This is a genomic window from Thermanaeromonas sp. DSM 22490 (assembly GCF_056378755.1).
This window is the reverse complement of record NZ_JBJHHE010000017.1, coordinates 1-51,179: the sequence shown is the minus strand read 5'-3', so window position 1 is coordinate 51,179 and position 51,179 is coordinate 1. Positions and strand designations below refer to the sequence as shown.

Here is a 51,179-nt window from a genome sequence, read left to right as displayed (position 1 = left end):
GGTATTAACCTTCCCTGCACATTGTTCAATTCGCAAATATGGTTCAAACGAGCCTCGATTTAATTTGAGAAGTTACATAAAAGGCCAACCTGTGTTCAAGGAGCCTAAAACTGAAAAATCCCGCCGGACTGTACCTATTCCCCAAGATATCCTTTCGGAGTTAAAGGCGCACCGTGCACGGCAGGCACAAGAAAAGCTTCTTCTAGGCCCGATGTACCAGGATAACGACCTGGTCTTTGCGACGGTAGATGGCAGGCCGTTAGAAAAACGGAGCTTCCTACGGCACTTTGAAGATTTGCTTGCCAAGTCTGGCCTACCCCGTATCCGCTTTCACGACCTGCGCCACACTTACGCCACCCTTTTGCTTCAGGCTGGTGAACACCCCAAGGTAGTACAGGAGCTTCTGGGCCATGCCCAGATCAGCACAACCCTGGATATCTATTCCCACGTGCTCCCGGAGCTTAAGCAGGCAGCAGCGGCCAAACTCAATAAGCTTCTATCTTCTTAAAAGAAATTCCCTTCCCCAGTAATGGAGAAGGGAGCTAACCTATATGTACCAGTATAACCGCTGGAGAAATACCTCCGGCGGTTATTTATTCCTTTCGCCGGGGTATCGGAGCGGGTTGCAGTACGGTTGCAGTACTTTGTTTGTTTTAACTCGTTGCAGTACGCTCCTCGATCCCCGAAACCCTTGATTTTTCTGGTGCGGCAGAAGGGATTTGAACCCCCACGGTCGCAGTGACCACTAGACCCTGAATCTAGCGCGTCTGCCAGTTCCGCCACTGCCGCACGCCTAACTATAGTTTAGCACCTGAAATTCGAGGAGTCAAGGGATTAGCGCTCGCACTTTTTAATTAACCATTTTTACGTAAGCTCAATGAAATATTAAACGAAATATAGTGCTGCATCACTTATCCTAGCGGTAACACGCTATAATGTATTTAAAAAGCTAAGGGAAACCTGGGGTATACTGAATGCGCTGGCAGGAACTCACAGATTTTCTTAAGGAACAAAGCACCATTTTTGAACTGGCTAGAGAAGCCCAGAGGGATCCCCAAAACGTCCAAAAGCTACTAGCAGAAGAAGAATGGTTACCAAGGAAAGCGGTACCCGATTCCGCCTGCTGTTGGAATCCACTGCCTGCAACAACAGCAGCTGCTCCACCGGAACCGAATGTATACTTATCGTCGGTTTGAGCCCTCCAACTGGAGTCTAAACCGTACCCATGAGAAAACCCCAGCTTCGAGCTGGGGTTTTACTGGGCTAAGCTTCGGGTTGTTCTTGCTAAGCTGCTCTGTCGCTCTTTTCTTGCTTGGCGGTGAATAACTGGGGCAATATTGCCGAAAGGTATCCCAGACCTATGCCTATCAGCAGCGGAATGATTGTGGGCCAGAATTTAGCGCCTGTTCCAAAAAATGTAGCGCAACTAGCAAATTGTGCAGGTACAAAAGCAAATATCCGGATGGGAGCGAGCATGACCATTATGAAGGCAATAACCGTCACTGCAACAGCAATTCCTAATCCCTGTCCGCCTAAATACGGTGCAAAGACTACAGCTAAATAACCCAAGATTACTCCACTGGTAGCAGGCCAAAACACTTTTTTAACTGAGTCTGCGTTGCCCCCGGAAGCAAAAAATAGTGCCCAGCCTACAAAAGCAGGCCAGGTAAGAATATTAAATTGTCCCGAAATATATGTCCAAATTCCTGCCAAAACTGCTATACTTAAAGCTAGGGGGAAAAACTGCATAGTTTTACCTCTACCTCCACATATTTATTTGCCGGAGCGATCTTCTCGCTCCGGCCATCTTTTAAGTTTCAAGTATCTTGTCTTTACTTCCTTTTAGCCAGATAAGTACTGCCGATGGCATCGGCACCATAAATGGCGTTATAAACCATTTGCGGTGTCACCGGGAAAGGCATGTTATGGACCATCATACCAGGCTCACATACTTTTTCGGCCACGCGCATGATCTTTTCAGGAGTAGGATCAGTAACCCCTATTTGCGCTAGGGTTACAGGTAGCCCAACCCTGGTGCAGAAATCGAGTACTTCATTAATTTCTTTCCAAGAACGGTCCTCCAAGACCAGGTGTGCCAGAGTACCGAAGGCCACTTTTTCTCCATGATAGCTGTGATGCGTTTCTTCCAAAACAGTCAACCCGTCGTGAATAGCATGAGCAGCAGCAAGCCCCGAGCTCTCAAAGCCAATACCGCTGAGCAGAGTGTTAGCTTCTACAACCTTTTCTACCGCAGGCGTGGCCACGCCTTTTTCTACCGCGAGCTTGGCCGCCTCACCGTATTCCAACAGTATATCGTAACAAAGCCGTGCCAAGCTTAGAGCTGTAGCCGTGGTATATCCGCCGGGAATATTTTTGGCTGCCGCCTTGGCACAGGAATCGGCTTCAAACCAGGTTGCGAGAGCATCTCCCATACCAGAAACTAAGAAACGGACAGGAGCTTTGGCAATAATGGAAGTGTCCACAAGCACAAGATTGGGGTTTTGAGGAAGTATAAAATACCGCTCAAAAACGCCTTCTTCAGTATAAATAACCGAAAGAGCGCTGCAGGGCGCGTCAGTAGCAGCGATAGTGGGAACAATAACAATGGGCTTATTCATCAAACACGCCACCGCTTTACCGGCGTCAATCACTTTACCGCCACCCACAGCGACTATAAAATCTGCCCCCGCGGCTGTCGCTGAGGCTTTAAGCCTCTCTATTTCACTATCACAACACTCCCCACGAAATACTTCAAATACCGAGCCTACGTTGTGTTCCTTCAAGCTTCTCTCAATGTCTTCCTTCGTTTGCTTGAGGGCTGTTTTACCTCCCGTCACAAAGGCCATTTGACCAAAATTTTTCACCTGTTGGCCCAAAGAATGTATCGCTCCAGGACCCTGCACATAGCGGCTGGGAGAAATAAGTATTTTTATGCTCATACGGCTTCCTCCTTATCCAAAATTTTGCAGAAGTTCGGTTTTGCAATTATAATTTGAGTACGATAACTGCCCTCTCCCCTTCACCTCCCCCCCCTCATTTGGATCTATAGTGCGCTCTAGAGCCCCTTCAATATTACTTCATCCCCCCTTCCTTTATTCTGCCCCTTATTTTATAGCAGCTTTTCTATTAATTTTGGCGAAGCATGGCTAATGACCGCCTGAGATACCAATTGTCCTTCTCCTACAGCCCTCACCCCAAAGTGAACTGCGGTTTTAATGGCGCTAACTTCTCCCATTAATACAACCAACGATTTGCCTCCCATACCACGGGCAATACGGATCTCGGCCAAAGACACCTCGGCACCTTTCGCCGCCGCATCTCCCGCCCGAATGGCCGCCGCCACAGTAAAGGTCTCAATCAGTCCTAAGGATTGACCCTTTTTATCCAGTGCCGAAGTCCCTGTCAAGGCCGGGATAACCGCCGGGTGCACATTGGCCAGAAGGAACTCATCTATTACCCCATCCGAAAAAGTTTCCCTACCCCGCCTTAGCGCTTCCTTAACCGCCCCTATTTCGCCTGCTACTAGGGCAATAAATTTGCCCGGGCAAAGGCTGGTGGCCAGGATTAGTTCCACGGGAGCCGATTTTATCATTTCATCGGCAGCCACAATACCCCTGGTCATCTCTCGAAACTCTAGAAGACCCAAGTTGTTCACCAGTCCCTATCCCCCCGTCGTTAACGAGTTACCACTATAGCTTCCTCTGATATATCGCTTATTGTCCCCTCAATGCTCGAGTGTACCCTGGCTCCCACAACGTTCTCAGGTACATCGGCCAGCAAGTCTCCTACTTTCACATACTGACCCACTTTTACCACTGGTACAGCAGCTTTACCAGCATGTTGCTTCAGCGGCAACACAACCTTTTCAGGAACCATCTCTATCTCGCGATAAGGCGCATAGGTGGTATACTCACTCAAGCCGAGGCGCAAGAGCAATTTCTTGGCCGGAAAACGCCTACCTCGCCTTTCCTGTTCTCTATCTCGCAATACCTCTCGCCGTGGATGGCGTAATCCTTTTTGAGCAAAAACCTTTTTCAGTTCTGCATTAACTTGCCTGGGACTTAGACCCATGGGGCAAGCTGCGATTTCACACAAACCGCATTCAGAGCAGAGCATGGCTGAGGTAAGGCCTTCTACATCGGCGACACCATTAGCTACCGCACGCATAATGCGGTGGGGTTCCAGGGAATGTCCTAAGAGGTACCGGGGACATAAATCAGTGCAATATCGACACTGGCAGCACGCCGCCCGCGCCCGGGCTAACATTAGAGACCTGTTCACCGTTTTACTGGAGGCCGCCGTGGTAGTGCGAGGGACTACTATTATGCCCGAAGTTGTTTTGGTTACCGGGCTGTCCTCTCTAACCACCTTGCCCATCATTGGTCCACCATCGATCAAAACATAACTGTCAACTGCCGGGCCTCCGGCCAGCTTTAAGAGATCAGCGACCGGCGTGCCCAAAGGCACGCGTATAGTGACGGGCTGCTTCACTGCTCCCGCAACCGTAACTATTTTGTCTGTCACCGGTCTACCCAGGACTGCTCTCCCGATATTATATAAAGTCTCGACATTCTGCACTACCACCCCCACATCCAAAGGCAACCCGGCTTCCGGAATAGTTTTTCCGGTCACTTCTTTCACCAAGACCTGCTCGTCTCCCGCCGGATAAAAATCCTCCAACTGGAAAAGTTGTATTCGTGCCTCCTTACCCAAAGCCCTTGCTAGCGCTTCAATACACTCGCTGTATTTACGTTTAAGGGCTATAATACCTTTGGCCGCCCCGGTGGCCTCCATGGCCCTGCGCATTCCTTCTATTATGCCCTCTGCCTGGTTTTTCATTAGCTCCTGATTCCCTGTCAGCAGAGGCTCGCATTCTGCTCCATTGCCAATAACTGTTTCGGCGCGCGCGGATAACTTTATATGGGCGGGGAACCCCGCACCCCCGGCTCCCACCACCCCTGCCTCGCGCACGGCTTGCACTACTTGTATACTCACTTACCGAGTTGCCTCCCCGGGTCAAAGGATTCTAAAGGCGTCTACCAAAACACACCGACGCTGGCGGGTGAAGCTCCTGGCCGAGGTTAATCCCTCGCCCGTAGGACCAGCTATAGTGAAGGTGGTAAACCCTTCTCCACCAGCTCCTATACCTGCATATGAGGGGGCGTTTTTTACGAAAATAGTAGTCTGAACCGCCCGGGCAAATACGGTCATATGATCGATATGCTTGGAATGCATTACAGCTGTATGGCGGTTGCCCCCCTCGGCTTGTACGGCCAGATCAATGGCGCTATCCACAGTTGCCACCCGTACTACCGGCAGTACAGGCATAAGTTGCTCGTGCCACACCAAAGGATGGTCCGGATCCACCTCCAAGACCACCAGACGCACATCTCCGCCCACTTCGATACCTATTTGTCGAAGAATCAGACTCGCGTCCTGCCCGATAAGGTCTTTATTTACCTGTTCGCCGTCCGGGAAAATTTTTTCAGTCAATCTACTTATATCCTTGCCTCGTAATATATAAGCGCCCTCGCGGGACATCCGCTCCAACAGCTGGTTAGCAACACATTCCACTACTATAAGCTCCTTCTCCGCAATACAAGGCAAGTTGTTGTCAAAACTGGCGCCACACACAATATCATGGGCTGCTTTTACTATATCCGCCGTTTCATCTACTACTACCGGAGGATTACCCGCCCCGGCACCAATGGCTTTTTTGCCGCTGGAGAGGGCCGCCTTGACCACTCCAGGGCCGCCAGTAGCCGCAATCAACCGGACTTGGGGATGAGACATTAATTGTTGAGCGGTTTCTATGGTCGGCTCGGCAATGGTTGTTACTAAGCCTTTGGGGCCGCCTGCCCTGACTATAGCTTCATGTATTATCTCTACGGCCTTAGCGCAGCAAGCTTTGGCCCGCGGGTGAGGATTAAACACCACTGCATTGCCTGCGGCGAGCATGCTTATGGAATTATTAATGATAGTAGCAGTCGGGTTAGTGACTGGAGTAATGGCAGCAATCACCCCGTAGGGAGCCATTTCCACCAGGGTAAGGCCGTGGTCGCCAGTCCACGCAGTGGTGGTAAGGTCTTCGGTACCCGGGGTTTTCTTGCTCGCCAGGATATTTTTCATTATCTTGTCTTCTACCCGTCCCATACCCGTTTCTGCTACCGCCATCTCGGCCAGCATTCGGGCGTGGTTGAGACAGGCCTCCCGGATAGCCCCCAGAATTTGCTCGCGTTTTTCCAGGTCCATCAAGGAAAATTTTTTCTGGGCCCGCTCAGCAGCCTCCACCGCTGCGTCCACCGTGGCAAAAATGCCGCTAGCGGATTGATCTCTTTTTTCCAGGGCGTATAATTCATCCACTATCCGTCTAGCAATGGTAGCAACCAGCCTTTCGTCCACTGCCATAAGTTTACTTGTTCACCCCTTTCTCCAAGGCTGAGACCCCAGCACGAGCGATAGCTATATCTTCCTCTACCGAACCGCCGCTCACCCCGATACCTCCTATTAACTTCTGGTCCTGCCACAGGGGTATTCCGCCTCCAAAGATAACCAGCCTACCCCCGCAACAGCTGTCCAGACCGTGAAGGGGGCCTCCAGGGGCAGCCAGAGAAGCCAGTTCGGCAGTTTCTTTCTTCAGGGCCACTGCAGTATAAGCCTTATTAATGGCTATATCAATGCTAGCGAGCAAAGCCTCATCCATTCGGTGAAGGGCTACCACATTACCCCCGGCATCTGCTACGGCAATGACCACCGGTACCCCCATCTCTTTAGCCTTAGCCTCACAAGCCTGGAGAATAACTTTGGCCTGATCTAAAGTTAACAATTTTGCACCCCTTCCTTCCCCATATGACTTAACTTTTTCTTTTACCTGACGGACTACTTCTTCCTCCTCTTCATGCACTGCCAGGACAAAGAGGAGGTCGGACAGCCGATTTAAGTATTGCAGTATCTCTTCCCGCACCGGTGCTTCCAGGCTAAGTCTCACTACTTCCCTTTCCGCCCGCCTAGCGATGGTCCTGGCCAGGTGAAGCCCAGCCGAACAAAGGTAAGGTCCCGGCAGGATAAAGTCAGACATCAAGGTACTAGCCTTCTGCAGTTCATCTATTTCTTTTTCTATTTGCTCTATATGGGCAGCAGTGAGGCGTTGGCGCAGGTACCTTTCGGGTTCCAGGGAAGCTAGCTCAGCTCCCAAAAGGAAGAGCTCACTTTCCACACGGGTCAATATGGAGCGCGCCCCACGAGTCTGGCACAGGGCGCGGGCTAAGGCTAGGGCAGCTATTATTTCATCTACTGCACCATAAGCCTCCACCCGCTGGTCACATTTTCTTAATCGCCAGCCACCTATTAAAGAAGTTTCCCCTTTATCTCCTTTCTTGGTATAAATTTTCACGGCCGGCACCCCTCATACCAGCTCTACTTGGTCCACAATACCGATTACAGCGGCATCTATGAGCGCGCGACCGTCCCCCATGATCCGGCTGGCTACACTCCCAAGGACTACCAGTACAGTTTCACCTACGCCTGCTCCCACTGAATCCACCGCCACCACCAGCTCTTCCTCCTGGTCTGAGCCGCGCCCCCTTGATTCCGCTGGAGTTAAAAGCTTAACTACCAGGAGTTTGCACCCCACTAAGCTCTCATCTTTCCTGGTAGCTACTACTGTCCCTACTACTTTTGCCAAGCGCATCTTATTGCCCCCGGACGATCTTGATTTGGTGTTTCCTTATCAAATCAGAGGCTAAGGGAGTTATAATGCAACTGCTCGGAACCTGTATTTCAGTCGGCCTCCCCAAATAGGGCATCAGGTCCTCAGCTATAATAACTTTCTTATCTAGCCGCACCCCATTGGAGCCAGACACCGTTGCCCTTGGCCCAGGCTCGATCTCCAAAATCTCCCTTACTGCCCGCTGTAGCTCATTGGACCCGCACAGCCGTACCCCATAACTCTCCAGGCGCTGGAGATTGTCTTGAAATGCCCGTCCAAGTTCGAGGTTACCCCGGTTTAAACCCAATCCTTTCCACTCTTTCCCTTCAGGGCAGGCCGCATCCTTAACAGCAATAACCGGCATCCCATACATGAGAGCATCAATCATTAGTTCTACCGGGTAAGAATCAAGTATTAAACGAGCTGCTTTGGCCGCCGTATTCCTGGTGAGCACGGCAAAGACCAGTGCCGCATATTCCCTCCAGCGAGTTACCCGTTCCTGTCCCTCTACAAACACCTGCCCTTTGAATTCCTGAGCCAACCGGGCAACATCATGTATGGCGGCACCCGCCTTGGAAAACATTAAGTCTATCTGCAAACCATATTCTTGCTGGCAGCTCAAGAGCTGCCGCCTAGCTTCTTCCCGACCTATAGTACCTCCTGTAAATATGGCCAGTATCCGGCGGTTAAGGTACCTGGAGATGACCTCCATGACCAGCGCTCGGATTTGGGCCTCCAGTTCAGGGTCTAACACCGCTTATCTCCCTCCCTCCGGGCACATAAGGGCAATACCCAGGGGTGTTACCAGTAAGGGATGCCGCGGAATTATAGCCGGAATACCTATCCGGTTCTCTACTACTTCCTTCAGCCCTTGAAGGGCACTGGCGCCTCCTACTAAATAAACGTGCGGAACTTTAAAGGCTACCAAATGCCTTTCAATAATAGAGGCTACTTTGTCCATTACGGGCCGCAATATTGGAAAGAGCCTACGCTGTTGGGACGGGTCAAGCTTGAGCTTCTCCGCCTCTCTAAACGGCAGACCAAAGTGCCCGGCCAATACCAAAGTAAAATGTGTACCTCCGGTAGGTTCATCCGCTGTGTAGACAACTTCTCCGTCCTGCAACACAGAAATCCCCGTCGTGCCGCCCCCTATATCTACTACGGCCCCATCATTAATACCCAATACCCTGGCGGCCGCTGTGGGTTCGTCTACCACTGCCAGTACTTCAAGGCCCGCCGCCTCCACTACATACCGGGTAGCCCGACAGTCCCCTGCTCGAGTCCCCGGCGGTACCGCGCAAGCCCCGTACTCCAGCTCTACGCCCAATTCCTCCTCTATTTGCTTTAACATGGAGCCCACTATTTCCCGGGCGCCAGCGAAATCTACCACTAATCCATCGCGTACAACTTCTGCTGCCCGGAGTTTTCCCGCTACCGGGCGATCGCGGCTGTCCACCACAGCTACGACTATATTAGCCGTGCCCAGGTCCACCCCTACTCTAAGGCTTCCTTCCCATTTTGGTCTAGCACCGTTCAGGCAGGCCGCCAAAGCCCTGCATAGCTCTTCTCCTTGCCTTATTCTCTCCACAAACAAAAGCTACCCCCTTATCCGGCCAGCCTGACCCGGTCACCCGTTTTTAGACCCGCCGCGTTAGCTTCATCAGTATCTACATGCATCTCCAGAACAAAATCCGGGGAAACGCGAACCAGCACGTCCTCGAACATTACTTTTCTATCACCAGAAGAGATCTTAACCCGCACTACAGCTTTATCCTTAAGATTTAATTTCTTAGCTATCTCGGGGGGCATATGGATGTGCCGCATGGCGCAAATTACACCCTCCTCGATCTTTACTGCGCCATGGGGCCCTACAATTACACATCCCGGTGTCCCGGCATGATCACCAGAATCCCTAACCGGAGGATCAACCCCCAGTACAAATCCATCCGTCTTAGAAATCTCGACTTGTGTCTTGGCGCGAGGTGGACCGAGTACTCGCACGTTCTGCAGCACTCCCCGGGGGCCTACGATAGTAACCGTTTCCTTGGCCGCATACTGCCCGGGCTGCAGCTCGCGAATGGGCGTCAACTGATATCCTCTGCCAAACAGCGTTTCCACATGCTCCCGCGAAAGGTGGACGTGACGCGCCGACACACCCACCGGGATCTCAATCGCTTCCGTCCCACAGTTAAGTTTTAACAGGACTGCCCTGGCTATCTCCCGCGCAAGCACATCGATATTTTCTACAGGCAATGTTGCTCACCTCTTACCCTTCGCCGTGGTAGTGCAGGCAATAGCTGCGTGGCTCTCCCTTCTTGCGCGGGCAGGCAGGATCGTTACACAAGTTGCAAGTAGGTGCCCTTTCCCCGGTGACACCCTCTCCTTCTACCCTTTCTGGGGCCACAACTGCGACCCCGGCCACACCTTCCCCTTTTTCATGGCTCTCCCCTTGCCCTATAGCTCCCTGTTCTTGACCCACTATTGCTCCTTCAGGCGGCTGCAGGCACTCGGCTGAAGAACCGGAACCCTTGTCCCCATCTTTCCTCCGACAAGGAGCCCCCTGCTTTTGCCCCACCGTCTCCCTAGTCTCTATGAGTAAAGCGCTGTCTTCATGAGGCCTGGGAATCACATGGGTAGCCACAACTTTCCCTACTCTGCCAGCTGCCGCCCCAGCTGCCTGCACTGCAGCCTGTACCGCGGCCACATCTCCTAAAATTTTAATTACGGTCCACCCGCCGCCGCGGGTCAGCTCATAGCCTATCAGCTTTACGTCCGCCGACTTGACCGCCGCGTCAGCCGCTTCGACGGCCGCTACCAACCCCACGGTTTCAATAAGACCTAAAGCTTGTCGAGCCACGGTCTACCTCCTTCAACGGCAAATTTTTGACCAGTCGGGCAGCATGGCTACCTATCAGGCGGTAATCATCCTTGCTGCCGGTTTCGGAGGGCACCCGAGCTATGGGACGGCCGGGGTGGAGACGCTGGTGTTGTAAAACACAGGTTCCATCTGAACTGACGCCTATTCCCACACCTAATCTGGACGCTCGGGACGCCTCCACGGCCAGCCTTTCTGCTTCTCCTGCCCTTACCTGGAGCTCAAAAGGAACGCCCTCTTCTTCTAGGCCTTCCACCAGCCCTCTCAGGGCTAGGGAACATAGCTCAGGATCAGTGATATAAATCATAACGCTGGGCTTAATTTCTTCGTAAGTCCTCATCGCTTGTTCCACCTAGACAACACCAGCCCCGTTGCTACCGCATTGCGCGGTCCTTCTGTTCCCCGGATATTGCCCTGCCCTGCCACAACTCCGTATCCAGCCAGAGCCTCCGAAATCATCTGGGGCACTTCAAAGTCCAGGGCTGACCCCCCCACCAGCACAACAAAATCTATAAACCGGATGTTGCCCGCTGGCGCTACCTTGGCCAAGGCCCGTAGGGCATTCCCCACAAAAACTTTCTTCTTCGCTTCGCGCCGCACAGCCCTGACCTTTTCCAGAGATACATCAATAGGCAACGGCACCAAAGAACCTTCTTTTAAGATTACCACCCTGGCAAATACCTTGGGATCCAGCGGCTCTTCAAAAAATCTTACAGTGCCATCTTCCAGCCTTATAGAGAAAAGGCTTTCCACCTTAGCCAAGGGGTAACGCTTTATGTCTTCCGCTAAAGCGCGATCTGTTAACCCCAGTTCGGTATAAATTAGCATATTAACCATCTCGCCAGCACCGGCAAGATGCACTGTCTCTACCTTTTGCCTCGCATCTATAAAGGCTGCATCTGTGGATCCGCCACCCAAATCTAGAATAGCCAGCGGGAGGCTGGCACCAGGCGTGGTTAGCGCTCCTAAAACTGCCATGTTGGCCTCCACGCCCGCGATCTCGACCGCTATCCCCATCTCCTGCTCTATTTTGTGGGCCACCTTCTCCATGGGAAGGCGCGAACTTTTAACCATGGCAGCCAGGGCAACCGCGTCCTCAGAGAAAAATTCATTAGCCAAGCCCCCTTTTACCCTTTGTTGTACTAGGGTGTCTACGGCTAAAATATCTTGAATGCGGATGGCCGAAAGGGGCTGGCCGGTAACCTCGGCCATAGTTTCCTTTACTCTAGCGAGAAGGCCACCAACATTAGTACCTGAAGTGCCTTCCGCGTCATCCAGCGGCCATACTTCTTCTACCGCAGCGGTAATTGCCTCGGCGCCCTCTTCAATGTCTACGGTGACCGACCTGCCTTTGCCGCGCAGTACCAGCTTCCCTGCCGGTATCCGCCTTTCTCTTACGTCACCGGCAGGTGTGCGTATAACTACAGCGGAGCGGTTGCCGATTAGGGCCCGGGCCATGGGCACCACATTTTTAGTTTCTTCCGGTGTAAGGTTAAATACAGTAGCTATACCGTAAGGGTTAGAAAGTGTCTTTATCGTGTACCCTGGTTCAGCTACCTCCACTGCCGCTAGCATACCCAAAGGTACCTTATCAATTAAAGATACCTCGTCTACTACCGGTATTCTTCGCTCCAGGCGATTGGCTATCAATACCCCGTCATCTTTTTGCACAATAGCGCCCTGAACATCTACACCTTTTCTTATGGCGGTATTGATAGCCTTGGCCGCCTCTTCGTAGTCCACATTCCCGGGCACCACCGCTACTACCTTGTCACCCGCCCGGCTATCATCCAGGCGGAATATAGGAATAGTGACTCCCACCCCTAATCCCATACCGCCTGGAGTAGCCGGATTATGGCCGATCATGGTGGATTCGGTAATAATAGTTTCCGTAATGGCCTCCATAGCCACATCGGCGATGACCGGAGTCGCTTCGTTCAACCTGACAAGATCAATATTTTCTAACTGTAGTCCTGCCTTGCGAGCAGCTTCTTCCAGAGCAATCCTTATTCCTGTCACATTGGCAGGCGTCCCTTTTATGCCTGTAGTAGCTGCCATGCCGCTGGCCAGAAACCGGACCTGCTCCCCTTCCACTCTGGCCAGCGCTACTTCAGTGGTGTTATTACCTATATCTACACCTGCCACCAGCATATAGTTTTCCTCCGGTTATTCCATACCTTTTAATCGTTTCCTCCGCTCGTACACCTCGGCTGCCTCTCTCACCAAGGCCGCGCACAAAGGAGCATTATACTTCTGTTCCAGTTCGTTAGCAATCGCTAAGAGCTCCTCTTTCGTCGACCGGTAAGGCCTCAGAGCCGTATAAAACGCCAGTATCCGTTCATCCGGAACGCGGGTTAATTCGGCTGCCCTTCTCAGGTTTTGGGCAAACTGTTTCCGACCTACAGTCTCGGCGATCTGGGCCTGTAGGTGCAGGGTTTCAGCAGTTATACGGAGGTCATCCGGCGTGACCTCGCCTTTCATTACCGCCTCCAAGGTAATATCTGTAAACTTTTTACCTGTAGCAGTCTTTATCAGCTCAGGCCGCTTAGCCGCTAAAGGGTAGTCTTTCGTAGGAGAAATCTGTGCTTCTTGCCCGGTGTGGGTACTTACTTGACTTGAGGATGGCCCCTGCGAAACCCGTCTGGACGTGCCTCTCTCTTGTGTCACTTCCTTGAGCACTTGACGCACAATTTCTTCTATGGCTTGTTCATTGAGGGCGGTCATGATACTACACCTCCTTGGGCGAAGGACACCTGCAACTCCGCAGGCCTGGCGCCGGGCGTGACAAGCCGGGTCTCAACATTGTGTATTACCGCGGCTTTGGCCTGGAATTTGGGACGGGCCATCTGGTCATTCATCACTGGTACCGGAGGGGGCGTTTCCCCTTTGGCATAACGCGCTGCATTTTTACCTATAGCCCGGTAGGTTTCTAAAGTAAGAACCGGGCATTGGGGGAAAAGCTCGAGATTGTTTAAAGGCTGAAGGTCCTTGTGGTGAATTACAGCTGTACCCCTCGATTGGATGCCTATACCCACACCGGAACCTGAAAGTTTGGCAGCTGTATGCCCTATGAAAGCCACGTCCGCTGTGTGCTTTACCCGAATTACTCGCGCCCGCAGCCCCTCTTCCTCTATCCCAGCTGTTATCTCGCGCAACATGTCTCGTAAGGGAATTCCTATTATATTTTTGCTGAACTTAACCCCAAAGGCTGGCGAGATACCTATCACCACTTCCCTTTGATCCGTACCCGGCTTGGCCTCACCTATTTCCCGCCATTCACCTCCAGGGGGAGAGTCCATGGGCCCTACCATACTTTTATAGCTCTTCTCTCCCAGACGCTTTAACACTTCACTAACTATTTGTTCCACCAGGGCTTCTGTGTTGATCATGTTCACACCTCGCTTCCCTGCTTTTCAATCTCTTCCGGTTTCAAGGCCTGAGGAATATTTTTGATTGTCTCCCACCTTTCCTTGCTTAGGCGGTAGCCTGTACCCGGACCACGATAGTCATTAGGATTATTTACTGCTGAATCGATCTGGAACCGGGCATCCAAAACGGCAGAGGTATGCAAATAGTCTCCCGCCACGCGTTGCTTTAACATATTGAGAACATTATTGGCTATATCGGTGAACCCGTGTTTGGCCAGCGCCTTCACCACATCCAGGCCGGTGATTCCTCTTTCCATCATCTCAGTGGCAGCCTTTAGATCCTGGCCGACATCCCGGGGAGGCATGTCCCGGGAACCATGGGCGTAGGTTGCGGCTTCCACTTCTTCATCAGTTATGGGAGGCAAACCTAGCTCCTTAAACACAGCCTGCAGGGCGCGGGCCGCCTTATTGCGTATCGCGATTACCTCTTCCTCCAGTACTGGTCTAACCCCTCCATCCACCATGAGATCGCGCTGCAGGATTAAGTAATCGTCCATATCTTCAATGTCAAAATTTGACCCGGCAAACATATTATCGTAATTGGGTACCGCGCTATAGCCCGAGAAGATAAGGTCTGTACCCGGCAACATTTGCAGCAGCATCCTGGCCGTGCGCCGGATGTCAGAGTGGGAGAAGGTCTGGTCATTACCCGAAGCCACTTCCAGATCCAGCATCATGGTCAAAAGGTTTTCTCCGGCTACCACCCGAATGCCAGAGGGTACAGCTCCCGGCACACCGATACAGCTAATAGAACCGTTTTGTAACCCCTGTACTCCTGCTCCTTTGGCGATCATTATGCAGCGCGCTTCCAGGTACAACATGGATTTGCCCTCGGCGTAGCCCATCTGCACTTCAGAGCCAGTACCCGAAGTAAACCGCATCTTGAGACCTCTGGAGGCATAGGCCGAAGCCAGGAAAGCTTTAGACCAGGGGGTATCATCGCCATCCACAAAAACCTGCTCTGTGCCGTAAACAGAGATAGTCTCGGCATAAGTAGTTAAGCCCCTCATGCCAAGGCTAAGCTCAAAGGCTTCTTCCAAAGCGCACTGGGTAAGAACCCCTCCTCTACCGGTCTGGGAACCCACCAGTAGCGCTAAGGCGTTGAAGGGCGCGTAACGGGTCACACCCACCGTGGTCTCCTCTTCATCAAAACCGCGCAGAGCACCCTCCGCCGCGTCTGCGGCGAGTAAGACAGGATTATCCCGCAGGTTGGTAACATGGCATTGGTTACCCGGCCTCTTGCGCGCCCGCATTTTTTGCATGGCCATCATTATTTCCACTACATTTAGCTTGTCAATAACATCCACTAACTTGGCCGGCGTGAGGCCTCGCGCTATCCGAATCACTTCTTCCCGGGGTACGTTTATGTCCACCAACATGCGGGCGATCTCTGTACTATCCATAGCCATGGCTTCTTCGGCCACATCTAAATCGATGGCGTAATCGGCAATAAATTGGTCGATCATATCAAAATCTTCGCGACGTTTCCCATCCATCTCAATTATTTTGCCATTCTCTATTTTAATACTAGGCTGGGGATCGTTGGGACTTCCTATAGCCACCAGACCCACTTCCGGCCACTCAGCTACAAAGCCATCTTTATTTACCGGTCTCTGGGATAGGATCTCAAAACGCTTCGACCTCATAATCTATCACCACCCTTCGCAGACCATCAAATATACGGTACTCCTAAGGATTTGGGTGTCTCACCTAAGGTAGATAACAACTTCAGGCCTACGTCCCTAGCGGCAATCAAGGCCTGCCTAACCGCACCCGAGTCCCCCGACATGAAAAGTATGGCCTCATTGGTAAAACTTGTCCCTTTGGCCGGGCTAGCATATCCCACTACATTTACTTCCGCGGCTTTAACCGCGGTATCGCAGCAGACCACGCCGATGGCCGCCGGAGCGCCAACTATCAGCCCGAAGGCTTTACCCACCGGAGCATTAAAGGCCTTCTCAATGGCATAACTAGCCCGCGCAGTGTACTGGAATTCCAAATGGCCTGCCTCATTGGCATATACATCGCCAAAGGTACGCGGCAGTTCTCTTAACGCCACCTCTACAGCCCGCCGGGCATCGGATACTTCCTCTGCCCCGAAAATGATAAGACACCCGTGTCCCGCGCCCCCTTTAGTATCCCGGGCCAGTTCTATCGATACTATCTCCGTATTAGTCGCTTTTACCGCTTCGTCAGCCGCCATAATTTGGGGACCCGCACCGGTCCTGGCACCAATAATGCCAATGGAGCGGAAGCGCTTATCTAGCCCCATTTTTTCGTGGAGCAACGGATCAACATTAGCGATTACTAGTCCTATAGTATCCCCGATGGCCGTCCCCACAAATTCTGTAAGCCCTGGATGCTCCAAAGCAGGACCTTTCTTGTCCTCCTGCTGCTGAACCCTGTTCAAAACTTCCTGCACCACTTTCTTTATTACTTGCTCTTCCACCTGCTACACCTCCCACCTATTCCTGCGGAAGCTTAGGTAAAATCTTCTCTACATCGCTGTGGGGCCTCGGTATTACATGTACCGATACTACTTCCCCTACCTTGCGCGCCGCCGCCGCTCCAGCATCAGTTGCAGCTTTGGTGGCACCTACATCGCCGCGTACCATTACGGTTACCAGCCCCGAGCCGATCTTTTCGTAACCTATGAGCTTTACGTTGGCCGCTTTAACCATGGCGTCCGCTGCTTCAATTGCCGGAACCAAACCCTTCGTCTCTACCATACCCAATGCTTCGCCCGTCATTTAAGTAAAGCACCTCCATTAAAATAAACTATCAAATTTTGGGGATATTTTTGAGATAATATGAATTAAACTTATGATATATAATTCTCGCCTTTAAAGTTATAACCTCTTACTTTAATCGACTCCGTTCTTACTTGCAGCGCTATCCTAAAAGTGTGGAAATAGACCCCTACTGACTGGGCTAGCACTCCTCCGGTATTTTACCTGTATTTTTTTGACCTTAAGCTATAACCCTAAAGCTTGGCGGTAATCTGAGGGAGATACTCCTACCACTTTCCGAAACACGCGGCTAAAATAATTGGGGTCGTGGTAACCCACTTTCCGGGCAACTTCGGCTATTGATAGGCCCGGGTTAGATAGTAAACTCTTAGCCGTTTCCACCCGGACCTTGGTCAAGTACTCAGCATAGGTGCATCCCACTTCTTTTTTGAACAAACGGCTAAAATAGTCAGGGCTCAGATATATTTGGCGGGCAATATCTTGCAGGCTCAATTCTTTGGCATAATTGTCATGAATGTATTTTATCATCTGCCGTATGAGTGCTTTAGGAGTATGACCTTTGTCTTGGGAGACCAAAATATCTTCTAGCAAATTCTTGCACCATTGACGCAGCTCAGCTGGTGTCTGGCAGCGCCCCAGCCTTTGCAAGTAACTGTACTGCAGGTGAAAATCATTTTTACCGATATAACCTGCCTGTTTAGCTGCTCTCCATACTAGCACTAAGATTTCAGCCAACCGCATCTGGCACAAGGTTATAGAGTTATAACCGAATGAAAGCATTTCCTGCAAAAGTTCCTCTAGGGTTTTCGCCGCCTCTGCCCTCTGGCCTAGACGCACCTGTTCCAGTAATTTTTCTTCTTTTTCAAAATCGTAACCGCCATGGTGGTGTAAAAGGTCTTCCATCTCGTCCAGCACTACCACGCGATTGCCCCCTAAGAAAAATTTTCCGAGCCGGGCTGCCAACTGGGCTTCTTTAAAAAGCTGAGGCAAATCGCCGCCGGATGAGGTTTTCCCGATACCAATAGTCACCGTGCACTCTAATGTTTCTTCTACAGCATACCGCAAGTTTTCCCCCAGCTCCCTTAAATCTCTCTGTAGGTCAGTGCCCACTACAATGTCTTCGCCCAGCAAAAGGACTATGCTGTTTTCATAAGGCGACATTACCTGCTCTATTACTCTATAAACTTCATAGCGGTCAAATTCGCTGGTACTATCACTGGCATCCACATCAGGCTCGATTACCAGAATTCCGCGGGGTATCTGTTTGAGCCCCAAAATTTCTGCCTGAACCTCTATTACCTTTTCATTTTCAAAAGCTCCAAGTAAAAGTCCGGAGAAAAATCCGGCTCGTAAGAACTTGGCAGCTTTCTTTATGGATTCTCGCAATTCCTGTTCCTTGTTCGCCTTTTCTTTTTCTTTATCTAAAGCATTGATGACTTTTTGCATTACCGTAACCAGCTCTTCTGGCCGCACCGGCTTTAAAAGATAATCAACAGCCCCTAGCCGGAGCGCTTCTTGGGCATAATCAAACTCATCATAGGCAGTTATAATTATAATTTTGCACTTACCGTCTTTTTCCCGGATCTGAGCTGCAGCACTCAGCCCATCGAGGCCAGGCATTTTAATGTCCATTAAAATAATATCCGGTTTGATCTCCCTAGCCTTGCGTACGGCCTCCACACCGTTTTCCGCCTCGCCCACAATCTCGAGGGGAAGTCGCGCCCGGCTTATAATAAGGCTGATTGCCTCTCGCTCCAGAGATTCGTCTTCGCAAATTAACAATTTATACGCCATCCGAGATCACCTACTCAACATAGCCTTCGAACTTCTTGGGGAAAATTAAAGTAACCTTAGTCCCTCGCCCGGGTTCGCTTTCCAGTTGTAAACCATACGAGGGCCCAAAATATCGCTTGAGTCGCATATCCACGTTCAATATGCCCAAACCGGTGGTATGACAGGTACCCGTAGGCCCGGATCTGCTTAACCTTTCCAATACCTCCCTTTCTATACCCACGCCGTTATCAATAATTTCCACCTTAACAACATCGCTCGCCTCATAAGCCAATATCCTGACCTCTCCTCCTTCTACCTTCTTCTCCAGTCCGTGTACAATGGCGTTTTCCACCAGCGGCTGGAGACTCATAACAGGCAACAACACGTCTTCCAGGTGTTCGGGCACTTCGATTACTGCTCGTATACGGCCTTTATATCTTACTTCCTGAATGTATAAGTAATGTTTAATATGGGTAATCTCCTCCTTGAGGTAAACTAGCTTGTCTATATTGCGTAGAGAATAGCGCAAAAGGCTGGCCAATGAGTATACAATCTCCCCTGTACGGCTGGCATTTTCCAGGTACGCAAGGCGCGCAGCAGTATTTAAGGTATTAAATAAGAAATGGGGATTTATCTGGGATTGCAGGGCCTTGAGTTCTAGGTCCCTCAAAGCATTTTCCAGTTCCACTCTACGGCGTTCTTCAGCCAGAAGCCTGCCTTGTATTAAGTGGCTCGCTCCCATTTCCACAATATAACTCGCCACAATATGCAACATTTCTGCGGCAGCCATAACTCTTTTCTCCGGTACAACCTCAATTTCGAGGAATCTTTCCACATATGCCTTTTCGTCTATTCCAAAACGCCTGGCCCTTTGTTTTGCCTTATTAAGGGCCCTCTCATCAGGAGGGTTCAAAAACACTTGACCACAGAGAACATAACCGCAGCAAACCCCATCTATGATCAGGGGAGCTGCCAAATCCACGATCCCGCAGTGACATAAAGACATGGCAGGTCGGCCTGTTTTCATAGACAGCCTTCCCAGTCGGGCATCTGAGGCATAGCACCCTAGCAAGCCCTTGGTATAAGATCTCACCATAGTACAGTGCCGGGTAAATTTACTGGGAGCAGTGATGTTCCGTCCTCGCGAGTCGGTTATTATAGCGGCCAGTCCTGTAGCATCAGTGAACTTATCTAAGATTTCTTGCAGCTTGTCCCGGTTAATTACCTCTACCAGGTTATAATCAGCCACGCTATTGTCCTCCTCGCGTTTGAATGGGAGTGGGAAGAATAAATCTAACTGAGTCTATTCTAGCTCTAAAAGTTCAGGCAGCCAACTACTGGTGCTTAATAACGTCCGTGTCAGGATTTAGTAGGTAACCACGCAATCGGCTAGCGCAGTCCCCTGGCTGAGACTGTATCAGCTTTCCAGCTATAGACTTTAAATTATACTTAATTGTGAAATTAGGAACAAAAGCGGAGTGGAAGCGGAGATGAAGCGAAGGAAGTAGGGGGTAATTCCTGTTAAGTGAAACTTAACTCCCAGCTTTAGGTGGTAAATGCCTGGAGAGGAGCAAGCATAACCATTATAAACAGCGCGCAGTCATTTCTGCCGCCTCCAGGGCATCTCTTCCCAAGGGATGCGGCGGCCTTGGGGCGGGCCATTCCAGATGTAACACCAGGCACGTAGCTTCCTACCGTCGAGTAATTCCACCTCTACCTCTTTACGCACATATAAATGAGGCACATCTTCGTAATCGTCGAGCTTCTTTACCATCTCAGGGCTAACATAATAGAGCTCGCCCCATACCTTTCCCCCTTCCCCGGGGACGGCGCCCGGGTAGAAGGGGGTAACTTGATAAAGATGGTAGCCGTGCAAAATACCGGTATAAGGGCCCTCAGCGTCAATTGTCCGCATATAATTTCCGTTTACACTGGTCAGGGTACCGTAGACAAAAACTGGGATCTTTCTGTTCTTGACAAACAGAACATCACGCTGCCAGCTCTTCATATAGTAGGAGCAATTTTTTAAACCCACTCGAGAATCACCTGGTCGCCATCTTTAAGGGGCGAAGTAAACTCGGCCGGTTTATGATTTATTTCCATTCTCAAGGTTCTCTTCCCGGGCGGAGGCGTAGTCTCTATATCCAAGTAAGTGAACAGGTCGGCAAAAATAACCTGGCTAGTTTCTACCAAAAGCTCCACTTCTTTACCATTCAAGGTGATCTTTACCTTTCGCTTTGCTACAGCTGGACCCGTTTCTAAAACATCGCCGTTGTTTATCTTTGCCTGGGGAGTTACGCGTATACCGTTCAACAGTGCCGGCTGGTCGGGTGCTTGTCCTAAATACTTCAGCACGTCAGCTACTGTTTCCAGGGGATTAAATTCTATTTTGGCCTGGTCTGGAACTTCGGCGTCCCGGGAGACCGCGTTGCCATTCATTAAGACAAGGGGTTCCAGAGTCACAGTTTTATTATTAAAAGTGATAGTTTTGGCCTGAAGATTGGGCACCAGGTCTTTCACTGCAGCCCTGGCATCAGCCCCGTTTTCACCAGGTAGAAACTGAATTATGTCGCCTCCTTTAACCAGGTCCTCCAGAGAAGCGGGTTGCCCATTGACTAAAATTTTACCCGGTCTACCCGGTTGGCCTTTAAGGAAATGCAAGCGTCCATTAATCTCCACCCCTATACCCCGCCCCGGCCGGCCATAGAGCTGGCGTACCGGCACCCCCGCGGCGAGCAGGGCCTGGGCTACACTAATTTTGCGCGAAGCTAAAAGCTGGACTGGCCGCCCGTTCACTTCTATTTGGGACAGGGTGAGGCCCTCACGGCGCAGCGCGGTAACCGCAATACCTAGGGGAGTAACAGCCTGGGGTCCGGTAAAACCGGGGTTACCAATAATGTCCGGCAATGCTTCCCGGCCCCGGACTGCCACCCTCTCTTCCGGCAACTCCAGCTGTCGAGCCAAGGTAGGGGCCAAACCCGGCGTAAGACTACCTCCGCCGATGAGTAGGACAGCCTGGGGTGGTTTGCCGTTAAGAAGCAAGATCTGTTCGGCAATCTGGCGGGCCAACTCCACGATGGCCGGCTGGAGAAGTTCAATGATCTCTTTAGCAGGTAACTCTCTCTTGTTACCCACAATATCCACGAAGGCGATGTTCTCTTTACGGTTTAGCTGTCTTTTCACTTCTTCAGCAGTGTTGAAATCCAATAATAACCTACTGGCCAGGCTCTCCGTAATTTCATCCCCGGCCGCCGGTACCATAGCATATCCGGTAATACTGCCCTCTTTGGCCAAGGCGATGTCCGAGGTACCGGCCCCGATATCCACCAGAGCGACGTTTAGACCGCGCATAGCAGGAGGGACGGCAATGGCTGCAGCAGCAATGGGCTCTAAAGTGAGGGAGGTCATCTCCAATCCCGCCCGGAGCAGGGCTGAAACCAGGGAATCCACCACTACCCGAGGCAAAAAAGTGGCAATAACCTGCACCCCTATCTTTTGTCCCCGCTGGCCTACTAAATTACCTATGGGATTATCGTCCAGAGTATATTTAATAACGCTGTAACCAACGCAATGGTATTCTCCTGCTTTGTCCCTGCTGTTTAAGATCAAGCTTTCGGCTTCCTGGATGGCATCGGCTTCCAAAGCCAACACTTCTTCCCTCGTTATTTCTTCTGCAGGCGATATTTCCCTCTCGGCGGCTGCTTTCTGGGTTATTAGGGCTCGTCCGGCTGCCGCTACAGCCACTTTTTTTAAAGAGGAACGGATTTTACGCTCCAGTTTTTCCTTTACTTGCTGAATAACAGCTGCCACTTGCGGGACATTATGAATCTGACCGTCCAGCATGGCCCGCTCCTTATGTTCCTGGACCACCGCTGCCCGGAGGCGAAATCTGGAATTCTCGGGAGAAAGGATCACCCCTGCCACTTTGCGCGTCCCTACATCCAGGGCAAAAACAATTTCCTCCACTACTGCTGCACCTCCAATAACCGCCATTTTTTTGGAATTCGCCCTGTAAAGCAAAATTCCTGCCGCAACAGCCGGAGGCATGTCCCCCAGGGAACCTTTAATAAAATATAAAACCCTTCCCTTTGGGGGAAGGGAAGATAGCTAATAACCGGGTGGGTCCATATAAGGCGGGTCCATATAGCCTCCACCATGCTTGTTTACCAAGGAGCGCAGTTGTTCCATTTCCTTTTTTTCGTGTTCTATCATCATGTGGATGATACTACGGACGGCGGGGCTGGGTTCAGCAGCTGCAATTTTAGACCAGAGGGACAACTCCTCTTCATTGAGGCGTAAGACCATGCGTATTTTATCTATCCAGTGCATAACAATCTCCTTTCTCCCTTACTTATCATCTTTTTTCTCTTGCTTCTCTTCTGTTTTTTCTTGCATAGTAAATGGATCGTCATAGGGCGGGTGGTAAGGTGGCGGGTAAGATGGTGGTGGCATGTGGGGTGGCCCAGCCATATACTCCACATGGCCTAGGTGATGATTCCAGAACATGGCCTCACAGGCCTCACCCATTATATGGTGGAGAAGTTTATGTCTGATATTGTGAGAAGGTACCATACTAGCAGCTTCGGCTAATAGCTTGATTTCCTCCAAATTGATATCTAAAGCCCGCCTAACTTCATGATGAATGCTACCGTTCATGGTCAATCCCCCTACAAGGTGGTTTCATTATAGTCTATGCCCCGATTTGCTAAGAGTGATAAAAAAAGGAGCCGGGTTTTCCAATCCCAGCCCCTCTCCAGGGTGAAAGCTCTTGCTTAAAAAATGGCCTTAAAGGCCTTATTAGCAGCAGATATGGTCTTTTCCAGATCTTCCTGGCTATGAACCAGGGAAATAAAAGCTGCTTCGAACTGGGAGGGGGGCAGGTATATCCCCTGCTCCAGCATAGAGCGAAAATAGCGGGCAAAGCGTTCCCCATCCGAGGTTAAGGCGCTTTCGTAGTCCTTGACTTCCTCCCGCGTAAAGAAGACTGTAAACATGCTTCCCACGCGATTTATGGTCACCTCTGCGCCGGCCGCATAAGCCCCTTCGCGCAAACCCTTCTCCAATAGGGCAGCTCTTTCTTCCAGAGCTTCATAAACCCCGGGCTCCCTTAAAACCTTTAAAGTGGCCAGCCCAGCGGTAACCGCCAGGGGATTGCCCGAAAGGGTTCCTGCCTGGTAAACCGGCCCTGCAGGTGCTACTTGCTCCATAATTTCCCTCCTACCGCCATAGGCTCCCACCGGCAAGCCTCCACCGATGATTTTGCCCAGGCAAGTGAGGTCGGGATGTATCTGGTAAAGCTCTTGAGCACCGCCATAGGCCACCCGGAAGCCGGTCATTACTTCATCAAAAATGAGGAGGGAACCATATTTTTGGGTAAGGGCCCGTAAACCTTCTAGAAAACCCGGGCTGGGAGGGACACAGCCCATGTTGCCGGCCACCGGTTCTACAATGACAGCCGCGATCTCCTCCCCCACCTGGCGAAATATTTCTTCCACACTGTTTAAATCGTTGTAGCGGGCTACCAGGGAATTGCTCGCCACTGTGTTAGGCACCCCCGGGCTGGTGGGCACCCCGAAGGTAAGGGCACCAGAACCGGCTTTGATAAGTAGGTAATCGGCGTGGCCGTGATAGCACCCGGCAAACTTAATGATTTTGTCCCTGCCAGTAAAGGCCCGGGCTAACCTTATGGCGCTCATAGTGGCCTCTGTCCCGGAATTAACCAACCGGACCATCTCGATAGAGGGCACAGCCTCGTGAATGGCGCGGGCTAATTCTGTTTCCAGTTCGGTGGGAGCGCCGAAGCTGGTGCCGATTTCTCTCAGGGTCTTTTCTAAAGCAGCTATCACTTCGGGGTGCCTGTGGCCCAGTATGAGGGGACCCCAGGAACCCACATAGTCTATGTACTCGTGCCCATCAATGTCATAAATTTTGGAACCCGTACCGTGGGATATGAAAGGCGGGTTCATACCTACGGCCTTAAAGGCGCGGACGGGACTGTTAACTCCTCCGGGCATCAGTTTCACTGCCTCGGCGTAAGCCTGGGCCGAGCGCGGCCATTCCTTATTCACCAAATTTTCCTCCCCTCTCAATCCATAAAATAGCGCATACTTTCTTTTTTGAGCTCGGCGGTGCTGAAAATGAGTTTATAATTATGGTTCTCAATGGCTTCCGCCAATTTGCTCGCTAAGACCTCACATTCTTCCCGGTTTCGCCCGTGGATCATAGCGAAGAGATTATAAGGCCAGCCGGGACGAGTTTTCCGCTGGTAACAATGAGTTACTTCGGCAAAAGAAGCAAGCTTCTGCCCGGCCGCTTCCAGTTGCTCTTCCGGCACCTGCCAGACAATCATAGCATTGGCGATAATACCGGCTTCCCGGTGGCGCAGGGCAGCCCCGAAACGCCGGATAATCCCTTCCTTTTGCCAGCCCTTAAGATAATCCAGGATTTCTTCTTCCCTCAGGCCCAGTTCCCGAGCCGCCTTTTTAAAGGGGTGAGGCTCCAAAGGGAGATCCCCTTGGAAGAAGCGCACGATCTTTTTTTCCAATTCAGAGAGCGGCCGCTGCATTATCGACCTCGACCTCCAGGTTAAAGTTAACCTTTATTTTAAAGGAGCGCTCAGCCGGGAGTTCCAGAAGATCTGTTAGACCTGTACGCACCTTAATTTCCTCCATCACTTCTTCCAAGTGCTGGCGGCTCGGGCCTATCAAGGTAAACCACATATTGTACTCATGCTCCCGCAAATAATTGTGGGTTATACCGGGGAAGGAATTGACCACCCGGGCCACTTCTTGCAGGCGCTCGGGCGGTACCTTCAAAGCGCAAAGGGTACTCACGTAGCCCAGCCGTCGGAGATCGAAAACGGCCCCTATCCGGCGAATAATACCAGCTTTCTTTAACCTTTCTAGCCTGCTTATAACTTCCTTTTCGCTTAAGTTTAGACGGCGCCCGATTTCCAGATACGGCCGCGTGGTCAAAGGAAATTCTTCCTGGATAAGGTTAAGCAGCTGGCGATCCAGGTTATCCAACTTGTTCCTCCTTTCGCAAGCAGTAACGGCACCAGGGATCTGCCGCCATATAGTCACCAGTGAAACAGTAAGCCCTGGCCCGGCAACCGCCGCAGAGGGAGCGATACCGGCAGTGACCGCAAATCCCGGTATAATTTTGACCTCGTAATTGCTGCAATACGGGGCTTTCCCGCCATAAACGGTCCAGGGGGACCTCCCGGACGTTTCCGATAGTTAAGTTTAAATAAGCACAGGGCTGCAAATCCCCCCGGGGTCCTACCAGGCAATAAGCTATACCGGCCAAGCAACCCCGCTGGTAAGGCAGGCTCATCCCCATTTCCCCGGCTATACGCATAAATTGAGGTGCACAGGTTGGCTTCAATTCAATATTTACCTGTTGTTGTTTGCGCAAGATAACCTTGATGGTCTCCTCATACTGCTCGGCCCTTAGGGTTTCTTCTTCTATGGTAGCAGCCCGTCCGGTGGGCACCAGAAAAAAGAAATGGTGAGCTTTGGCCCCTAAAGATATAGCCAGATCGGTTAACTCTTCTAGTTCCTGGCGGTTCCAGTCGAATACCGTTGTATGCACTTGAAAGGGCAGACCGATCCTTCGGCAGGCTTCCATACCGGCCACAGCCTGCTGCCAGGCCCCTTCCTTACGCCGCAGCCTGTCGTGCTTGTCCGGCTGGCAGCTATCCAGGGAAATTCCTACTGCGCGCACCCCGGCCTGACGCAATTCGTGGGCAAAAGCCGGTGTCAGAAGGGTCCCGTTGCTGCCCAGAACCACTCTTAAACCCCGAGAGCTGGCGTAGGCTACCAGCTCCAGCAAATCGGGACGCATTAGAGGTTCACCGCCGCTGAAGATAAAGATGCGGAAACCAGCACGTACAGCTCCTTCGATAAGCTCTTTGGCTTCAGCTGTGCTCAATTCTTCACTTATTTTGGCTCCGGCATCCCGGTAGCAGTGATCGCAGTAAAGGTTGCATTGATTGGTAGTATTCCAGGAGATTAACATTCCGTAAACCACCTAGCTACGTCCTTGGCAAAATAGGTAATTATCATATCCGCCCCGGCCCGTTTGATAGAAGTTAATACTTCCAGGACTATTTGCTTCTCTGAGAGCCAGCCGTTTAAAGCTGCTGCCTTGATCATAGCATATTCCCCGCTAACATTGTAGGCAGCTAAGGGGCAGTTAAAATTATCCTTTACCCGGCGAATAATATCCAGGTAGGACAAGGCCGGTTTAACCATGACAATGTCCGCCCCTTCTTCCAAATCCCGGGCTATTTCCCGCAAAGCCTCGTTGCTGTTGGCCGGGTCCATCTGGTAGCTGCGCCTGTCGCCAAATTGGGGGGCTGAACCGGCCGCTTCCCGAAAAGGTCCATAGAAAGCCGAAGCATATTTGGCCGCATAGGCCAAAATAGGGGTTTCTGTGAAACCATGAGCATCCAATTTCTCGCGGATAGCCGCTACCCTCCCGTCCATCATATCGGAAGGGGCTACCATATCCGCGCCGGCTTCCACATGGGACAGGGCTGTCCGAGCCAAAAGTTCCAGGGTGGGATCGTTAAGAACTCTCCCCTCATCCACTATACCGCAGTGCCCGTGGCTGGTATATTCACAAAGGCAAACATCAGTGATTACCAGGAGTTCGGGAAACTCCTTCTTGAGCTTGCGCACAGCCCTTTGCACTACACCATCGGAAGCATAGGCTGCCGAGCCGATTTCATCTTTTTCTCCTGGCTCCGGTATTCCAAAGAGGAGCACCGCCGGTATGTTTAAGCTTACGACCTCTTCGGCTTCCCTCAGCAAGTTATCTACCGAAAGTTGGTAAACCCCTGGCATGGAGGGAACCGGATTTTTAATTCCCTGACCTTCAATAACGAAGAGAGGATATATGAGATCGTTAACTTGTAGCTCCGTCTCCCGCACCATAGCCCGCAAAACCGGGTTTTGCCGTAAGCGCCTGAGCCTTATACTGGGAAAACCTGGCATTACTACCTCAACCCCCTTATCTCCTCTTCCGTAAGATAACAAGCCGGATCAGCTTCCCAAAAGTCGCCGGTAACCGCCTCCGCCCGGGCCCGGCAATTGCCGTTACAAATATCCAGCCAGGTGCACTCGCGGCAACGTCCTTTAAGAAGGGGCTTTCTATTCCGCAAACCGGCCAGGATGGGGTGCCTCCCTTCCGACCAGATACGGCTAAAGGGTTCTTCCCGGATATTCCCCACCGTATGGTTGGTGGTAAACTGGTCTGGGTGCACCTTGCCCTCCCAATCAATGGCCCCGATGGCCATGCCACTACGGTTTCCGCCGTTTAGCCGCAAGAGTTCCAAAACAACGGCAGCCCGCTCAGGTTCCTCCTTTTGGAGGCGGAGATAGACGTAAGGGCCGTCGGCATGATTATCTACCGTTAACACTTCTATTTTTTTACCCTTGCGCTTCCAAAGGTGAACCCTTTCCATCAGAGAATCTAAAACTTCCCTGGTTTCCGAGAGTGAAAGGTCCTGTTCTACCAGTTTGCTCCCCCGGCCGCTATAGACTAGATGATAGAAGCACACCCGCGGAATACGTTCTTCTTCTACCAGATATAGAATCTCGGGCAATTGCTTTACATTCTCTTTGCTTAAGGTAAACCGCAGCCCGACTCTTTGCCCGATAGCCAGGCAATGCCGGATACCCTCCAGAGCAGCGTCAAAGGCCCCTTTTTGGCCGCGAAAGTTATCGTGGTCTGTCCCCACGCCGTCCAGGCTAACCCCTACATAGCTCACCCCGAGTTGTTTTAGTTTGTGAGCCACGCCTTTGTCGATAAGGGTACCGTTGGTAGATATTACCATGCGCAGGTTGCGGTCAACTGCATAAGCTATGAGGTCGAAAATGTCCCTGCGTAGCAGGGGTTCCCCTCCTGAGAGGAGCAAAACAGGAACACGAAAAGAGCTCAAATCATCAATAAGGGCCTTGGCTTCGGCGGTGGTCAATTCTTCTGCTGCCGGTTCTGGGGTAGCGGCAGCATAACAGTGGCGGCATCGAAGGTTGCAGGCCCGAGTGCAGTTCCACACTGCCACCGGACCGCTATCCTGCCGCGCTCCAACTTTGGCCCCTTGAGATGCAGAGGTGTAGCGTAAAGTATCGCCAAAGTAGCTCTCGCCGCAGAGAAGTTTAGTTAAACTCAGCAAGTTTTTTACGCCACCTACCTTTCCGGGTCATAATCAGGAGCAAAATAGGCCAAAAGAGCGGTAATTAGCCCCTCCTCCGTATATTCCTTGGCTTCAATAGTTACTTCTAGCCCTGCTTGGCGGGCAGTAGCGCTGGTTATAGGACCTATGCAAGCAATGACCGTCCGGCTCAAAAGTTGGCCTGCCTCCGGGCCTATAATTTCTAAGAAATGGCGCACAGTGGAAGAACTGGTAAAGGTAACGGCGGAGATTTTCCCGGCAGCCAGTAACCTGCGTACTTCTCCTGCCTCAACCGGGGCTCTAATAGTGCGATAGGCAGCGACTTCTATTACTTCGGCCCCCCACTTCTTCAATTCTTCGACCAGTACTGGCCGGGCAATATCTGCCCGCGGCAGCAACACCTTTTGGCCCTTGACCGCAGGTCCCAATCCCTTAACAATAGCTTCAGCCACATATTCCTCAGGTTGGTAATCCACCACCACGCCTCGTTCGGCCAAGGCCCTGGCCGTTGCCGGCCCGATGGCGGCTATTTTGACCTTGCCCAGCCTTCTCACATCCCTACCCTGGGCCAGCATGCGTTCCCAGAAGTAATATACGCCTTTAGCACTGGTGAAGATGATCCAGTCAACTGTCTCTGCCAACCTGACGGCTTCATCTAATAATTCTAAATTCACCGGGGGAGCAGTGGCTATAGTAGGGAATTGGATGACTTCGGCCCCTAAAGCGGTCAAGCGCCTGGCCATTTCTTCCCCTTGAGGCCAAGGCCGCGTAACTACGATCCGGCGGCCGAAAAGGGGTTTTTGTTCCCACCAGGAAAGTTTTTCCCTTAAAGTTACGACTTCACCCACTACGATAATGGCAGGATTACAGAAGGAGGCGCGCTGGGCCTTGGCCTCAATATTGAGCAGAGTTCCTACCAGGGTCTCCTGCTCAGCCCGGCTACCCCAGCGAATTAGAGCCACAGGGGTATCAGGGGAACGGCCGTGGAGCAAAAGCTGGGCAACGATGTGCGACAAATTGGCCATACCCATGAGGAACACCAGGGTATCGGCACTGCGAGCCAGTTCTTTCCAATTAATATGGCTCTCATTCTTATCCGGATCTTCATTGCCCGTAATAATAGCCACTGTGGACGCCAGCCCCCGGTGAGTTACAGGGATACCGGCATACGCCGGTACTGCTATAGCTGAGGTTACCCCCGGCACTACTTCAAAGACGACGCCGGCTTCTTTTAGGGCCAGGGCTTCTTCCCCTCCGCGGCCAAAAACAAAGGGATCCCCACCCTTTAGCCTCACTACTTTCTTACCTTCTTTAGCTAATTTTATAAGAAGGGCATTGATTTCCTCCTGGGACAGGGCATGGCGTCCGGGGACCTTGCCTACATAGATTTTTTCACAACCTTCCTGCGCAAAGTGGAGAACTTCCGGATTAACAAGCCGATCGTAAACTATAACATCCGCCTCCGCCAGACATTCTTTCCCCCGCAGAGTCAAAAGTCCTATGTCTCCAGGCCCGGCCCCTACCAGATATACTTTACCTTTACTTGCGCTCATAGCTACGGCGAACTCCTTTCAAAATAGCTTCAGCTCCCCGCTTAAGTAACTTAGCGGCCAGGCGTTTCCCCACTTCTTCCGGCCGGCTGGCAAGACCCGTTTCCAGGTCACGCAGGAGCTCCCTGCCTTCCAGGCTGGCTACCATCCCCTCTAGAAGAAGACAATCACCTTCTACCCTCCCCAAAGCTGCAACGGGAACCTGGCATCCCCCTTCCAGTTCCCGTAAGAACGCTCGCTCGGCCTGTACACATGCGGAGGTCTCAGGGTGGTTAAAGATTTTTACTAAATCTAGCACCCGTTTATCGTCGGCGCGCGCCTCGATTCCTATGGCACCCTGTCCCACTGCCGGCAAGCAAATATCGTAAGGTAGGTATTCGGTGATGAGGTGGCCTCGCTGGAGGCGCTTTAACCCTGCTGCTGCCAGGACGATGCCGTCCAGTCTTTCTTTTTCCATTTTGGCGAGCCGGGTGGGCACATTACCGCGCAGATCGACTATCTCCAGGTCCGGGCGCCAGTGCCAGATCTGGGCCTTGCGCCGGAGGCTGCTGGTTCCTAAACGCCCTTTTATCGGCAGGCTGGTTAGAGTATAACCTCTAGAGGATAACAACACATCAGCAGGATCTTCGCGAGGACCAATGGCCGCAATGGTTAACCCCGGCGGCAGAACAGTAGGCACATCTTTCATGCTGTGCACCGCAATATCTATGGTGCCCTTTTGTAAAGCCTGCTCTAATTCTTTAGTAAAAAGGCCCTTGTCGCCAATCCGGGCCAGGGCTACATCCAGAATTTTGTCCCCTTGGGTTTTCAAGGTGACCAATTCCAATTGGAGTCCAGGATAAAATTCTTTAAGGGCGGTCATGACCCAGCGGGCCTGCCACCGGGCCAAATCGCTATCCCGAGAACCAACAATCAATGTCTGCTCCATTGCGTCCTCCCCTTTAGCCGCGGTCTACCTTGGAAGTCACCTGTGTTTCCGGTTTAAGGGAAGTTTGCTCTACTTGTAAACCGAAGAGGTTTTGTAACATTTCCACGTAAAGGTGGCCCTGGGGAGTTAAGGCTGCATTTTTTAAGTTCACTACCACATCGTGTAACAAGCGGTTTACGATGGAATTAGCCAGAGAACCGATGATTTTCTTCTCCTGGGCAGAAGGGGTTCCCAGTCGATTAAAAGCCCGCCGGAGTTCAGCCTCTTTAATAGCTTCTGCCTTTTCTTTTAAGGCCACAATGGTGGGTACTACAAAGAGAGAACCCAGCCACTGGAAAAAGCTTTCCACCTCTTCGGCTATAATTCCTTCCGCCCGCTGGGCTGCCTTTTTGCGCTCTTCTAGGTTATTTAAAATGACTTGTTGCAGGTCATCAATATCAAAGAGCCTAACCCCGGGCAATTCACCCACCGCCGGATCAATGTCCCGGGGTACCGCAATATCGATAAGCATTAAAGGAGTATTCTCCCGTCCTTGCCTCGCCCGGGCAACCTGCTCAGCACGGATAATATAATGGCTGGCAGCGGTGCAACTGATTACAATATCGGCCAACGGTAAAACATCTTCTAAATTATCCAGGCGTACGGCTTGACCGCCAATAGTTTGAGCCAGAGCTGCAGCCCGATCGTAAGAACGGTTAGAAACCAAAACAGTTGTAACTCCATTATCCCTTAAATAGCGAGCAGCCAAAGTGCTCATCTTGCCCGCCCCGATAACGAGCACCGTCCGCCCGGTTAATTTCCCTCCAAAGACCTGGCGGGCCAGCTCTACCGCAGCGTAGCTTACGGATACGGTGTTATGATCGATGCGGGTCTCCGTCCTCACCCGCTTGCCCGCAGCGATAGCCTGCTGAAAAAGGTTGTTTAGTATATTATTGGTAACCCCTGTATTGCGGGCAATTTCATAGGCTTCCGCTACCTGGCCTAAAACTTGAGCTTCCCCTAAAATCATGGAATCCAGTCCGGCAGCCACCCTAAAGAGGTGGCGCACGGCCTCATGAAAGGTATAAATATACAGGTAATCCTGTAAAACCGAAAACTCCATATGGCAGCGCTGAGCTAGAAATCCCTTGACAGATTCCAGCCCCTTCTCGGGGACCGAGGTAGTCACATATATTTCGGTGCGATTGCAGGTGCTCAAAATAACATTTCCCTCAATCCCGGCCAGTTCCCTCAAGTTGGTTAGAGCTGCCGGTAACGAATGGCGGGGGAAGGCCAGTTTTTCCCTTATTTCCACCGGAGCTGTACGGTGATTTAAACCTACTACCAGGATAAACATTGGGCAACTCGCTCCCTCGCGGCTTCTTCATCTCCCCGGGCTACTAACTCAAAGAGTACAGCATCTCCAGCTAACTGGCGAAAAGCCCAAGACCGCTTTTTTTGATCATGAGGAAATTTGGCCTTAAGCCACGGGCGCAACTCTCCTAAAAAATTGAGAAAAGTGCTATATTCTTTCCCTATACTTTCTTCCAGGCGTCTTTTTAATAAAGAGGCCAAAGCGGGACTGCGCCCCCCCGTGGAGACAGCTATCTGCAGGTTTCCCCGGCGGACCACTGCCGGTACCAGAAAAGTGCTCTCATTAGGACCGTCAGCCACGTTAACCCATATACCCGCCCTTCGGCAGTCAGCAGCGATGCGAGCGTTAAGCAACCGGTTTCCTGAGGCGGCAAAGACCAGTATCATACCCCGCAAATCCTTGCGCCGGTAACCCCTGGCCCTCCACTCAATGTGGCCCCTCTCAGCTAGCTCAGCTAATGCTGGCGTAACCTGGGGGCTTACCACTGTTACTTTGGCCTCGCCTTGCAGCAATCCCCTTACTTTGCGCTCCCCTACCTCACCTCCCCCCACTACCAAACAAGGACAATCCTTTAACTGCAAAAACAGGGGATAATAACCCATTTAATAGGCACGCACCTTTACAAAATAAGTCAGTTCTTCCAGAATATTACGGGAACGTCCTGGGGGGAGCACTTTAAGATGTTCCCGTGCTTTTTTCAAGTAGCGTTCGGCCATATTTAAAGTGTAGTCAATACCGCCGGAGTCCTGGATAAGTTCAATGGTCTCCGCTATTTCCGCCTCACTTTTAGACGGTTTGGTGAGCAGCAAAGCTAAACGTCGGTGGTGAGGGCTTACCTTTAAGGCATAAATAGCGGGCAAGGTAATTACTCCCTGGCGGAGATCGCTGCCCAGCGGTTTTCCCAGGGTCTCCGGATCAGCCACCATATCTAAAACATCATCGGTCAACTGAAAAGCCATTCCCAGATAACGCCCGTACAGGCGCAAAGCCCTGATTTTCTCCCAACTTCCTCCGGCAGCCACTGCACCCAATTCGCAGCTGGCAGAGATAAGTAGAGCAGTTTTGCGCCTGATCCGTTTAAGGTAATCTCTCACTGTTAGAGCAACAGTAAAGGTTGTCTCCAGCTGCTCCAGTTCCCCCTGAACCATTTTTACACTGACTTGGGCCAGAAGAGAGGGTATACGAGGATCGTCATAAGTGGCTACTAGGAGCAAAGCTCGGGCAAATAAATAGTCACCTGTGTGGAGAGATATTTTTTCTCCCCACCTGGCCCACACTGTAGGGCGGCCCCGCCTTAAAGGCGAGGCATCAATAACATCATCATGGATAAGGGTGGCCATATGGATCATTTCCATAGCCACTGCCAGGGGTAAAAGCTGCTCTAAAGAGCCTCCACAGCATTTACCTCCCAACAGAACAAAAGCAGGTCGCAACCTTTTACCCCCAGCTTTGACCATCTGCCTGGCCACCTGGGTAAGTAAAGGATCAGGAGCTTCTGTCTGCCGCAAAAGCTCTGCTTCTATTGCTTTAAGATCTTCTTGCACTTCCGCTAAGAAACTTAGATTAATCATATTCTTATTATACCACCTGCGAAGTGGGAATAGCTTATTTTGTTACCTTGAAAAATTAAGGTAAAAGGGGTAAAGCCTTTAGTTGCGTAAACTGCTCACTCAGTTCAGGCTGTTTCTTTTTAAGTTCTGTTAAAAGTTGTTCAGCCATGGGTTTTTGGCCCTGGCGGTCAGCTAATAAGGCTTGCCAGAGCTGTGCTTCTGGCCCCAGTTGTTTATCCTTTACTACGTCGTCCAGGTTGGCTGCTGCTTCTTTCCACTGGCCGAGGAAATATTGAGCCTTGGCCACCTCCAGGCGCAAAGCAGGGGTAAAGTTTAAACCTCCGGATTTCTCAAAATGTAGTTTTTTAAGGTCTCCCAGGAGATTTAATCGGTGTTCAATTTCTGGCCACAATTTAACTGCGGCAGTAAAAAGCTCCCTGGCCTCAGCAGGTTGGTTCGACTGTAAGTGCTTAATTCCCCCGGCCACATAAGCCCTGGCCAGGGTTTCCCACGTGGTTGCCACCCACGGCGCGAGCTCCCGGGCCTCCTCCAGAGCAGCCACTGCTTCCCGAATTTTTCCCTGGGCCCAGTAGACTTCGCCCACGCGGGTCATAATAAGGTAATTATAAGGCTCCTGGGATTTGGCCTGCAGAGCAAGTTTTAGAGCTTCCTGGGAACGACCTTGTTTCAAGTAAAGCGAAGCGAGGTCTCCGGCATAAGAGGCCATAAAAGGATCGTAGCGGCGCGCTTCTTCCAGCTTAGCTGTGGCCAAGCGCAGGTTACCCTGTTTTAAAGCCGCCAGCCCTTCGCGGGCGCTGGCATTACCGGCTAAAAAGGAGCTGCTAAAAAGTATCACCACAATAGCTGTTAGAACAACCGCACTGGCGTACTTCACCTTAAGAGGAGCAAACTTAGCAGACGGCAACAGAGTTTCTTTTTCCGGCTGGTGCTGCCGCTCTAGACTACGGCTCAAACCCCAGCAGGACCACAGCAAAATAGATACGGCACCCAGGGCTAAATCAAAATCAATGGCGGCGTGTAAACCCAAACTTAAAGCGGCAGCCAATAGAGATACAACTAATAAGCGTTCGTGGCCAGTAGTCCTAAGGTAGGTATTCCCCACAGTTATGAAAAAGCTAAGCCATAAGGCGGTTAAAATGGCTACTCCTATTATTCCTGTTTCTACTGCCAGTTGAGCATAATAGTTATGTACCTGGGTGGAGCTATAGAAATACCGCTGGTATTTGCGATAAACTGCTTCCCACCCGCCACCGCCATAGCCTAGCAGGGGGCGTTCCCGCAGCATGCTGAGAGCGTCCCGGGTCCATTCTACTCGTTCACGGCTGCTCCTCGTTTCCAAATTAATATCCTGCAGGCGCTGGACTATCTGTTCCGGTAACACAGCAGCCGGGCTGGTTCCTGAGAAAGTAAGAAGATAGCTACCTGCCAGTACCAGGGCGATCATACCCATGGCGGCTGCGGCGCGTAACCGTGGCGATGGGAGAAGTTTACCGGCCCAAGCCATAAGAATTTGTAAACCCAGGGCCACAGCCAGTCCCAGGAAGAACCATGTCCAAGCTCCGCTATAATCCCTGGCTACGGCCAGAGGGATGAAACGATAGTTGGCCACCAGCGCAGCTGCGGCTACGGCCAGCAGATGGGCAAGACTGTTTAAGCGAAAACCAGGTGGCGCCAGAAGAAGATAAAGGATCAGCGTTGCCGGAAAGACCAGATAAGCTCCCCGGGAGCCTGTCCCCAGGAAAACCATAAGCAAAAGGTAATTGCCAGCAGCATAAAAAAGGCGCAAGCGGTTATGGGCCTGTGCCCAGAGATAAAATCCTATAAAGCCGGTCCCCATCATATAAGCCGCCAGGGCGTTAGGATACTGCAGCGTAGAATAAAAACGTCCGCCTACAAAGCCATCTTTAATAAAAATTATTTCTGTAGCCGTAAACAACCCCGCTAGGGCTACCCCCATACCGCTGAGATAAAGGCTGTGCAAAATCCAGAAAGTGCGCCCGGGTGTATTGCTTAGCTGGATTATCATCCAAAAGGTTAAAAAGTAAAGCAAGACCTTACTTATCTCCGCCAGGGCTAAGCTCTGGCTGGCAGGGTAATTTATACCGCTAATAATATATACTATGACCAGGCCTAAAGCAGCATACTCCAGGGGATGCCTGAGAAAACTTAGGTCCCTGCGGGAAAACTTCCAGGTCCAAGTCAGGACGAATAACAATGTCGCCAGGATTAAAGACCAGCGCTGCTCTACCGGGAAGAAAAGACCCCGAAAAAAGGGAGGGTAAAAAAGAAGCAATAAAAGACCTCCAAAGGCTAAAGAGAATACCCCCTTGTTACCCTCTAAAGATACATAAGCTGTTTTTGCTCTTCCGGGTTTCTCCTTCGATTCTTTGAAAGTAGCCTTGGGCAACTTTAAAGTCTGCTTGCCTGTCCTAGCAGCCTTAAATTTAGGGTGTTGCCGCTTTTGTAGGGGAAGTTTTATTATTTTGCTACCGTACTCTCTATTGCTCATCCGCCTGACTACCCTCCTATTGGGTCCTGGCGTAAACATTCGCCATTTTACGGCCTTTTTCCTGCTGTCCTTCCTCTGGATTTTTCCAGCTACCAGGAGTTATAATCGTAGTAGGAGCAGGGTAGAAAGGAAGAAAAAGGATGGTTAAAAAACAGCCACCCTTAATTATTGAACGGCTGGAAGGAGATTTCGCCTTTATTAGATATAATAATTACACTTTCAATTTGCCTCGAGCTCTATTGCCACGAGCAGCCCGGGAAGGTGATATGTTAAAAATAGCCATTGTCCTTGAGCCGGCTAATACCAGGTCTCCACAAAAATTTATACGTAATGTTTAGCCAGACTGGCCATGGCGCGGAAGGCACGGTAAGTTTCCAGATAATCCGTACTTTCATAGGTTACCACGCGTGCACTCCGGCGTTTGCTCCTGGGCAGTAAGCAGGCAGCCTCCGCCTGGGCTGCTTCTTTAAATTCAACTTCTAAAGTAACGGTAGCCGGGGGCTTTAGGGGTTTATAACGGTTTAAGTTGCTCAGAGCGCGCGCAGCAGCAGCTCTTATTCTTTCCCTCGCTACGCCCGGCGCCAAACACCGGGCAGCATAAAATCCCCGCGCCTCTTTAACAATAACTACTTCCAAGTTTCCTAATAACTGCCTAGCTTCAGCTGCTACTATGTTATCCCCGGAAAGGAGTACTACTGGTACATCAAAATAGCCGGCCACCAGAGCATTAAGACCTGTTTCCCCTACCTCCCGGCCATTGATACGGCAGGAGAATACAGCCTCATTATAGGTGTGAGCTAAAACCCCGGAACTGCCCGCCCGGGCATGGTAGCCCAGAAAAAAAGCGGCACTAAAACTTGGGCCAATGCCCTCCATCATTCCCATTAATCTATTTTCCCCGGTAATAAGCCGGGCTTTGGGCAGCAAAGCTTCGCTCAAAATGTTGCGCATATTATTATGGCCATCATTCACTATTATTTCTGTAGCCCCTGCACCCAGAGCTCCCCGGACGGCAGCATTAACTTCAGCGGTTAAAAGGCGGCAATAATGCTGGTACTCTGACCCGCCCTTGGCCTCCACTTGATTCCAGGATACTACTCCGCTCAATCCCTCCATATCTACGGAGATATAAATGCGCAAAGTTTTCCAGGCCCCCTTTAAAAAGACAGGGGAGCCTGCCCTCTCCCCTGCCTTATTTGTTTATTAAGTTTTTATGCGGCACATGGTAACTATATTACCAGATGACGGGCAGGATACCTCCCAGAAACACAGGTCCCAAACGGAAAGGTATTCTCGCCGCGACTATTAGAAATGGTATGACGCTTAATAATACCGGATCGTCTCTCAAGCGGTGATGACAGTACATCATCCCATAACTGGTGTTATGCATATCTTCGGCGATGAAGTCTTCGTTCTCCTTATAGCGGACCAACAGTACATACTTATCCATGCCGCAAGTATGGGGATCGGGTAGGTCCCAGGCTACTACTGTCACCATCTTATGGTCCCAATCCATCATCCCTACTCCTTTTCCATGGGGAGCATGCTCGCTCCCGTAAAAAGGGAAGGCATAGCGGCGTCGGGGAACCGCGGGGAATAAGGGAATGCATATACGCTGGCCGGGGAAAATCACGTTAGGATCGGTGATTTGGGGATTGGCGGCTACAATTCTCTCCACAGTAGTACCAAAGCGGCGGGCTATTTCGAAAAGGGTATCCCCGGGTCGCACAACATAAATGAACCCTTGGGGACAGGTTATCCTACTTTTCAGAGGAATGCACAATACTTGGCCGGGAAAGATTAGATTGGGATCAGCCACTTGAGGATTAGCTGCAATTAAATCATCGAGGGATAAACCCAGGCGCTGGGCAATATTAAACATGGTATCTCCACTTTGAACCACATAGTAAATCCCACCAGGGCAACGAGGTAGTTGCTGGGCGTCCATTCTGAATATGCCCTCCTTGTCTTAAGGCAATTTGGGGTCACTATAGTTACTCTATAGATATGCAACTTACCTCACCCTGGTGAAGGGATAAAGAAAACTCTAACCACTTTTACGGTCAGGGCTTTTAAGTCTCTTTAAGGCTTTTTCGCCGGCGATACCGGGTTTGGTCATTTCCAGGGGGGATAAGATTATCTCCAGCTCTTCAGGGGTCAGAAGCCTTTGAGCTAAAACCACCTCGCGAATGCTTAAGCCTTTAGCTGTGGCCTCTTGGGCAACTTCCGTCGCTTTTTCATAACCCAGGTAAGGAAGGAGAGCCGTAACTAAGACAGGGCTGCGTTCCAGGAGCTCCCGGCAGCGTTCGGCGCGAGCAGTAATACCTGTAATACAGCGTTCCCGAAAGATCTGAGCTGCCCGGGCCAGCATATCCAGGGACTCTAGAAGGGCATGGGCAATAAGGGGACTAAAGGGGTTCAGCTCCAGCTGGCCCCGGCTGGCCGCCAAGGAGATAATTAAATCATTACCTATTACCTGCAGGGCTACCTGATTAACCATCTCCGGGATTACAGGGTTAACTTTGCCGGGCATAATGGAGGAACCGGCCTGCACTTCGGGCAGCCGTATTTCCGCAGGACCTCCGTGGGGACCGGCAGACAAAAAGCGCAGATCATCGGCTATTTTGCTTAAAGTCACAGCTGCAGCTTTGAGCAGACCGGACACTTCTACAAATACATCCATATTTTGGGTGAGGTCTACCATATTCTCTGCCCGCGCTAAACCCAAACCCGTAAGGCGGCGCAGGTGTTCAATAACTAAATAGATATACTTTAGCGGAGCATTTAATCCCGTACCTACGGCCGTGCCCCCTAAGTTCACCTGGCGCAGCCGCTCTTCTACCTTATAAAGCCGCCAGCGGTCGCGGGCTACTGCCTGGGCATAGGCGCTGAACTCCTGACCCAGGGTAACAGGTACCGCATCCTGGAGTTCCGTACGCCCTATCTTGATAATGCCGGCGAATTCACTTTCCTTTTCCTGGAGGGCAGCTTGCAATTCGGCCAGCCGGTCGGCCAGGGGTTGTAACAATCTTAAGGCGGCTAGCCTCATGGCAGTAGGATAAACATCGTTGGTAGACTGGTGCAGGTTAACATGGTCATTGGGATGAATATAGCTGTAATCACCGCGCGGCCGGCCGAGAATCTCCAAGGCACGGTTGGCAATAACTTCGTTAACATTCATGTTGGTCGAAGTACCGGCCCCACCTTGAAAGGCATCGAGAATAAATTCGTCGCTTAAACTACCATTGGCAATTTCCTGGCAGGCAGCAATAATGGCTCGGGCCTTTTCTTCCTCCAGGTACCCCAGTTCCCAGTTGGCCCGGGCTGCTGCTTCTTTAACTGTCGCCAGCGCTTTAATCAGCTCGGGATGCACCCTGTGGCGGCTCACACGAAAATTTTCTGCCGCCCTCAAGGTATGGATGCCATAATAGGCAGTAGCAGGTACCTCACGCTCACCCAGAAGATCGTGTTCAACCCGCATGTCCACGTTATTTTACGCTCCTTTGATCGCGTAAATGATTTAAAAAAACAGTTGCCGTAGCCAAATTGGTAGCTGCCGGGACGTTATGTACGTCGCAAATGCGCAAAAGGGCATTAATATCCGGCTCATGGGGTTGAGGGGTCAAGGGGTCCCGCAGAAAAATTACCAGATCCAGGCGCCTCCTGGCCACCAAGGACCCTATTTGCTGGTCACCTCCTAAGGGGCCTGATAAAAGGCAGTACACCTTAAGGCCGGTGCGCTCTTGGATCCTCGCTCCTGTAGTACCCGTAGCTATGAGGCGATGTTGGGCAAAAAGATCCCGATGCTTATGAACAAATTCCACCAATTCGTCCTTTTTCCGGTCATGGGCAATAAGGGCGATACGCAAAGCCACTACCCCCTTGTTAATTCTCTCCATAATGAGGGAGAACAAATATCCTTTAAATAAACTCGGGGGACCCTTAACTTTTGTTTTAGCCAATAATAAGCCAGCTCATCCTCACCCCAGTTAACAATACTCGAGCGCAGGTTTAGGGCGCGGCGGGTTGCGGGGCAACAGTAAAAAGTGCGGCAGACAAAGGGGCGGTAAGGGTAAAGGCGACAAAGGTTGCTCTCGGGTGACAAAAAAATACAGTAGCCCTCCCCGTCGGTGCGCAGGGTTATATCTAGGGCCCGGCCAATTTTTTGTACCTGGCAATAGTTGGCAATTACCTCTTTCAGCGACAAATGTTTCCCAGTTAAAGCGTGAAGCCCTTGCCGCAAGCTAATTAAATCCCTTAAGGTGAGGGGCAAGCGATCTCTACAGCAATGGGAACACCCGCGGCAATTACCGCCGCCGGCCTTAAAAGACCTGTAGATATTAAAATTTTCTACCCGGCCCACGGCCAGGAGATAATCATCTACTGTAGCCAGGGTTGAAGTAACGACTAAATCGTATCCTCCTTTACCGTTTACATGCCAGGGCCGCACCTGAACTGGTTCCACTCTTATTCTTCCTCCCACTCCATCTTAGCCAGGGGGAACGGCTCCAGGGCCCGGTCAAGTATGCCATGAACGAAAGCCAGAAAAACCCCATAATTAACAATGGGAACCCCGGCCGCTTTGGCCACCTGAATGCGGTAGAGCATTTCCCGGCGATTGATCATGCACCCTCCGCAGTGAATAACAAGCTTGTAAGTGGCCAAGTCCTCGGGAAAGCTACCGCCCGAAACCCAATTAAAATTCAATTCTCCACCCACATACTGGCGCAACCAGCGGGGTATCTGGACTTTACCAATATCATCGGGCTGGCGGTGGTGGGTACAGGCCTCCGCAATAAGGACCCTGTCCCCCGGCCTTAAATTTTTAACCGCCTTGGCCCCCCTCACCAGTTCTATTAAATCCCCTTTATAGCGAGCCATTAGAATCGAAAAAGAGGTCATCCAAACCTCCGGGGGTGTATCCGCAGCTACTTTTAAGAAGGCCTGGGAATCGGTAATCACTATTTTAGGCCGGGGTATTTGGGCCAAAGCAGCCTTTAGCTCACGCTCTTTGACTACCAACCCCATGGCATCATTATCCAGCAGGTCGCGCAGGACCTGCACCTGGGGCAAAATCAGCCTCCCCTTAGGAGCTGCTAAATCTATAGGAACCACCAGGACGGCCAGTTCACCCGGCCCTACCAAGTCGCCGACCAGGTAGGGCGCTTCAAAATCGGCAGGTGCGGCCTTAATCAGCTCGCTCTTTAACTCTTCAATGCCCTGGCGGGTTTTGGCGCTGACTGGTAATATCTTTTGGCCTAAAGTTCGTTCCATATCCGGGAGATGTTCTATCCCGCCCAGATCGATTTTGTTTAAGACAGCCACCATAGGCAGTCCCCGCTCAGATAGACGTTGTTTAAGCTCCAGTTCATATGGGCCTATCCCCGTCTGGGGATCCAGGACCAGGATAGCCAGATCGGTTTTGCGGAGAACTTCTAAAGTTTTCCTTATCCGCAGTTCCCCTAGCTCCCCTACATCATCAATACCCGCTGTATCGATAAGGACTACCGGGCCCAGAGGTAAAATTTCCATGGACTTAAATACAGGATCGGTCGTAGTACCGGGTACGCTGGAAACTACAGCCAGTTCCTGGTTAGTTAAAGCATTTATTAAGCTCGATTTTCCAGCATTGCGCCGCCCAAAAAGGGCAATATGCAAGCGGTTGCCCCGCGGTGTATCTTGCACTCTTTTTCACCTCCTTGGCCAGAAAAAAAGGGAAGTCAATGCCTCCCTCTCATTCCCCATTCTTTAACTAGCTGTCTTACTTTCCTTTTCTTTCGCTTCCACCTTGGCCTCATCTACTTTAACAGCCTCTTCAATCTCATTAGTTATAGAAGTGGTTGCCTTCTTAAATTCTCGGATTCCCTTACCCAGAGCTCTACCTACTTCCGGCAGTTTACCGGGGCCAAAAATAATTAGCGCTAAAACAAGGATTAGAAGTAATTCCGGGACGCCTAAACTGCTAAACATGACGTCTCACCTCCTCGGCCTCAAATAGTCCCCTCACGCGCCTTCGCTTTCAGCCTTTTCCTGCCGCCGGCGCACCAGATAAGACAACCATACACTACTTTCGTATAGAAGCACCATGGGAATGCCCATGAGCAACTGCGAAATTATGTCGGGTGTAGGTGTTAATATGGCTGCCAGAATAAAGATGATTAAGATAGCTAGCTTCCTATTTCTCACCAAAAACTTAGGTGTTACCAAACCTAACTTGGTTAACAAGACCACAACTAAAGGCAGCTGAAAAACCAAACCAAAGGGCAAAACAAAGGTAGTTAAAAATCCTAAATACTTAGATATAGTAATTAAAGGTTGAAATCCTTCGCTTACCGTGACCAGTAAGAAACGCAGGGCTGCCGGAAAAACTACGTAGTAGCCAAAAGCTATACCCCCCAGAAAAAGCACGAGGGAAAAGGGCATAATTATATACACCAAACGCCGTTCATGCGGGTGTAAAGCAGGCAATATAAAGCTCCATATCTGCCACAGAATAACAGGTAAAGCCAGGAATATAGCTGCTAAGAACGAAACTTTTATAGAAGTAAAGAAAGCTTCCCAGGGAGTGATATAGACTAAAGAAACCCCCAGATCCTTTACCGGCCGCGTTAGCAGTGCCAGAAGCTGGCTCCGGAAACCAAAATAAGTGACCAGTGTGGCCAAGCCCAGGGCGGTCAGACAAACAATTAACACTCGCCGCAACTCTTCTAAGTGCTCTGTTATGGTCATGGATTTATCTTCCATTTTGCCACCCCCCTGCACCTGGCCCTTTATTCCCATTATACTGCTAATAAGGCTCTCTAGCAATGTAAATTGCTACCCAGCTCAAGTAGCCAGCTGTTGAGCGGCTGATGGTTTTACCAGAGCTAAAAACATTTCCTTCAAGGCCTCTCGCCCGGAAACATCCGGCAGTTTTCCTAAGGCCGCTTCTACCGCCTTGATATGCTGGAGAACCGGTAGCCCTCGACCTGTGATTCGCATTCCCCAAATTATACCCAAGCCATGGCCCAATTCATACCAAACGCACGCTTCCTCAGGCCGGGCGCCGCCCAAAATTCCACCTAACTGGGCAGCAATTCCTCCCATAATACCACATACTTCAATGAGGGCTGTACCAGTATCATTATCTTCTTTAACTTCTTTTTGTACTAGGGAAGTAATGAATCTTAAATGTAAAGTACAGATCATTTCGGCCAGCGGTTTTAAGAACTCCAGGTTGCCATCCCGGCACAGAAGGTCAAAAAACTTCGTATATAGATAATCGCCCCACAAGGTAGGCCGGGCTGCTTCGCGGCTGGCGTTAGTATGAATAAAAGAAGCAATAAAAATGAGCTGTAAAACGGCAGCCAGGGACAACAGGCGCTGATCCCGATAGCCATAAAACCGACCGCTTAAGATAACTAGTGCAGGCAAAAAATGCCGTTCGCACGGGCCTAAGTGGGGCCACATAAGTTTTGTAGTTTCTTGTTCCAGTCGCTGCTCAACTGCCTCTAAATCCGGGGCGAGTTGTGGGCATAAATGTAAGGCCATGATATATAAACCCCTTAAGAATTATTGGAGTCATAATTCGCCTTAAGTTGATGCTTTCCTGCTAATTTAGTACTAAATTAACTCCATAAAAATGCCACAGGCCCTGCCAGCTTTCCCTTCGCCAGCAAGGCCCGTTAGCCATTTTGAGCTGTAGGTACTAAAATAAATATCCCCTCCTACAGATTGACGACCGCCGCACGACGAGGCTCTATTATGCCCCGTTGAATTTCAGTGGCATGAACTTCCTCTGCCTGAAACTGGTCGGTCAAGTACCTGCAGGCATCCCATGGATTAACTTTTTCCCCACAGGTAAAAACATCCACGGCGGCATACCCTAATTCAGGCCACGTATGGATCGCGAGATGGGATTCGGAAATGACCACCACGCCGCTGACGCCTTGGGGGCTGAATTTATGGAAGCAGACTTCACGAATTTCGGCCCCTGCTTCAAGGGCTGCATTAACCATAATTTCCTCGACTCTTTTAATGTCGTTTAGGATTTCAAAACTGCACCCATAAATCTCAGCTAGAACATGACGGCCCAATGCGCGCAATTATCATTCCTCCTTTACTGTTAAAATAGGGTGTTCAATCAAATCCAATTGTAACCGTAGACCCCCCCCTTGTCAACTAAAATTCGCAGTAAATGTCGGATCAAAAACTCGATTTATTTCCCAAGAGAGCACATAACCTTTCTGTAGCATAATAGGCCTCAGCATAAGTGAAATAAACAGCAGGATCCCGGCCTGTTTCCTTTAAGGGTAAAAGCCCTTTTTCTCCTGCTTTTTGGATGGCGGTTCCCGGTTCCAGGTTGGAGATGTCTTCTCCCAAATAGGCGAGTAAAAGTCTCGCCGCTTCTCCCCGGGTTAATACTTGAGTATTGAGAAAGGTCTGTAGCAAATGGGACTTGGCTTCGACCAGGCCAGCCTTATCCGGCACAGCCCGCTTTATAGCGTTGGCCGTCATATAATAGAAGCTTTGCCCAGTTATCTCTTTATCAAGCTTCCAGTCATTATTGTAGCCGGCCACTACTAGACCCCAGCGATTGACAAACTTTAGAGCTGGGAAAACCCAATGGCTTTCTAAAGGATTGGGAATATAAAAGGCTTTAAGATAAGCTCCCTGCTTAACTAATAAGTCCTGTATTTTTTGGATGTCCTCCAGACTACCTGCTATTTCACGTAGGCTTTTACCCGTACGGACGGAATAGGCTGCCGCTACTCCTGCAGCATCGCCAGTAGCCATTCCCACCGGTACTACCCTAGTACTCCCGGCTGCCAGATGGGTATACCCGGCCGAACGCCCTACTACCAAAAGATTGTCGATCCTCAGAGGCACTAAAGACCGAAAAGGAATGCTATACATCACCGGCCGGCCGTAGACAAAACCTGTATCCTGAGGTGAAGTGGCCTGCACATCCACGGGGTAGGAACCGTGGGCTATACGATCGGGAAAATCACGGTTAAAGACTACGTCATTTATATCTAACTGATATTCAGCCTTTATATGGCGTGTCTCCCGGACATAAAGTTCCGGGGCAGTGCCATCTAATTCTGCCGTAGCAAAACCAGGTATCTTAGCCTTCAAGAAAGCAGTTATACTCGGTAATTCTTTTTTAGCCAACTCTATAGCTTCTTTTTTGGCTCCTTCATTTAGGCCATCTACGCCGAAAATTTGCAGGGCATTTATTAAAATAGTACCATCCTTCTGCCGCCCGATATTTAAACCTCGCAGACGTAGGCGAGGAGTGGAGGGCTGGTACTGGCCGGTTAAGGAACTAAACCCCCAGGCCGCCCGGTTGGATATTTTACCATCAGCCACTCTCCCTTCTTTTATTGCCTGCCCCAAGGCTTCCCAATTTACTCCTTTAAGGCGAAAAATAAGAGTTACCGATTGACGTCTGCCTTTTTCTCCAATATCCTCTGCACCAATAGTATACGGAACGCCTGCAGCCGCTGCTACGTCCCCGTCCTGGGTGGCATCAATTATATTACGGGCATAAAATTTGATTGTCTCCTTACCCCTTTCAACTTCTACCCCTACTAGTTTATTGCCCTCCAAAAGCGGAGCTTTAAAGGTAGTATTTAGGCTTACTGCTAGGTTGGGGTAACGCGCGACCATTTCGCTAAAAATCTGCTTGGCTTCCTCTATATCAAAAATCTCGCCTTTGACCTGCCGGTAAAACTCCAGAAAAGTTCCTTGGGTGAGCAATTCTCCGCGAGGGCCAAAATTCATATCGATGAAGTTAAGCCAACCGTAAGTAAAAAGCCCGCCTAGGCCATCACGCTTTTCTATTAACAGTACCTTTATGCCCTGCTTGGCTGCTGAAATCGCGGCTGCCACACCTTCCGGCTCTCCCCCAACAACGATAACGTCATAGCTAGTCCCCGTAATTGGGGGGGGAGCAGGAGGAAAATCTTCTGGTTTGGGGGTGGAAATTTTAGTGGCCCTACTGTTCTGGTAAAAATATAATCCCGTTAGCAGGACTAAAGCTAGCATTGTAATTGTCGTAATGCCAATAATAGTTTTAGAACTTCTATCTGGCAACCTCTTAGCCGCCTTTCTTAATAGTTTTCCAGCCTTATAGTAAAAGCCAGCCCACAAAAAGTGGACTGGCTCAGATACATACAAGGTGGTCGGAGCGGGGAGACTTGAACTCCCGAACCTCTTGCACCCCAAGCAAGCGCTCTAGCCAAGCTGAGCTACGCCCCGACACTCCGTCATTGCAATATAGAGTATATCACCCCTCAGGAAAGTTTGTCAAGGATTTTAGCCCTGCCCTGCAAAAAGTGAGGATAACTGAGTTTTAGGGCTCTATGTCATTCTCTATAAGTTGTTTAACATCGCTCTAGCCTTCCTGGTTCTTCCAGTTATCCTCCAGCTGTATCGTTTTTTCTCCTCCTTCCAGGTTAAACTCTACCCTGTTCCCGTTTACCCGGACTTCTTTTATCGGCCCAGGATTTCTCAAGACAGCTTTAAATTCCTTTTGTCCCCTGGCAAACCCGCTATGAAGCTTTTCCCACTTTAAAGTCAGCACACCATTGTTCAACGTTGTATAACTTATCTGGTACAAATTGAAGATACCCTTTTTGTACTCATGGGTCTGGCCGTCATCTTCGTAATAGATATATTCGCCTCTAGAGCTGTTGCCCAGGAAAAAATGAAACTCAACCTGCCACGGCCTTTCGCCAACATAATTCATGGGCCTGGCCATAGGAATTATCGAGCCTTCCTTTACGAAAATAGGTATCTTCTCTAAAGGGGCATCAACTAAATGGTACTGGCTGCCTTCTAAGACTTCACCCGACCACCAGTCAAGCCATTTACCCTCTGGAAGATAAACTGCCTTTTTAATTTGGCCAGGCTCATACACTGGCGCCACCAGGATGCTGTCGCCCAGTAAAAACTGGTCGAAAATGCGGTGGCAGTTTTCATCCCTTTCGTATTCCCAGACCAGCGGTCTTAAGACGGGCGCACCCCTTTGGGAAGCTTGATAAAAAAGGTTATAAATATAGGGTAGTAAAGTGTACCTCAGCTGGATAAATCTCCTGCATATATCCTCGCATCTCCTACCAAAAGCCCAGGGTTCTTGGGCAACCGTATTCACTTCGCTATGATTGCGGCAGAAAGGATAAAAAGCCCCCACCTGCGTCCACCTTATCAGTAACTCTTCGCTCGCATCTCCAGCAAAACCCCCTATGTCTGCCCCGCAGAAGGGTGCTCCCGAAAGCCCAAGGTTTAAGAGCATAGGGATGGACATCTTCAGGTGGTCCCAGTAGCTCCGGTTATCTCCTGTCCAGGTGGCTGCGTACCTCTGGATGCCAGCAAAAGCGGCTCGCGTTAGAATAAAGGGCCTTTCCCCAGGTTTAAATTTAAGGAAGCCCTCTCGGGTAGCCATAGCCATATTTAAAGCGTAAAGGTTACGGAACTCTTCGTGGGTAACAGGGTTACCATTGCCCTGGTGGATTAAGTTGAGGGGCATCATCTTAGCAGGATCATCTAGAACCGTCGGCTCATTCATATCGTTCCATATGCCCGCAATACCCATCTCTAAAAACTCTCTGTGCAGGTCTGCCCACCAAGTTTTGACATCGTCTCTAGAAAAGTCAGGAAAACAGGTGAGACCGGGCCAGACTTTGCCCGTAAAGATTAAACCGTTCTCATCAGTTACAAAATAACCTTTTTCCAGTCCTTCCCTGTAGACTCTGTAATTTATATCTACTTTTACCCCTGGATCCACAATGGTGACTACCTTAAATCCCATTTCTTTTAGTTCTCGTATCAGGCCAGGTGGATCAGGGAATCTCTCTTTATCGAAGGTAAATACTCTAAACCCATCCATATAATCAATGTCAAGGTAGATGACGTCACAAGGGATATCTCTTTGTCTGAACTCTTTCGCTATTTCCATAACCCTTTCCTGAGGATAATAACTGTATCGGCTTTGCTGGTAGCCCAGAGCCCATACAGGTGGTAGTTCCATCCTACCTGTAATCTCTGTATACCCTTCTACTACCTCCTTTACTGTAGGACCATAGATAAAAAAGAAATTTAGCGGCCCTTTTTCAGCTCCAAAGGTTACCCGATCGTCATTGCTTTTTCCCATATCAAAAGAAGTACGGAAAGTATTATCAAAGTAAATACCATAGCTCCCGCTTTTATTCACACCTATATAAAAGGGGTAGCTCTGGTACATGACATCGGCACCTTCAGTATAGGTTTCGTAACAGTCCGCATTCCACATAGTATATTTCTTGCCTCTTTTATCTAAAAACCCTGTCTTTTCCCCTAAACCGTAAAAGTGTTCATCTGGACGAATGGAAAAGGAACAACCCCTCCACTTTTCGCCTAAAATTAAATCCTGACCTTCCAGCCAAAAGCCGCGGTCATCACGGAACTCCAGGGTAAAGTCCCTCTTGTTTACCCTAACCGTTAAACATTCAGTAGCCAGGATAAGATAACCTTCTTGCTCCTCTACTTGAAAGGCTACAGACCGAGGCCTAATAATCACTGCCTGGCTAAAGGTTTTTTTGCGGCTTTTATGGGCGTAGATATTAATTATTTTATCTGTGAATGCTTCGACCTCTACATTAAAATTCTCGCATCCTATATGCACTTTGTTGTTGTCCTTCTTCCAGAATAGAACTCGCCCTGACTTCATAGTGGATGTAATGTTCCTCCTCCTAACCTCTATGGCTCCTGCTGTCAGTTTAGATATTCTCTACTGAAAAATTAATACCTGCGACTAGTGTTACAAGCAAAAAATATGACGGCCTCGATAGCATCAGTTTTCCCAGATATCCCGGTGTTTAAGGGATTTATCTTCGGAATTTTAAATGAAGCCTAAGAAAAAAATTGCAGCGGAGCCCTCACAGATTCTGAAGGACCCACGCTGCCACAATTCCTTCCTCTTTTAAACACTAAATTTATACGTCAAAGTAAAGAGTAAATTCATAGGGATGGGGTCTCAGCCTTACTGCATCAATTTCCTTATTCTTCTTGTAGCTAATCCATGCCTGAATAAGTTCTTCAGTAAATACTCCTCCCTGGAGAAGGAACTGATAATCTTCTTCTAATGCTTTTAGAGCCTCGTCCAAGGAACCGGGAAGGGAACGTATGGCTTCTACCTCTTGAGCGCTTAGTTCATAAATATTTTTGTCCAAGGGTTCACCCGGGTCAATCTTGTTCATAATACCATCCAGTCCTGCCAAAAGCATGGCGGCAAAAGCGAAGTACGGGTTGCAGGAGGGGTCCGGTGGGCGATATTCTATCCGCTTAGCCTTGGGACTGGAAGAATATACGGGAACCCGTACGGCTGCACTACGGTTCCTCTGGGAGTAAACCAGATATACGGGGGCTTCGAAACCAGGTACTAGACGCTTAAAAGAATTAGTTGTCGGGCTGCAAAAAGCAGCCAAGGCTGGACCATGCTTAAGAAGTCCCCCAATATAATATCTGGCCAACTCACTTAGACCAGCGTAACCGCTGGCATCATAAAAGAGGGGATTGCCTTCTTTCCACAGGCTTTGGTGTACGTGCATTCCCGAACCGTTATCCTGGAAAATAGGCTTAGGCATAAAGGTGGCAGTTTTATGATGCTTTCGAGCTACATTTTTAACAATGTATTTGTATAAGAGCAATTGGTCAGCCATTTTAGTCAAAGTCCCATATTTCATATCGATTTCGCACTGGCCAGCAGTAGCTACTTCATGGTGATGGCATTCCACCTGAATGCCGCACTCCTGCATAATAAGGACCATCTCTGTACGCAAGTTTTGCAGACTGTCGGTGGGGGGTACCGGAAAGTAACCTTCCTTATAACGCGGCTTATACCCCAGATTAGGCCGTTCTTCCGCTCCGGAATTCCAAAATCCCTCGATAGAATCTACAAAGTAGTATCCGTAATGGTAATTCTGGTCGAACCGGACATCATCGAAAATAAAGAATTCAGCTTCTGGTCCCCAATAACTAGTATCAGCAATTCCGGTAGACTTCAGGTAAGCTTCGGCTTTTTGTGCTACGTAACGAGGATCGCGTTCAAAATTTTTCTTGGTAACCGGATCGACAACATTACAGATAAGGCTTAAGGTAGGAGTATCACAAAATGGATCTATGAAGGCAGTATCCAGATCTGGGACGAGAAGCATGTCGCTTTCGTGGATTTCCTTGAAGCCGCGTATACTAGAACCGTCGAAACCAAACCCCTCTACTATGTTTTTTTCATCCACTTCCGACAGGGGTATGCTGAAATGCTGCCATAACCCCGGCAGGTCGACGAATTTAAGATCTAGCATTTTGACTCCTGTTTCGCGTGCCCAAGTCAGAAATTCTTCCGGTTTTCTCTCCATGAGCTAAAACCTCCTTAAAAGTTGTTATAAGTTATTTTAAGAAAAGAAGCCTCAGCGACATTTTCACCATAGTCGCTGAGGCTTCTTTGCCTCACAATCTTCTATGACCCCACACTTCCCTTTCCCTGGCAAGAAGTACTGAGTGTCACCATATGTAAATTTTGTTCCTCCACCC

52 protein-coding genes and 2 tRNA genes are annotated in these 51,179 nt (G+C 50.3%); 3 read left to right on the top strand and 51 right to left on the bottom strand.

Annotated elements, in window-relative coordinates:
* Window positions 1-91 precede the first annotated feature (91 nt).
* Window positions 92-508 (top strand): site-specific integrase, encoded by a 417-nt coding sequence (locus AC1BI1_RS11410; protein ID WP_476717424.1) that lies wholly within the window; start codon window positions 92-94, stop codon window positions 506-508.
* A 193-nt stretch (window positions 509-701) separates the two neighbouring features.
* Here AC1BI1_RS11410 and AC1BI1_RS11405 read toward each other — a convergent pair.
* A tRNA-Leu gene (locus AC1BI1_RS11405) sits at window positions 702-789 on the bottom strand.
* 185 nt (window positions 790-974) lie between these two features.
* Between AC1BI1_RS11405 and AC1BI1_RS11400 the strand changes: the two genes are divergently transcribed.
* Window positions 975-1,196 carry a hypothetical protein gene (locus AC1BI1_RS11400; RefSeq protein WP_476717423.1) on the top strand — a complete coding sequence of 74 codons (222 nt, stop codon included), beginning with the start codon at window positions 975-977 and terminating at the stop codon, window positions 1,194-1,196.
* 88 nt (window positions 1,197-1,284) lie between these two features.
* Here the strand turns inward: AC1BI1_RS11400 and AC1BI1_RS11395 are convergent, their stop codons facing one another.
* From AC1BI1_RS11395 to AC1BI1_RS11220, 36 genes are all read right to left on the bottom strand, one after another.
* Window positions 1,285-1,749 (bottom strand): DUF1097 domain-containing protein, encoded by a 465-nt coding sequence (locus tag AC1BI1_RS11395; protein ID WP_476717422.1) that lies wholly within the window; start codon window positions 1,747-1,749, stop codon window positions 1,285-1,287.
* 83 nt (window positions 1,750-1,832) lie between these two features.
* A complete protein-coding gene (locus AC1BI1_RS11390) occupies window positions 1,833-2,939 on the bottom strand; it encodes a glycerol dehydrogenase (RefSeq protein ID WP_476717421.1) in 1,107 nt (368 codons plus the stop codon).
* Between the two features lie 170 nt (window positions 2,940-3,109).
* The gene (locus AC1BI1_RS11385) at window positions 3,110-3,655 is read right to left on the bottom strand and encodes a BMC domain-containing protein (protein WP_476717420.1); all 546 of its coding nucleotides are present in this window, start codon (window positions 3,653-3,655) and stop codon (window positions 3,110-3,112) included.
* 20 nt (window positions 3,656-3,675) lie between these two features.
* On the bottom strand, window positions 3,676-4,995 hold the full coding sequence (locus tag AC1BI1_RS11380) for a 4Fe-4S dicluster domain-containing protein (RefSeq protein ID WP_476717419.1): 1,320 nt from the start codon (window positions 4,993-4,995) through the stop codon (window positions 3,676-3,678).
* Between the two features lie 21 nt (window positions 4,996-5,016).
* Window positions 5,017-6,408, bottom strand: a complete 1,392-nt coding sequence (locus AC1BI1_RS11375) for an aldehyde dehydrogenase family protein (protein WP_476717418.1) — start codon at window positions 6,406-6,408, stop codon at window positions 5,017-5,019.
* 4 nt (window positions 6,409-6,412) lie between these two features.
* Complete coding sequence (locus tag AC1BI1_RS11370) at window positions 6,413-7,393, bottom strand: cob(I)yrinic acid a,c-diamide adenosyltransferase (RefSeq protein WP_476717417.1); 981 nt, start codon at window positions 7,391-7,393, stop codon at window positions 6,413-6,415.
* Between the two features lie 12 nt (window positions 7,394-7,405).
* Entirely contained in the window at window positions 7,406-7,690 is a 285-nt protein-coding gene (locus AC1BI1_RS11365) for a EutN/CcmL family microcompartment protein (protein ID WP_476717416.1), read from the bottom strand.
* Between the two features lies 1 nt (window position 7,691).
* A complete protein-coding gene (locus tag AC1BI1_RS11360) occupies window positions 7,692-8,462 on the bottom strand; it encodes a hypothetical protein (protein WP_476717415.1) in 771 nt (256 codons plus the stop codon).
* A 3-nt stretch (window positions 8,463-8,465) separates the two neighbouring features.
* Window positions 8,466-9,296, bottom strand: a complete 831-nt coding sequence (gene eutJ, locus AC1BI1_RS11355) for an ethanolamine utilization protein EutJ (protein WP_476717414.1) — start codon at window positions 9,294-9,296, stop codon at window positions 8,466-8,468.
* 17 nt (window positions 9,297-9,313) lie between these two features.
* On the bottom strand, window positions 9,314-9,925 hold the full coding sequence (gene pduL / locus AC1BI1_RS11350; protein ID WP_476717426.1) for a phosphate propanoyltransferase: 612 nt from the start codon (window positions 9,923-9,925) through the stop codon (window positions 9,314-9,316).
* Between the two features lie 49 nt (window positions 9,926-9,974).
* Window positions 9,975-10,565 (bottom strand): BMC domain-containing protein, encoded by a 591-nt coding sequence (locus AC1BI1_RS11345; RefSeq protein WP_476717413.1) that lies wholly within the window; start codon window positions 10,563-10,565, stop codon window positions 9,975-9,977.
* Window positions 10,537-10,923, bottom strand: coding sequence for a glycerol dehydratase reactivase beta/small subunit family protein (locus AC1BI1_RS11340; RefSeq protein ID WP_476717412.1), 387 nt, complete (start codon window positions 10,921-10,923; stop codon window positions 10,537-10,539). Before AC1BI1_RS11340 ends, AC1BI1_RS11345 begins: the two co-directional genes overlap by 29 nt.
* Window positions 10,920-12,734: a diol dehydratase reactivase subunit alpha gene (locus AC1BI1_RS11335; RefSeq protein WP_476717411.1), complete on the bottom strand. Its 1,815-nt coding sequence runs from the start codon at window positions 12,732-12,734 to the stop codon at window positions 10,920-10,922. Before AC1BI1_RS11335 ends, AC1BI1_RS11340 begins: the two co-directional genes overlap by 4 nt.
* A 15-nt stretch (window positions 12,735-12,749) precedes the next feature.
* A complete protein-coding gene (locus AC1BI1_RS11330) occupies window positions 12,750-13,307 on the bottom strand; it encodes a diol dehydratase small subunit (RefSeq protein ID WP_476717410.1) in 558 nt (185 codons plus the stop codon).
* Entirely contained in the window at window positions 13,304-13,972 is a 669-nt protein-coding gene (locus AC1BI1_RS11325; protein WP_476717409.1) for a propanediol/glycerol family dehydratase medium subunit, read from the bottom strand. Before AC1BI1_RS11325 ends, AC1BI1_RS11330 begins: the two co-directional genes overlap by 4 nt.
* A gap of 2 nt (window positions 13,973-13,974) precedes the next feature.
* Window positions 13,975-15,657, bottom strand: coding sequence for a propanediol/glycerol family dehydratase large subunit (locus tag AC1BI1_RS11320; RefSeq protein ID WP_476717408.1), 1,683 nt, complete (start codon window positions 15,655-15,657; stop codon window positions 13,975-13,977).
* Window positions 15,658-15,683: 26 nt separating this feature from the next.
* Window positions 15,684-16,460 (bottom strand): propanediol utilization microcompartment protein PduB, encoded by a 777-nt coding sequence (gene pduB, locus AC1BI1_RS11315; RefSeq protein WP_476717407.1) that lies wholly within the window; start codon window positions 16,458-16,460, stop codon window positions 15,684-15,686.
* 16 nt (window positions 16,461-16,476) lie between these two features.
* Complete coding sequence (eutM, locus tag AC1BI1_RS11310; RefSeq protein WP_476717406.1) at window positions 16,477-16,761, bottom strand: ethanolamine utilization microcompartment protein EutM; 285 nt, start codon at window positions 16,759-16,761, stop codon at window positions 16,477-16,479.
* 225 nt (window positions 16,762-16,986) lie between these two features.
* Window positions 16,987-18,555: a response regulator gene (locus AC1BI1_RS11305; protein WP_476717405.1), complete on the bottom strand. Its 1,569-nt coding sequence runs from the start codon at window positions 18,553-18,555 to the stop codon at window positions 16,987-16,989.
* Between the two features lie 10 nt (window positions 18,556-18,565).
* Window positions 18,566-19,783 (bottom strand): sensor histidine kinase, encoded by a 1,218-nt coding sequence (locus AC1BI1_RS11300; RefSeq protein WP_476717404.1) that lies wholly within the window; start codon window positions 19,781-19,783, stop codon window positions 18,566-18,568.
* A gap of 351 nt (window positions 19,784-20,134) precedes the next feature.
* Window positions 20,135-20,569 carry a gamma-glutamylcyclotransferase family protein gene (locus tag AC1BI1_RS11295; protein WP_476717403.1) on the bottom strand — a complete coding sequence of 145 codons (435 nt, stop codon included), beginning with the start codon at window positions 20,567-20,569 and terminating at the stop codon, window positions 20,135-20,137.
* On the bottom strand, window positions 20,560-22,527 hold the full coding sequence (locus tag AC1BI1_RS11290; RefSeq protein WP_476717402.1) for a cell division FtsA domain-containing protein: 1,968 nt from the start codon (window positions 22,525-22,527) through the stop codon (window positions 20,560-20,562). Before AC1BI1_RS11290 ends, AC1BI1_RS11295 begins: the two co-directional genes overlap by 10 nt.
* 114 nt (window positions 22,528-22,641) lie before the next feature.
* Window positions 22,642-22,863, bottom strand: coding sequence for a hypothetical protein (locus AC1BI1_RS11285; protein WP_476717401.1), 222 nt, complete (start codon window positions 22,861-22,863; stop codon window positions 22,642-22,644).
* Window positions 22,864-22,881: 18 nt separating this feature from the next.
* Window positions 22,882-23,190, bottom strand: coding sequence for a hypothetical protein (locus AC1BI1_RS11280; RefSeq protein ID WP_476717400.1), 309 nt, complete (start codon window positions 23,188-23,190; stop codon window positions 22,882-22,884).
* Between the two features lie 116 nt (window positions 23,191-23,306).
* Window positions 23,307-24,602 carry a glutamate-1-semialdehyde 2,1-aminomutase gene (gene hemL, locus AC1BI1_RS11275; protein ID WP_476717399.1) on the bottom strand — a complete coding sequence of 432 codons (1,296 nt, stop codon included), beginning with the start codon at window positions 24,600-24,602 and terminating at the stop codon, window positions 23,307-23,309.
* A gap of 17 nt (window positions 24,603-24,619) precedes the next feature.
* Window positions 24,620-25,099: a siroheme decarboxylase subunit beta gene (ahbB, locus tag AC1BI1_RS11270; RefSeq protein ID WP_476717398.1), complete on the bottom strand. Its 480-nt coding sequence runs from the start codon at window positions 25,097-25,099 to the stop codon at window positions 24,620-24,622.
* A complete protein-coding gene (gene ahbA, locus AC1BI1_RS11265) occupies window positions 25,080-25,559 on the bottom strand; it encodes a siroheme decarboxylase subunit alpha (RefSeq protein WP_476717397.1) in 480 nt (159 codons plus the stop codon). Before ahbA ends, ahbB begins: the two co-directional genes overlap by 20 nt.
* Window positions 25,552-26,553 (bottom strand): putative heme d1 biosynthesis radical SAM protein NirJ2, encoded by a 1,002-nt coding sequence (nirJ2, locus tag AC1BI1_RS11260; RefSeq protein ID WP_476717396.1) that lies wholly within the window; start codon window positions 26,551-26,553, stop codon window positions 25,552-25,554. The genes ahbA and nirJ2 overlap by 8 nt, the downstream gene beginning before the upstream one ends.
* A complete protein-coding gene (hemB, locus tag AC1BI1_RS11255; RefSeq protein ID WP_476717395.1) occupies window positions 26,547-27,533 on the bottom strand; it encodes a porphobilinogen synthase in 987 nt (328 codons plus the stop codon). Before hemB ends, nirJ2 begins: the two co-directional genes overlap by 7 nt.
* A gap of 2 nt (window positions 27,534-27,535) precedes the next feature.
* Window positions 27,536-28,714, bottom strand: coding sequence for a radical SAM protein (locus AC1BI1_RS11250; RefSeq protein ID WP_476717394.1), 1,179 nt, complete (start codon window positions 28,712-28,714; stop codon window positions 27,536-27,538).
* Between the two features lie 14 nt (window positions 28,715-28,728).
* Complete coding sequence (gene cobA, locus AC1BI1_RS11245; RefSeq protein WP_476717393.1) at window positions 28,729-30,267, bottom strand: uroporphyrinogen-III C-methyltransferase; 1,539 nt, start codon at window positions 30,265-30,267, stop codon at window positions 28,729-28,731.
* A complete protein-coding gene (gene hemC, locus AC1BI1_RS11240; RefSeq protein WP_476717392.1) occupies window positions 30,254-31,192 on the bottom strand; it encodes a hydroxymethylbilane synthase in 939 nt (312 codons plus the stop codon). Before hemC ends, cobA begins: the two co-directional genes overlap by 14 nt.
* A 13-nt stretch (window positions 31,193-31,205) precedes the next feature.
* Window positions 31,206-32,528, bottom strand: a complete 1,323-nt coding sequence (gene hemA, locus AC1BI1_RS11235) for a glutamyl-tRNA reductase (RefSeq protein WP_476717391.1) — start codon at window positions 32,526-32,528, stop codon at window positions 31,206-31,208.
* Window positions 32,513-33,148 carry a precorrin-2 dehydrogenase/sirohydrochlorin ferrochelatase family protein gene (locus tag AC1BI1_RS11230; protein ID WP_476717390.1) on the bottom strand — a complete coding sequence of 212 codons (636 nt, stop codon included), beginning with the start codon at window positions 33,146-33,148 and terminating at the stop codon, window positions 32,513-32,515. Before AC1BI1_RS11230 ends, hemA begins: the two co-directional genes overlap by 16 nt.
* Entirely contained in the window at window positions 33,149-34,117 is a 969-nt protein-coding gene (locus tag AC1BI1_RS11225; RefSeq protein WP_476717389.1) for a polyprenyl synthetase family protein, read from the bottom strand.
* A 55-nt stretch (window positions 34,118-34,172) separates the two neighbouring features.
* Window positions 34,173-36,626 (bottom strand): tetratricopeptide repeat protein, encoded by a 2,454-nt coding sequence (locus AC1BI1_RS11220; RefSeq protein ID WP_476717388.1) that lies wholly within the window; start codon window positions 36,624-36,626, stop codon window positions 34,173-34,175.
* 140 nt (window positions 36,627-36,766) lie between these two features.
* Here AC1BI1_RS11220 and AC1BI1_RS11215 point away from each other — a divergent pair, with 140 nt between their 5' ends.
* A complete protein-coding gene (locus AC1BI1_RS11215; protein ID WP_476717387.1) occupies window positions 36,767-36,964 on the top strand; it encodes a DUF3006 domain-containing protein in 198 nt (65 codons plus the stop codon).
* Here AC1BI1_RS11215 and AC1BI1_RS11210 read toward each other — a convergent pair.
* The 14 genes from AC1BI1_RS11210 to glnA form a co-directional block, all read right to left on the bottom strand.
* On the bottom strand, window positions 36,948-37,766 hold the full coding sequence (locus tag AC1BI1_RS11210; RefSeq protein ID WP_476717386.1) for a M55 family metallopeptidase: 819 nt from the start codon (window positions 37,764-37,766) through the stop codon (window positions 36,948-36,950). The two genes, AC1BI1_RS11215 and AC1BI1_RS11210, sit on opposite strands and share 17 nt — an antisense overlap.
* 94 nt (window positions 37,767-37,860) lie before the next feature.
* The gene (locus AC1BI1_RS11205; RefSeq protein ID WP_476717385.1) at window positions 37,861-38,574 is read right to left on the bottom strand and encodes a LysM peptidoglycan-binding domain-containing protein; all 714 of its coding nucleotides are present in this window, start codon (window positions 38,572-38,574) and stop codon (window positions 37,861-37,863) included.
* Window positions 38,575-38,673: 99 nt separating this feature from the next.
* Window positions 38,674-40,113: an aspartate ammonia-lyase gene (locus tag AC1BI1_RS11200; protein WP_476717384.1), complete on the bottom strand. Its 1,440-nt coding sequence runs from the start codon at window positions 40,111-40,113 to the stop codon at window positions 38,674-38,676.
* A gap of 1 nt (window position 40,114) precedes the next feature.
* Window positions 40,115-40,495 carry a methylglyoxal synthase gene (locus tag AC1BI1_RS11195; protein ID WP_476717383.1) on the bottom strand — a complete coding sequence of 127 codons (381 nt, stop codon included), beginning with the start codon at window positions 40,493-40,495 and terminating at the stop codon, window positions 40,115-40,117.
* Between the two features lie 5 nt (window positions 40,496-40,500).
* Window positions 40,501-41,091 (bottom strand): YkgJ family cysteine cluster protein, encoded by a 591-nt coding sequence (locus AC1BI1_RS11190; RefSeq protein WP_476717382.1) that lies wholly within the window; start codon window positions 41,089-41,091, stop codon window positions 40,501-40,503.
* Between the two features lie 2 nt (window positions 41,092-41,093).
* Entirely contained in the window at window positions 41,094-42,311 is a 1,218-nt protein-coding gene (hydF, locus tag AC1BI1_RS11185; protein WP_476717381.1) for a [FeFe] hydrogenase H-cluster maturation GTPase HydF, read from the bottom strand.
* Between the two features lie 63 nt (window positions 42,312-42,374).
* Entirely contained in the window at window positions 42,375-42,596 is a 222-nt protein-coding gene (tatA, locus tag AC1BI1_RS11180) for a twin-arginine translocase TatA/TatE family subunit (protein ID WP_476717380.1), read from the bottom strand.
* A gap of 33 nt (window positions 42,597-42,629) precedes the next feature.
* Window positions 42,630-43,370: a twin-arginine translocase subunit TatC gene (gene tatC, locus AC1BI1_RS11175; protein WP_476717379.1), complete on the bottom strand. Its 741-nt coding sequence runs from the start codon at window positions 43,368-43,370 to the stop codon at window positions 42,630-42,632.
* An 81-nt stretch (window positions 43,371-43,451) separates the two neighbouring features.
* Window positions 43,452-44,156 (bottom strand): isoprenoid biosynthesis enzyme family protein, encoded by a 705-nt coding sequence (locus AC1BI1_RS11170; protein WP_476717378.1) that lies wholly within the window; start codon window positions 44,154-44,156, stop codon window positions 43,452-43,454.
* 176 nt (window positions 44,157-44,332) lie between these two features.
* Complete coding sequence (speD, locus tag AC1BI1_RS11165; RefSeq protein WP_476717377.1) at window positions 44,333-44,710, bottom strand: adenosylmethionine decarboxylase; 378 nt, start codon at window positions 44,708-44,710, stop codon at window positions 44,333-44,335.
* 100 nt (window positions 44,711-44,810) lie between these two features.
* Window positions 44,811-46,655 carry an FAD-dependent oxidoreductase gene (locus AC1BI1_RS11160; RefSeq protein ID WP_476717425.1) on the bottom strand — a complete coding sequence of 615 codons (1,845 nt, stop codon included), beginning with the start codon at window positions 46,653-46,655 and terminating at the stop codon, window positions 44,811-44,813.
* A 134-nt stretch (window positions 46,656-46,789) separates the two neighbouring features.
* Window positions 46,790-46,868 (bottom strand) — tRNA-Pro (locus tag AC1BI1_RS11155).
* A gap of 136 nt (window positions 46,869-47,004) precedes the next feature.
* A complete protein-coding gene (locus AC1BI1_RS11150) occupies window positions 47,005-49,317 on the bottom strand; it encodes a glycoside hydrolase family 31 protein (protein WP_476717376.1) in 2,313 nt (770 codons plus the stop codon).
* A gap of 265 nt (window positions 49,318-49,582) precedes the next feature.
* Window positions 49,583-51,004: a type I glutamate--ammonia ligase gene (gene glnA / locus AC1BI1_RS11145; RefSeq protein WP_476717375.1), complete on the bottom strand. Its 1,422-nt coding sequence runs from the start codon at window positions 51,002-51,004 to the stop codon at window positions 49,583-49,585.
* Between the last annotated feature and the right edge of the window lie 175 nt (window positions 51,005-51,179).

Coding starts and splice junctions, on each gene's coding strand:
- AC1BI1_RS11375 (WP_476717418.1), bottom strand. CDS start 6,408: ATGGCAGTGGACGAAAGGCTGGTTGCTACCATTGCTAGACGGATAGTG.
- AC1BI1_RS11170 (WP_476717378.1), bottom strand. CDS start 44,156: ATGGCCTTACATTTATGCCCACAACTCGCCCCGGATTTAGAGGCAGTT.
- hemB (WP_476717395.1), bottom strand. CDS start 27,533: ATGCCAGGTTTTCCCAGTATAAGGCTCAGGCGCTTACGGCAAAACCCG.
- AC1BI1_RS11305 (WP_476717405.1), bottom strand. CDS start 18,555: ATGGCGTATAAATTGTTAATTTGCGAAGACGAATCTCTGGAGCGAGAG.
- AC1BI1_RS11280 (WP_476717400.1), bottom strand. CDS start 23,190: ATGAACGGTAGCATTCATCATGAAGTTAGGCGGGCTTTAGATATCAAT.
- AC1BI1_RS11400 (WP_476717423.1), top strand. CDS start 975: ATGCGCTGGCAGGAACTCACAGATTTTCTTAAGGAACAAAGCACCATT.
- AC1BI1_RS11205 (WP_476717385.1), bottom strand. CDS start 38,574: ATGGACGCCCAGCAACTACCTCGTTGCCCTGGTGGGATTTACTATGTG.
- nirJ2 (WP_476717396.1), bottom strand. CDS start 26,553: ATGTTAATCTCCTGGAATACTACCAATCAATGCAACCTTTACTGCGAT.
- tatA (WP_476717380.1), bottom strand. CDS start 42,596: ATGTTTAGCAGTTTAGGCGTCCCGGAATTACTTCTAATCCTTGTTTTA.
- AC1BI1_RS11320 (WP_476717408.1), bottom strand. CDS start 15,657: ATGAGGTCGAAGCGTTTTGAGATCCTATCCCAGAGACCGGTAAATAAA.
- tatC (WP_476717379.1), bottom strand. CDS start 43,370: ATGGAAGATAAATCCATGACCATAACAGAGCACTTAGAAGAGTTGCGG.
- AC1BI1_RS11215 (WP_476717387.1), top strand. CDS start 36,767: ATGGTTAAAAAACAGCCACCCTTAATTATTGAACGGCTGGAAGGAGAT.
- hemA (WP_476717391.1), bottom strand. CDS start 32,528: ATGTTTATCCTGGTAGTAGGTTTAAATCACCGTACAGCTCCGGTGGAA.
- AC1BI1_RS11225 (WP_476717389.1), bottom strand. CDS start 34,117: ATGATTAATCTAAGTTTCTTAGCGGAAGTGCAAGAAGATCTTAAAGCA.
- AC1BI1_RS11160 (WP_476717425.1), bottom strand. CDS start 46,655: ATGCTAGCTTTAGTCCTGCTAACGGGATTATATTTTTACCAGAACAGT.
- AC1BI1_RS11390 (WP_476717421.1), bottom strand. CDS start 2,939: ATGAGCATAAAAATACTTATTTCTCCCAGCCGCTATGTGCAGGGTCCT.
- AC1BI1_RS11220 (WP_476717388.1), bottom strand. CDS start 36,626: ATGAGCAATAGAGAGTACGGTAGCAAAATAATAAAACTTCCCCTACAA.
- AC1BI1_RS11395 (WP_476717422.1), bottom strand. CDS start 1,749: ATGCAGTTTTTCCCCCTAGCTTTAAGTATAGCAGTTTTGGCAGGAATT.
- hemC (WP_476717392.1), bottom strand. CDS start 31,192: ATGGAGCAGACATTGATTGTTGGTTCTCGGGATAGCGATTTGGCCCGG.
- AC1BI1_RS11285 (WP_476717401.1), bottom strand. CDS start 22,863: ATGCACTGGATAGATAAAATACGCATGGTCTTACGCCTCAATGAAGAG.
- AC1BI1_RS11330 (WP_476717410.1), bottom strand. CDS start 13,307: ATGACCGCCCTCAATGAACAAGCCATAGAAGAAATTGTGCGTCAAGTG.
- AC1BI1_RS11335 (WP_476717411.1), bottom strand. CDS start 12,734: ATGCTGGTGGCAGGTGTAGATATAGGTAATAACACCACTGAAGTAGCG.
- AC1BI1_RS11340 (WP_476717412.1), bottom strand. CDS start 10,923: ATGAGGACTTACGAAGAAATTAAGCCCAGCGTTATGATTTATATCACT.
- AC1BI1_RS11290 (WP_476717402.1), bottom strand. CDS start 22,527: ATGGCGGTTATTGGAGGTGCAGCAGTAGTGGAGGAAATTGTTTTTGCC.
- AC1BI1_RS11365 (WP_476717416.1), bottom strand. CDS start 7,690: ATGCGCTTGGCAAAAGTAGTAGGGACAGTAGTAGCTACCAGGAAAGAT.
- ahbB (WP_476717398.1), bottom strand. CDS start 25,099: ATGCAGCGGCCGCTCTCTGAATTGGAAAAAAAGATCGTGCGCTTCTTC.
- cobA (WP_476717393.1), bottom strand. CDS start 30,267: ATGAGCGCAAGTAAAGGTAAAGTATATCTGGTAGGGGCCGGGCCTGGA.
- AC1BI1_RS11230 (WP_476717390.1), bottom strand. CDS start 33,148: ATGGGTTATTATCCCCTGTTTTTGCAGTTAAAGGATTGTCCTTGTTTG.
- glnA (WP_476717375.1), bottom strand. CDS start 51,004: ATGGAGAGAAAACCGGAAGAATTTCTGACTTGGGCACGCGAAACAGGA.
- eutM (WP_476717406.1), bottom strand. CDS start 16,761: ATGACGGGCGAAGCATTGGGTATGGTAGAGACGAAGGGTTTGGTTCCG.
- AC1BI1_RS11325 (WP_476717409.1), bottom strand. CDS start 13,972: ATGATCAACACAGAAGCCCTGGTGGAACAAATAGTTAGTGAAGTGTTA.
- AC1BI1_RS11150 (WP_476717376.1), bottom strand. CDS start 49,317: ATGAAGTCAGGGCGAGTTCTATTCTGGAAGAAGGACAACAACAAAGTG.